Source organism: Streptomyces rimosus subsp. rimosus, assembly GCF_000720725.1.
In the GTDB taxonomy this organism is placed as follows: domain Bacteria; phylum Actinomycetota; class Actinomycetes; order Streptomycetales; family Streptomycetaceae; genus Streptomyces; species Streptomyces rimosus_A.
The window spans coordinates 55,205-102,414 of sequence record NZ_JOCQ01000025.1 but is presented as its reverse complement, the minus strand read 5'-3'; the positions used below and the strand labels follow the sequence as shown (position 1 = coordinate 102,414).

Genomic DNA, 47,210 nt, shown 5'->3' with positions numbered 1-47,210 from the left:
CCGATGGTACTGCAGGGGGGACCCTGTGGGAGAGTAGGACGCCGCCGAACAATTTTTGTGGGAAGCCCCGCACCGTATGGTGCGGGGCTTTTCCGCGTTTTAGGGTCGGTGCCATGCGCTATGACCTGATCATCTTTGACAACGACGGCGTTCTCGTCGACAGCGAGCCGATCTCCAATACGATCCTCGCCGCTTACCTCACCGAACTCGGCCACCCGACCACATACGAGGAATCGATCCACGACTACATGGGCGCCGCGGTGCACCGGGTGTACGACCTGATCAAAGAACGGACCGGGCGATCCCTGCCCGAGGACTTCGAGACCACGCTGCACGCGCGCGTCTTCGCGGCGTTCGAGCGGGAGCTGGAGCCGGTCGCCGGCGTACCCGAGGTGCTGGGGAAGCTGGCGGCCGACGGGACCCCGTACTGCGTGGCCTCTTCCGGCAGCCACGAGCGAATCCGGGTCGGACACCGCAGAACCGGGCTCGGCCAGTGGTTCGACGACGAACGGATCTTCAGCTCGCAGGACGTCGGCAAGGGCAAGCCGGCCCCGGACCTCTTCCTCCACGCGGCACGCGAGATGGGAGTGGCGCCGGAGCGCTGCGCGGTGATCGAGGACAGCCCGCTCGGCGTCCGGGCCGCCATCGCCGCCGGTATGGACGTATACGGCTTCACCGCGATGACGCCGGCCGCCAAACTGACCGCGGCGGGCGAGGTGACCGCCCTGTTCGCCCGCATGGAGGACCTGCCGGACCTGCTCACCTGATCCTGGCCGACCGCACCCCCTGTTGCACACCCTGATTGCCCGTTCGGCCCTACCGATACGGTGACGGGCATGAGCGGCCGTGCACAGCTGATGTGGGACGAGGCAGTAACGGGCTACGACTTCGGGCCCGGGCACCCGATGGACCCGGTCCGGCTCGCGCTGACCATGCGGTTGGTGGAGGCGTACGGACTCGACCGGGGGCCCGACGCGGTACGGGTGGTGGCCGCCAGGGCCGCCGGGATCTCCACGCTGCGGCTCGTGCACCGCGAGGACTACATCGACGCCGTACGGCAGGCTTCGGCCGACCCGAAGGCCGCCGACCCGGCGTACGGCATCGGTACTGAGGACGATCCGGCGTTCGCCGGGATGCACGAGGCATCGGCGCTGATCGCTGGGCAGTCGGTGGGCGCTGCGGAGGCGGTGTGGCGGGGCGAGGCCCTGCACGCGGTGAACTTCGCGGGCGGCCTGCACCACGCGATGCCGGGCGGCGCCGCGGGCTTCTGCATCTACAACGACGCGGCGCTCGCCGTCGCGCGCCTGCTGGAGCTCGGGGCCGAGCGCGTCGCGTACGTGGACGTGGACGTGCACCACGGGGACGGCGTCCAGGCGGCCTTCTGGGACGACCCGCGGGTCCTGACGATCTCGCTGCACGAACACCCCAGGACGCTGTTCCCGCAGACCGGTTGGCCCGAGGAGACCGGCGGCACGGCGGCCGAGGGCAGCGCGGTGAACGTGGCGCTGCCCGCCGGCACCGGCGACGAGGGCTGGCTGCGCGCCTTCCACGCGGTGGTGCCGGAGCTGCTGACCGCGTTCCGGCCCGACGTCCTGGTGACGCAGCACGGCGCGGACACCCACTTCGAGGACCCGCTCGCCCACCTGGCGGTCAGCCTGGACGCACAGCGTGCGGTGGCGGCCGCCTGCCACGACCTGGCGCACGAGACCGCCGGGGGGCGCTGGGTCGCGCTGGGCGGCGGCGGTTACGCGGTGGTGGACGTCGTACCGCGCAGTTGGACGCACCTGGTGGCGATCGCGGCGGGACGGCCGATCGAGCCCACGGCCCCGGTGCCGGAGGAGTGGCGGCACGAGGTCTACCGGCGTACCCGGCAGGGGGCGCCGCCGCGGATGACGGACGGGCGCGGCGCCGGCTGGCGCGACTTCCACGGTGAGGGGTACGACCCGGCCGACCGCTTGGACCAGGCGGTACTGGCGACGCGGCGCGCGGTGTTCCCCGCGCACGGGCTGCTGCCTTAGGAGCGAACGGGGCCCCGGGAGAACGGGCCCCCGGGAGAACAGCCCCCGCCCAGGTGATCGGGACCCTCGGACGAACGGGGTGCCCGGGCGAGATTCGACTCCCGCGCACGGCCTGCCGCCATAAAGGCGGATGGACCCCACGGGGCGTCACTTCGGGACGATGCGCCCGGAAGTGTGACTACTGGGCGGTTCGGGCATGGGACGGGAGCCGGGGCGCCAGCATGGGCACCTGTGTGGGAATCCGGTACGGACGCGGACGCGGCGGCGGATGCCGACGCGCTGAAGGCGTATGTGGTCAGGGTGCGGCTCGCGGGGACGATCGCGACATCCCGGGAGAAGAGCCTGACGCGCTACCGCCTCTTCGCGGCCGGCGATCCGCGCGCGCTGATCGGTCTGGAGCCCGCGGATGACTGGTCCGTGAGTGAAGTGCTTCGAGTGATGGCTGAGCAGTGTGGAGTTTCGGCCGATCCCAGGCATACTTCCGGCCTCGATTCGATCGATCCGGACTGTACGCTCGCGGGACTGGATGCCTTCGCGGACCGGCTCGGCGCGGCGGCCGCCCGGCACGCTGCGGTACTGATCGGAACGGGCCACCCGCACCGGCTGCTGGGCTTCTACGGCGGGTTGGCAGACGCCCTGTCGGCGGCGGGATGCACCGTTCTCACCCCGGCGTATGGCCGCTGTGTCGACATAGCGACCCGATTCGGGGTACGCACGTACAACCTTGACTACGTACGGGGAGTCGCGCTGATGCGCGAACCGGGCGTGCGGCGCGGACCCGGTGAGCCGGGCGTGCACACCCACTCCCCCCTCCCGGTTCGTACCGCCCTCGACGCCGCCGCAGACGCCGGCGGGCCGCTTCCCGAGCTGGTGATCGGTGACCACGGATGGGTCTGCGGAGCAGGTCAGCTGGGCTTTGAGGCCATCGGACTGGCGGATACGGACGATCCCGCGCTGTTCGTCGGACAGGCGGAGGGGCGGGTGTCCGCCGTAGTTCCGCTTGATGACGCTGTGCGGTCTGATTACTACCGACCGCTTACTCGCTATGTACTCAATCGAGCGTGTCTGTCACAGTAGGCGGCCGATCGCTGCTCCTCTTCCCCACTCGCATCACCCGCCCCTAACCTGGGGAGTGAGCGCACAGCGACGGGGAGTCACCGGAGGGGAAGCCGGTGCCCGTCATGTGCGGAAGGTTCAGGTGTGTCATGGCTGCAGACCAAAGGCCTCTGAATGAGGTCGTGTTCCTGACCGTGGCGGAAGTCGCCACGGTGATGCGAGTGTCGAAGATGACCGTGTACCGCTTGGTGCACAGCGGTCATCTGCCCGCGATCCGAGTGGGGAGGTCGTTCCGGGTCCCGGAGCAAGCGGTCCACGACTACCTCCGTGAGTCCTACGTGGGGGTGGAATCGGCCTGAGGGGCTCAAGAGGACCCTCGGATTACGCCGTAGGCTCGACGCCGGGTAGGCTGGCCCGATGTAGGTAGTGTGGGCTCGGACGCCCCGCACCGAGTGATACGAAGTGAGCGAGGGTAGTCGTGGGCTCTGTTATCAAGAAGCGGCGCAAGCGGATGGCCAAGAAGAAGCACCGCAAGCTGCTCAAGCGCACCCGTGTTCAGCGTCGCAACAAGAAGTAAGCGCCGCTGATCGCGATATCGCAGCCTCTCACCGCACCACGCGGTGGGGGGCTGCGGTGCGTTTCGGGGGCGGCTTTGCGGTGCACTCGGTGGGGCGCGGCGGCGGGCGGCCGGTGAAATCCCCGCGGCGTGTGCGGCGGGGCCCGGTTTGCCGGCCGCCGTACGGATAGCCGTACGGCATTACGGGCCGCCCGACGGGACGTCCTCAGGGGCGCGGCGCGCCCGTCCGGATAAAGCGCGACGCGTGCGGGCGCAAGGGCCCGGCCGGGGCGGAAAACCGGCCGACGGGAAGGGCAAAGCTCGGGCCAAGGCTTGAAATGTAGCCAGCGGCAACCCGCGGTCATCACAGCGCAACAACGACCCGATAGCGTGGCGTCACAGCTCGGCTCACGCGAGGGACAAAGGGCGGGAAGGAAGGGCTGATCTTGGGAAAGGTCGTGCTCGTCACCGGAGTCGCACGGCAGCTGGGGGGCCGGTTCGTACGACGCATTCAGCGCGACCCCGACGTCGACCGGGTGATCGGAGTGGACGCCGTAGCGCCCGAGCACCATTTGGGCGGGGCGGATTTCCTCAAGGCCGACATCAGGCATCCGGCCATTGCCAGAGTGCTGGCCGAGACCAATGTGGACACTGTGGTTCACATGGACATCAACGGCACGCCGCTCGGCGGGCGGGGCGGCCGCGGCAGCCGGGCGACGGTCAAGGAGACCAATGTCATCGGCACCATGCAGCTGCTCGGTGCCTGCCAGAAGGCACCGCACGTCAAGCGGCTGGTGGTGAAGTCCAGCAGCAGTGTGTACGGCTCCGCGCCCCGCGACCCGGCCGTCTTCACCGAGACCACGCCGCCGAAGTCGCTGCCCAGCGGCGGCTTCGCCAAGGACGCCGTCGAGGTCGAGGGCTATGTACGCGGCTTCGCCCGGCGCCGCCCGGACGTCGCGGTGTGCGTGCTGCGCTTCGCCAACGTCCTCGGGGCGTGCGCCGACTCGCCGCTCGCCGAGTACTTCTCGCTGCCGGTGCTCCCCACCGTCCTCGGATACGACCCGCGACTGCAGTTCGTCCACGAGGACGACGCCATCGAGGCGCTGTGCATGGCCTCCGGCAAGCCCCGCCGCGGCACGCTCAACAGCGGCACCTTCAACATCGCGGGGGACGGCGCGCTGCTGCTCTCCCAGTGCTCCCGGCGGCTGGGCCGCCCCACGCTGCCGCTGTTCCTGCCGACCGTCACCTGGGCCGGCACCGCGCTGCGCTCCCTCGGCATCTCCGACTTCTCGCCGGAGCAGATCCGGATGCTCACCCACGGCCGGGTCGTCCAGACGACCCAGATGCGCGAGACACTGGGGTTTCACCCGAAATACACGACGGCGGAGACCTTCGCGGAATTCGCCCGCAGCCGCGGGCCCGGGCTGCTGCCGCCCGAGGTCCTCGCCCGTACCGTCGACCGGCTCGCCGCCGTGCTGCCCGCACGCAGCGGCCCGACCCTGTGAGGAGTTCACCCACGATGGCGGACGCCAAGGTCATTCCCTTCGGCGAGGAGCCCCGGTCGCGCAGAAAGGTCAAGCGGCCGGGCCGCGGAGGCCGCCGTACGGCGCTGGCGCCCGTACCGGAACCGCGGCGGCAGGAAGCGCCGGAGCAGCCGTCCGGGGCGGCGGGGGCGTCCCTGGAGCAGCGCATCGCCGGGGGCCTGCGCTTCCTGCGCCGACGGCTCACCGGCGAGTACGAGGTCGACGACTTCGGGTACGACGAGGAGCTCACCGACCAGGTCCTGATGTCGGTGCTGCGGCCGCTGTACGAGAAGTACTTCCGGGTCGAGGTGAAGGGGATCGAGAACATCCCGGCCGACGGCGGCGCGCTGATCGTCGCCAACCACTCCGGGACGCTGCCGCTGGACGGGCTGATGCTCCAGGTCGCGGTGCACGACCACCACCCGGCCGGCCGGCACCTGCGGCTGCTCGCGGCCGACCTGGTCTTCGTCCTGCCGGTGATCAACGAGCTGGCGCGCAAGGCCGGGCACACGCTCGCCTGCGCGGAGGACGCGCAGCGGCTGCTGGAGCGCGGCGAGGTCGTCGGGGTGATGCCGGAGGGCTTCAAGGGCATCGGCAAGCCGTTTGCGGACCGCTACAAGCTCCAGCGGTTCGGGCGCGGCGGGTTCGTGTCCACCGCGCTGCGGGCCGGGGTGCCGATCGTGCCGTGCTCGATCGTGGGCGCCGAGGAGATCTACCCGAAGATCGGCGACGCCAAGACGCTGGCACGGGTGCTGGGCTTCCCGTACTTCCCGCTGACCCCCACCTTTCCGTGGTTCGGGCCGCTGGGGCTGGTGCCGCTGCCGACGAAGTGGACGATCCAGTTCGGGGAGCCGATCCCGACGGACGGCTACCCGGCGGAGGCCGCGGACGACCCGATGCTGATGTTCAACCTGACGGACCAGGTGCGCGAAACGATCCAGCACACGCTCTACAAGCTGCTGGTGCAGCGGCGGTCGGTGTTCTTCTAGAGGGTTCTTCCCAAGGTCCACGGCCCGGGGACCGCCCGTGCGACGCGCGACGCCCCGGAGCCGTGCGTCCGGCTCCGGGGCGTCGCGGGCGGGTCAGCCCAGCGGGTTCTTGCCGTCCAGGCCGATGTCCGGCAGCAGGCCGGGGAGCAGCGGCGGGATCGTGACGTCGGGCTCGTGCGGCGTCTCCTTGCCGGCGCCCTTGCCGTCCGGGGCGGGGGTGCCGGTGTCGGCGGGCGGGTCGAGCAGGCCGCCCGTGCTGCCGCCGAGCAGTCCGTCGTCCTTGCGGGACGGGGAGGAGGACGGCCGGTGCCGTGGCGCCTGGGAGCCGTCGGCCCGACCGGACGAGGAGGCGCTCTCCCCGGACGGGGACGGGCGGTCCGTACGGCCCTGGGAGGCGTCGCCCCGCGCGGGGGCCTCGGGGGCGCTCTCGCGGTGGCTCTCGCCGCCCGGATGCTTGGGCAGCAGCGAGCGCAGCGGTCCGACCTCTTCGTCTATGGCGTCGAAGACCGAGCTGACCTCGTCGCGCACGTCCATCAGCTGGGCCGGGAGGCGATCGCGCAGCCGACTCCAGCTGTCGCGGTGCGACCTGGTGAAGGAGTTGAGCGTCTGGATAGGGCCGAGGGAGCCGTCGCGCTCGTATGCCTCGTGAAGCAGGCGGTGGCCCTCGCCGGCGTCCTGGGTGACGCCCGAGAGGGCCTTGCGGACCTCGGCCAGGGCCTCGTGGTCGAGTTCGCCGATGCGGTCGCGCTCCAGGAGGCGGTGGGCCTCGAACATGCGGGTGGAGGCCTGGTCGAGGAAGAGGCGGCCGCGCTCGGACTCGTCGTCCGCCATGTCCAGCTTCAGGTCCTCCATGCCGCGCTTGAGGCCGTAGAGGGTGTCACCCGGGAGGGCGTCGGTACTGGCGGCGGCGACGCCGCTGAAGGCGCCCGCTGCGACGCCCACCGTCAGGCCGCCCGCCGCGAGCCCCTTGGACAGCCGGGAGCGCGGGCGCAGCCGGCCCAGGGATTTGGCGGCGCGGTGCGCGCCGCGGGTGCCGCGCGGCTGGGGCACCCGGCCGTCGTCCTCGGCGAAGGCCGCCTCCATGGCCGCGATGAGCTGGGCCCGGTGGACGGTCTTGACCTCGGGGTCCAACTCGGGCCTGGGGAGTTCGCCGAGGGTGTCGGCGACCGCCAACAGCCTTGCTTCCCCGCACGCTTGCGCCGGTGTGCCGGCCTCGTCCTCGGCCGCCTCGCCCGGGAGGACCTGCTCCTCCAGGGCTTGGGCGAAGGCGTTGGCCCGCCGGTGCACCGATACGTTCGCGATCACGGGCGGCACCTCCTCTCGTCATCCCGCTCGACTCCCCGGACTGGGCTTGACTATCCAGACTGGCCGGAAGGTTGCACGACAGGCTCGCGTCCACCCGATCGAGTGAGAGGGCGCGGGCATGGCGTGCACCGCAGGGAGTCTGCATTCCGCACAACGAGCGCCGCGGCACTTGGGTTACGCACTCACGATGATCTGACCGAACGGTCACGAACGATCACCGGCAGTCAGAATCGCGGCGACCGGCGCCGGGCGTGTCAGCGGGCGGGGCGGGGCTGCGGGTGAAGTCCGGGCGTCAACACCGATCCAGGAGATTCAGGCGATCGGGGCGGCGCTCCACGCGTTAGTCCTGGCGTGGGACGGAGCGGACGGCCCGGGACGACGAGGCAGGCGAAGAAGCAGGTGGGATCGGGTACGGGGAGACGGAAGCAGGATGCCGCGGGTGGTGTGTACGGCGGCCCGGGGCGGCGTTACGGCGGTCAGCGGGCGTCGTCCGGGAGCAGCCGCGCCAGGGTTCGTACGGCGCGGTACTGGAGCGTCTTGATCGCGCCCTCGTTCTTCCCCATGACGCGCGCGGTCTCGGCGACCGACAGGCCCTGGAGGAAGCGCAGCGTCACGCACTCCTGCTGCTGCGGGTTGAGTTTGCGGACCGCCTCCAGCAGCGCCGCGTTGGACAGCGATTCCAGGACCGAGTCCTCGGGGCTGCGTTCGACCTCGTTGGCGTCGAGCATCTCACCGGTGGTCACCTCCAGGCGGAAGCGCGACGACTTGAAGTGGTCGGCGACCAGGTTGCGGGCGATGGTGACCAGCCAGGCGCCGAAGTCGCGGCCCTGCCAGGTGAAGGTGCCGATACGGCGCAGGGCGCGCAGGAACGTCTCGCTGGTCAGGTCCTCGGCCGTGGCCCGGCCGCCCACCCGGTAGTAGATGTAGCGGTAGACCGTGTCGGCGTACTGGTCGTAGAGCCGGCCGAAGGCCTCGGCCTCACCGGCCTGGGCGCGCTCGACGAGGTCCATCATGCGACGGCTGTCGCTGTCGGCGGGGCGCCGGGCGGTGGGCGTGCCGGCACCGCGGCGGGTTCTGCCGCCGGTCTTGCTGACCGTGGTGGTGCTTCCGTCGGCCAGGGTGTAGCAGGGACCGGCGGGGGCGGCTGTGGCGAATGCGGGGACGGCGATCGCGGTGGGGACAAAACTGCGCAGGTGGTCGACGAGCGTCGTACGCAGCGTAGCCAGGCCCGAGGCGTCAACCCCGACGTGTGGGTACACGGGACTCCCAGAGGCAGAGCTTCCATCACGTGCAGTGCGGGACCGTTCACCCGTCGTAGGGACGCGTGGGTACCGGTTTGCGTCTGAGGAGAATAACGCTTCGTACAGGCAGCGCTACACCCAGTTGCTCAAATCATCGATTACTTCTGGTCCGTTACGAGTTCATGCCCGATCAAGTATCGATTCCTGAGCAGATATTGATCAGAAAGGAACGTGATCTGCCTGGTTGCGGGGCGTCTTGTGGCGGACCGGTGGCATGGGGACTGCCGGGGAGGGGGCGGGGGTATGCAACGGGATTGGCGCAGGGCAAATCGCTGCGCTTCGCTTGGGTCGGGGTCTGGCCCGCGCTTCGCGCGGAGTGCGCGGCTGCCTGCGGGGATGGCCCCCTACACGCCCCCTCCGGCCGGTTGGGCGAGTGCGGGCCGGTGGGGGAGGTTAAAAGAAGCCTGGTGCGCGCCCACCATGTGGTGACGCTCGCGCACGTGTAGGCGCAGGCCGGGAGAGTCTCCGCGTCATGCGTAAGCCGCCCCCGGTGTTTTTGAGGACCGCAGCCACGGCGGCGGGAAAGTCGCCCGACGGCCGGGCTCGGGGACATACAGGGGTCTCCCCGCAGGCGACCGAGGCCCCGGATGCGAATGACCATAAGGTCGCGTCCCCGGCAACGAGGAGTGACCCCTGTGTGGCCCCGAGCCCCCACCCACCGGGCAGACCGCGCCAGACGCGCACCCCACCCGGCCCAACCGCGCCGCAGGCGCGAACCGTACCCCTGCCGAGGCGGCGGCTTACCCTCGGACGGACCTCACCGCCGCCGCCGCTGCAACGCCACCGCCGCGGCCGCCCCGCCCGCGAGCGCTCCCACGCCCGCCGCCGCCGGGATGCCGATCTTGACCGCCTTGCGGCCGGTCCGGTAGTCGCGCAGCCGCCAGCCCTGTTCGCGCGCGTACTTGCGCAGCCGCCCGTCGGGGTTGACCGCGTACGGGTGGCCGACCAGGGACAACATCGGAATGTCGTTGGCGGAGTCGCTGTAGGCGGCGCAGCGCTCCAGGTCCAGGCCCTCGGCGGCGGCCAGGGCCCGTACGGCCTCGGCCTTCGCGGGGCCGTGCAGCGGTTCGCCGACCAGCTTGCCCGTGTAGACGCCGCCGACGGACTCGGCGACGGTGCCGAGCGCGCCGGTCAGCCCGAGGCGGCGGGCGATGATCGTCGCGGTCTCGACGGGGGCCGCGGTCACCAGCCACACCTTCTGGCCCGCGTCCAGGTGGGCCTGGGCGAGGGCGCGGGTGCCGGGCCAGATGCGCTCGGCCATGTACTCGTCGTAGATCTCCTCGCCGATGGTCATCAGCTCGGAGACGCGGTGGCCCTGGACGATGGACAGCGCGCTGTTGCGGGCGTCCGCCATGTGCTCGGGGTTCTCCGAGCCGATGAAGCGGAAATAGATCTGCTGCCAGACGAAGCGGACCAGGTCGCGCTTGTGGAAGAAGCGGCGCTTGTACAGGCCGCGCCCGAAGTGGAAGAGCGACGCGCCCTGCATCACGGTGTTGTCGAGGTCGAAGAAGGCGGCGGCGGAGGTGTCGCCGACAACCGGGAATTCCGGCTCCTCGGCTCCCTGGTCCTGGGCGGCCGCCTCCTGCGCCTCGGCCTCCAGCGAGGACTTGCGCGCGGCCTCGGCCGCGGCTTCGCCGGCCAGCACGCTGCGCGCGGTGGCGGGGCGCCTACGGCGGCTGAACCACCCCGTGGGGAGGTGCGCGCCGTAGGGCTTCCTACGGGGACGGCGGGCGGGCGACGGGTGGGCCATGTAGCTAGCGTAGCCAGGTTGTTCGGTGCGCCTGGTTACGGGCGGATGTCCACCGGCCAGGGTTCGGCCGACGGTTGCGTTACGGCCATCCCGGTGACGGCCCCGGCCCACAAGGGAGCGCGCTGCCGCAAGGGCGTACGCCGGGGCGGTTCCGATGCCGTACGCGGGGGTGCGCGCCGGGCGTAGTCGGGCCCGTACCGGTGCCGTGCCGGTGGCTCGTACCGTCAGGCGCCCAGGGCCTTGCGCAGCCGCTGGGGGTCGACCCGCCAGAAATCGTGCTGCGCGCCGTCCACGAGGACGACCGGAATCTGCTCCCAGTACTTGCGGTGGAGCTCTTCGTCCTGGGTGATGTCCTTCTTCTCCCAGGAGGCGCCGGTCTCGGCGCAGACGCGCTCGATCACTTCCTGTGCGACATCACACAGATGGCAGCCGGGCTTGCCGATGAGGGTGACCGTGCTGTCCGCCGGGTTCTTGCGGGCGTTGCGGCTGAAGAGGGAGGCCATGCCCGTAATTGTGCCTCCGCCCGGGTTGCCCCGTGCCGCTGCCCCGGCCTCGGCCGGGTGCCCGCGGGGCGGGGCGGGAGCGGGACGGAAAGTCGCCTGAGTCGACTACCATCGATGGGCGATTTGTAGGTTTCCGGGGCATAGCGGTGAGGAGTGAGGGCGCGTGCTGCCGTCGGCGCTCCGTTGTTACCGGCGCGAAACGTGTGAACGGTGTGCCGAGGGAGTTGGTTCCGTGAAGCGGTGCAAAAGCCGCGTGACCCCGGTCACTTTGGCCGGACAAAGCGGACACCATCTTTGTGCACGCGTTCACAAAGACATAGCCTGCTGTCGACGGGGCGGTCGGGACATCTACGGCCGTCCACAGCCCCGCTCTACCCGCAGGAGCACCGTGGCAACTGGCCGAACTCACCGACCGGCGACCCGAAGCCGAGGGATTCCCGAGGCCACCGTCGCCCGGCTTCCGCTGTATCTGCGCGCGTTGACCGCGCTCTCCGAGCGCTCGGTCCCCACGGTCTCGTCCGAGGAACTCGCCGCCGCCGCGGGGGTCAACTCCGCGAAGCTGCGCAAGGACTTCTCCTACCTCGGCTCGTACGGCACCCGGGGCGTCGGCTACGACGTGGAGTACCTCGTCTACCAGATCTCCCGCGAGCTGGGCCTGACGCAGGACTGGCCGGTCGTGATCGTCGGTATCGGTAACCTCGGCGCCGCCCTGGCCAACTACGGCGGCTTCGCCTCCCGCGGGTTCCGCGTCGCCGCGCTCATAGACGCCGACCCGGCGATGGCGGGCAAGCCGGTGGCGGGCATCGCCGTCCAGCACACCGACGAGCTGGAAAAGATCATCACGGACAACGGCGTCTCGATCGGCGTGATCGCGACCCCGGCGGGCGCGGCCCAGCAGGTCTGCGACCGGCTCGTCGCAGCCGGCGTCACGTCCATCCTGAACTTCGCGCCGACCGTGCTGACCGTTCCGGACGGTGTGGACGTGCGCAAGGTCGACCTGTCGATAGAACTGCAGATCCTGGCCTTCCACGAGCAGCGCAAGGCGGGCGAGGACGCGGGCCACGACGACGAGGAGTCCGACGACGCCCGCGCCGTCGCCGCGCGCGAGGCCCGCCGGGCCGTGCGCGAGGTGCGCGAGGCCGCGGCCAAGGGCGCCCCGGCCGCAGACGCCCCCGCCGGCGCGTCCGACCGCAAGGGACCCGACGGGGATGTGCCCGCCGTGATGCCGGCATGAGCCTCCTTGTTGTCGGGCTCAGTCACCGCAGTGCCCCCGTCAGCGTCTTGGAACACGCCGCCATAGCCCCCGAGGCCCGCGGCAAGCTGCTCCAGGACACGGTGTCGGCCGAGCCGGCCGCCGAGGCCGCGGTGCTCTCCACCTGCAACCGCATCGAGCTGTACGCCGACGTGGACAAGTTCCACGCCGGTGTCGCCGAGCTGTCCACGCTGCTGGCCCGGCACAGCGGCGCGGGCCTGGACGAGCTGACCCCGTACCTCTACGTGCATTACGAGGACCGGGCCGTCCACCACCTCTTCTCGGTGGCCTGCGGCCTGGACTCGATGGTCGTGGGCGAGGGCCAGATCCTCGGCCAGATCAAGGACGCGCTCGCGGTGGCGCAGGAGCAGCACACCGCGGGCCGGCTGCTGAACGACCTCTTCCAGCAGGCGCTGCGGGTCGGCAAGCGCGCCCACAGCGAGACCGGCATCGACAAGGCGGGCCAATCGCTGGTCACCTTCGGCCTGGAGCAGTTGGCCGGCGGTACCGACGTCGCCGAGTGGGCCCGGGGCAAGCGTGCCCTGGTCATCGGCGCCGGTTCGATGTCGTCGCTGGCCGCGACCACGCTCGTACGGGCCGGTGTCAGCGAACTGGCGGTGGCCAACCGGACGGTGGAGCGCGCCGAGCGGCTGACGCAGATCCTGACCGAGTCGGGCTCGGCGGGCGCGCTGAACGGGCTGACCGCCCGCGCCGTCGCGATGACCGCCGTACAGTCCGAGCTGGCCCTGGCCGACGTGGTGGTGTCCTGTACGGGCGCCACCGGCCTGGTCCTGACCGGCGCGGCGATCGAGACGGCAGCCGAGACGCGCGCCGCCCGGATCGCGGCCGGTGACGGGTACGCCGGTACCGCGGGCGGCGCCGGCAGCACCGTCGCGCCCGCCGCTGAGCTGGCGCTGCTCGACCTCGCCATGCCGCGGGACATCGACGCCGCCGCCCACCGGACCGAGGGCGTGCGCCTCGTCGACATCGAGTCCCTCGCGGACGCGTCCGCGGACGCGCCGATGGCGGCCGACGTGGACCGGGTGCGCGGCATCGTCTCCGACGAGGTGGCCGCGTTCGGCGCGGCGCAGCGGGCCGCGCACATCACGCCGACCGTGGTCGCGCTGCGCACCATGGCGGCGGACGTGGTGGCCAGCGAGATCGCCCGGCTGGACGGCCGGCTGCCCGGCCTGGACGACAAGGAGCGCGCGGAGATCACGCAGACCGTGCGCCGGGTCGTCGACAAACTCCTGCACGCGCCCACCGTGCGGGTCAAGCAGCTGGCCAGCGAACCCGGCGGCGCCGGTTACGCGGACGCGCTGCGCGAACTCTTCGACCTCGACCCGCAGACGGTGGCCGCCGTCAGCCGGGCCGACACGCGGGCCGACGGCTCGCACACAGCACGGGAGCGGGCATGACTGACAGCAATCCACGGGCCCTGCGACTGGGGACGCGGCGCAGCAAGCTCGCCATGGCCCAGTCCGGGATGGTGGCCGAGGCGGTGCGCGAGGTCACCGGCCGCCCCGTAGAGCTGGTGGAGATCACCACGTACGGCGACACCTCGCGCGAGCACCTGGCGCAGATCGGTGGCACCGGGGTGTTCGTCTCCGCGCTGCGCGACGCGCTGCTCGACGGGACGATCGACTTCGCCGTGCACTCGCTGAAGGACCTGCCCACCGCGCAGCCCGCGGACCTGGCGCTGGCCGCCGTGCCGAAGCGCGAGGACCCGCGCGACGTACTGGTGGCGCGCGACGGTCTGACCTTCGAGGAGCTGCCGGACGGCGCCCGCGTGGGTACGGGCTCGCCGCGCCGCATGGCGCAGCTGAACGCCTGGGCGCGTGCGCTGGGCCGGCAGGTGGAGACCGTGCCGATCCGCGGGAACATCGACACCCGTATCGGCTACGTCGAGAAGGGCGAGCTGGACGCGGTCGTGCTGGCCGCGGCCGGGCTGACCCGGATCGGCCGGATCGACGAGGCGACCGACCACCTGTCGCCCGACCTGGTTTTGCCCGCCCCCGGCCAGGGGGCCCTGGCGGTGGAGTGCGCCGCGCACAACGCGCAGCTCGCCGCCCAGCTCGCCGAACTCGACGACCCGTTCACCCGGGCCGCCGTGACGGCCGAGCGTTCCCTGCTCGCCGCCCTGGAGGCCGGCTGCTCCGCACCTGTGGGTGCGCTGGCCGACCTGCAGGCCGACGGGCAGGCTGTCACCGAATTGCGCCTGCGTGGCGTCGTCGGCACGACCGACGGCTCGACGCTGGTGCAGCTGTCCACCACCGGACACGTACCCGCCTCTCTCGGCGACGCGGCGACCCCCCTGAACATGGGGCGCGAACTCGCCGCCGAGATGCTCGCGAAGGGTGCGGCCGGTCTTATGGGGGAGCGAGCACTTTGAACCCCACCGCCCCGAACCACCCTGCCGCCGGTCAGGTCACCTTCATCGGCGCCGGTCCCGGAGATCCGGGACTGCTGACGCTGCGTGCCGTCGAGGCACTGGCGCGCGCCGATGTGCTGATCGCCGACCCGCAGGTGCTCGACGTCGTCCGCACGCATGCGCGGGCGCAGGTGGACACGCCGCAGCAGCCGACGGCTGACGAGGCGTCAACCACCGCCGGAGTCCCTGCTCTTAGGGACACCACCAATCTTGTCATGTCGGCTGTGCGCACCGGCAAGCGGGTGGTGCGTGCGGTGTCCGGTGACCCCGGGCTGGACGCGCACGTCGCCGAGGAGATGCTGGCGTGCGCCGCCGAGGGCGTCGTCTTCGAGGTCGTGCCGGGCATCGCCGCCGCGGTCGGCGTGCCCGCGTACGCGGGTGTGCCGCTGCGCGACGCGGACGGTACGGACGTGCGTTTCATCGACGCGCGTACCGCCGACGAGCGCTGCTGGTCGGAGGTGGGCTCCAGCGACGCCACGGCCGTGGTGTCCACCTCGCTGGACTCGGTGGCCGCCGCGGCCGCCGAGCTGGTCTCCGCGGGCCGCAAGCCGGACACGCCGATGACGGTCACCGTCGCCGGTACGACGACACGCCAGCGGACCTGGAACGCGACGCTCGGCTCGGTCGCCCAGGTGCTCAAGGCCGCGAAGGTGCTGCCGTCGGCGGACGGCGGGCAGCCCGTCATAGCCGTGGTCGGTGAGCGCGGTGCCGCGGCCCGGCGCGACCAGCTCTCGTGGTTCGAGAACAAGCCGCTGTTCGGCTGGCGGGTCCTCGTGCCGCGTACCAAGGAGCAGGCCGCTTCGCTCTCCGACCAGCTCGTCGAGTACGGCGCGGTGCCGCACGAGGTGCCGACCATCGCCGTGGAGCCGCCGCGTACCCCGCAGCAGATGGAGCGCGCGGTCAAGGGCCTGGTCACCGGCCGGTACGAGTGGATCGCCTTCACCTCGGTCAACGCCGTCAAGGCGGTCCGGGAGAAGTTCGAGGAGTACGGGCTGGACGCCCGCGCGTTCGCCGGGATCAAGGTCGCGGCGGTGGGCGAGCAGACCGCCAAGGCGCTGGTCGCCTTCGGTGTGAAGCCCGACCTCGTACCGTCCGGCGAGCAGTCGGCCGCCGGGCTGCTGGAGGACTGGCCGCCGTACGACCCGGTCTTCGACCCGATCGACCGCGTCTTCCTGCCGCGCGCCGACATCGCCACCGAGACGCTGGTGGCGGGCCTGATCGAGCTGGGCTGGGAGGTCGACGACGTCACGGCCTACCGGACCGTACGGGCCTCGCCGCCGCCGCAGGAGACCCGCGAGGCGATCAAGGGCGGCGGGTTCGACGCCGTGCTGTTCACCTCGTCCTCCACGGTGCGCAACCTGGTCGGCATCGCCGGCAAGCCGCACAACGTGACCGTGATCGCCTGTATCGGCCCGGCCACCGCCAAGACCGCCGAGGAGCACGGGCTGCGCGTGGACGTCATGTCGCCCGAGCCGTCGGTGCACAAGTTGGCCGAAGCGCTCGCGGACTTCGGCGCGGCGCGGCGCGATGCCGCGCTGGAGGCCGGTGACCCGGTCACGCGTCCCAGCGAGCGCCGGCCCGGATCGCGTAGGAGGGCTCGCAGTTGAGCAGCAGTACGTACGGCACCTTCCCCGGCGCGCGCCCGCGCCGGCTGCGCACCACGCCGGCCATGCGCCGGATGGTCGCCGAACACCGCCTGCACCCGGCGGACCTGATCCTGCCCGCGTTCGTGCGGGAGGGGATCTCGGCGCCTGAGCCGATCGGCGCGATGCCGGGCGTGGTGCAGCACACCCGTGACACGCTGCGGAAAGCCGCCGTCGAGGCGGTCGAGGCGGGCGTCGCCGGGATCATGCTGTTCGGTGTGCCGGAGGACGCGAAGAAGGACGCGGCCGGCACCGCCGGCACGGACCCGGACGGCATCCTCCAGCTGGCCATCCGCGATGTGCGCGCCGAGGTCGGCGACGACCTGGTGATCATGTCGGACCTGTGCCTGGACGAGTTCACCGACCACGGCCACTGCGGCGTCCTGGACGCCGAGGGCCGGGTGGACAACGACGCGACGCTGGAGCGCTACGCCGAGATGGCGCAGGTCCAGGCCGACGCGGGCGTCCACGTGGTGGGCCCGAGCGGCATGATGGACGGCCAGGTCGGCGTCATCCGCGACGCGCTGGACCAGACCGGCCACGAGGACGTCTCGATCCTCGCGTACACCGCGAAGTACTCCTCCGCGTTCTACGGCCCGTTCCGGGAGGCCGTCGGCTCCTCCCTCAAGGGTGACCGCAAGACCTACCAGCAGGACTACGGCAACTCCCGCGAGTCGCTGCGCGAGCTGGCGCTCGACCTCCAGGAGGGCGCCGACATGGTCATGGTCAAGCCGGGCATGCCGTACCTGGACGTGCTCGCCAAGATCGCGGAGTCGGTGGACGTGCCGGTCGCCGCGTACCAGATCTCCGGCGAGTACGCGATGATCGAGGCCGCCGCGGAGAAGGGCTGGATCGACCGCGACGCGGCGATCCTGGAGGCCCTGACCGGGTTCAAGCGGGCGGGGGCCGACATGATTTTGACGTACTGGGCGACGGAGGTCGCGCGGAAGCTCTAGTTCCCCCCTCCGTATTTCGACTTTCCCATCCGTATCTCGACTGGTCTCGCGTCGCACGCGTGTACCCAACCCCCTTCGAGGGGAAGGAAAAAGCGACGTATCGACAGGGAGGGGTACAGGGGATGAGAAATCGCCTGCAGAGATGGCGGCGCTCCGTCGGGGGCGCCGCCGTCGCGTTGTGTACGGCGGTCGGGCTGGGCGGGGCGCTGGCCCCGCCGGCCGCCGCGGCGAGCGGTCCGACGCCGGTCACCTCGTACACGTACACCAGCGTGGCGGGGGACTACATCGGGCAGGGGCGCGCCGGCACGTACCGGGAGCCGGCCGCCACGATCACGGTGGGCGGCGACGCCAGGTACGCCACCATCCGGGTCTCCAACACCGAGGACTGGCAGGACTGGTGGGACATCGAGCTCGCCGCCCCCAAGGGCGAACAGCTGCACCCCGGTGTCTACCGCAACGCCGAGCGGGCCGCGTTCCGCACCGGCCGTACGCCCGGCCTCGACGTCGGCGGCAACGGCCGGGGCTGCAACACGGTGTACGGGCAGTTCACGGTCCACCAGATCGCCACGGACGCGGCGGGCGTGATCACGATGCTCGACGCCTCGTACACGCAGAACTGCGAGTCGGCGACGGCCCAGCCGCTCAAGGGGACCGTCAAGTATCGTGCGCTGCCGCTGTCGTACGCCTACAAGAGCGAGGCGGGCGATCCGATCGGGCAGGGCAAGTCGGTGACGCACACCGGCGCCACCAGCCTCTTCCGTCTGACGGACAGCTATGCCGGCGGCGTGTCGTTCGAGGCCGAGGGCAAGCGCGAGCACTGGACGGTGGTGATCCGGCCGCCCTCGGGGGAGCGGCTGACCGCCGGACGCACGTACCAGGTCACCGGTGCGGCGGGCGGCGCCGCTCTGGAGGTCTACGCCAACGGGCGGGCCTGCTCGAATGCTCCGGGTGAGTTCACCGTGGACCGCCTGTACTTCACCGACGAGGGCAAGGCGGCCGGCCTCTCCGCCCGCTACCGGCATTCCTGCGGCGGCGGCGCGGGCAGCCTGACGGGCACCCTCCACTACGCGGCCTGACCGGGCACCTTCCACTACGCGGCCCGACCGGCTGCCGTGGCGCGTGTTGCGGGCCGCGCCCTTTCGGGGGACGCGGCCCGCCGTACGGAGCGGCCGCTGGTGCGCTGTCGTGCGGCAGTCCGGGGTGCTCCGGGCGCTCGGACGGTATGCCGTGGCCGTGGCGGTGCCATAACAGCTCGTCAATACACGGCAGTTGGCCGGTTCTGTGACTTGTGACCCCTTCGTGGTGTCCACATAATCACAACGCTCTGCCGCGTCGTGGCGCCCCTTCCCCCATGCACTTCCCGTTCCGGTGGGCGCTTGCGGCGCGTGTTTGGCATGAGCCGGTCAACGCCGGTTCCGGCGGTGGCCGACGGCGCGCAACCCCCTCGGAAAGGAAGTCCGTTGACCCGTTCCGCGAAATTCCTGAAGAGATCCATCGCCCTCGGTGCGGTCGCCCTGGCGGCCCTGTCGCTGCAGCCCGGCGCCGCGAGCGCCGCCACCGAGCCGACGCCGTCGAGCGGCGTACCCGGCACCAGGGTCGTCGGCGGCGTACCGGCCGCGCAGGGCGAGTTCCCGTTCATGGTGCGGCTGTCCATGGGCTGCGGCGGCGCGCTCTACCGCCAGGACGTCGTGCTCACCGCCGCGCACTGTGTGAACGGCAGTGGCGACAACACCTCCATCACCGCCACGGCCGGTGTCGTGGACCTCCAGAGTTCCGGCGCGATCAAGGTCAGGTCCACCAAGGTGCTCCAGGCGCCCGGCTACGACGGCTCCGGCAAGGACTGGGCGCTGATCAAGCTCGCCCGCCCGATCAACCTGCCCACGCTGCGTACGACCACGGACGGCCGTTACGACCAGGGCGAGTTCACCGTCGCCGGGTGGGGCGCGACCCGGGAGGGCGGCGGCCAGCAGCGGTACCTGCGCAAGGCGACGGTGCCGTTCGTCGACACCGCGACCTGCCAGCAGGCGTACGGAGGCACGTACATACCCGGCGAGGAGATCTGCGCCGGGATCATGCGGACCGGCGGGGTGGACACCTGCCAGGGCGACTCCGGCGGCCCGATGTTCCGCAAGGACGACGCGGGCGCGTGGGTGCAGGTCGGCATCACGAGCTGGGGCGAGGGCTGCGCACGCCCGGGCAAGCCGGGCGTCTACACGCGGGTGAGCGCCTTCTCGCAGGACATCGCGGAGGCGGCGGACCAGCTGTGACGCGCTGAGGCGGGCACGGGCGGGAGGCCGGCGCGCACCGGCCGCTGCGTAGCACCTGCCCGTGCCCGTACGGCAATTGGTCCGAACCACCCAGATGCCGATACATCTCCGTACTCGGGAAGTGGCCGGTTTCAGAACCTTGTGCGACTTTGGGGCGCGTCCACATAATCACAACACTCCAGTGACACCGGGGCACTTGGGGCGCGGTTCGTCACGCCCGTGGTGCCCCGGTGTGCCGTGCCCGTGCGGCAGCAGCCGTACGGCGGGCAGCTGGACACCGATGCCTCCGACGCGAGAGGGAAGTCCTTGAAGCGCTCCGCGAGATGTATCAAGAGGTCCATAGCCGTCGGCGCCGCGGTGGCGGCGGCGGTCGCACTCCAGTCGACCGGCGGCGCCAGCGCCGCGCCCGCCCCGACGCCGACCCCCGGCCAGCAGATCATCGGCGGGCCGCCCGCCAAGCAGGGCGAGTTCCCGTTCATGGTGCGGCTGTCCATGGGCTGCGGCGGCTCCCTCATCCGTGAGGACGTCGTGCTCACCGCCGCGCACTGCGTGGACGGCAGCGGCCCCAACACGTCCATCACCGTCACCGCGGGCGTCGTGGACCTCCAGAACCCCAAGGCGATCAAGGTGAAGTCCAAGGAGGTCGCCCAGGCCCCCGGCTACAACGGCAAGGGCAAGGACTGGGCCCTGATCAAGCTGGCCACGCCGATCAAGGGCCAGGAGACGCTGCATCTCGCCGAGGACGACAACTTCGACCGCGGCACGTTCACGATCACGGGCTGGGGCGCCGACAAGGAAGGCGGCGCGCAGCAGCGCTACCTGCGCAAGGCCAAGGTCCCGTTCGTGAACACGACCGCCTGCAAGCAGGCATACGGCGACCTGCTGACCCCGGGCGAGGAGATCTGCGCCGGCTTCATGGCGGAGGGCGGCGTGGACACCTGCCAGGGTGACTCCGGCGGCCCGATGTTCCGCCGCGACGAGGACGGCGACTGGGTCCAGGTCGGCATCACCAGCTGGGGCGAGGGCTGCGCGCGGCCGGGCAAGCCCGGCGTCTACACGAAGGTGAGCGCCTTCTCCGCGCAGATCGAGAAGGCCGCCAACAAGCTGGCGGGCTGAGCGGACGCGTCCGGGCGCCCGCCGGCCGACCGGCGGCGGACGCCCGGGCCGCGACAGCGATCCCCGCGCGGCACCCCGCCCTCCCCTCCCCGTAAATACCTTCCCCGCATCCCACATTCGGGATAACGTCCCGATTATGGGAAGCGAAGAGAAGCCCGACGTCCCTGGTGCCGCCCCACCCGACCCGATCGAGTCGCGACTCGCCGCCCGGCTGGCGGAGTTGCGTACGCAGCGGGGCTGGTCGCTGGACGAGCTGGCCCGGCGTACGGACGTGAGCCGGTCGACGCTCTCGCGTCTGGAGCGGGCCGAGATCAGCCCCACGGCGGCCCTGCTGAACCGGCTGTGTGCGGCGTACGGGCGGCCGATGTCCCGCCTGCTGGCCGAAGTCGAGGCGGAGCCCCCTCAACTGGTGCGCGCCGGCGAACAGTCCGTCTGGCGCGACACCCCCTCCGGCTTCACCCGCCGCTCGGTCTCACCGCCCCATCCCGGCCTACGGGGCGAGGTCGTCGAAGGCACCCTGCGGCCCGGTTCCGACATCGCCTACGACAGCCCGCCACCCGTACCCGGCCTGGAGCAGCACATCTGGCTGCTGGACGGCGAACTGGAGATCACCACAGGCGGCACGGCGCACACGCTCCACACCGGTGACTGCCTTCGCTTCCGCCTCTGGGGCCCCACCCGCTTCCGCTGTACGGGCCCGGCTCCGGCGCGCTACGCCCTCCTGGTGGTCCTCCCATGAGCCGAACCACCTCCGCCCCCATAACCCGTCTCACCACCGCCACGTTCGACGGCAGCGTCCCAGGCCTGGCCGAGCTCCTCGCCGCGACCGTCGCCGGCGGCTCCTCCCTCGGCTTCCTGGCCCCCTTCGACCATGCCGCGGCGGCGGCCTGGTGGCAGGCCCAACGCCCCGCCGTGGCCGACGGCACCCTGGACATCTGGGTGGCCGAGGGACCCGACGGCATCACGGGCACGATCAGCCTCGCCCACCCGAACAAACCCAACGGCCGCCACCGCGCCGAAATCGTCAAACTCCTCGTCCACCCCTCCGCCCGCGGCCAGGGCCTCGGCCAATCCCTCCTCACCACCGCCGAACACCACGCCGCCCGTACCGGCTTCCGCCTCCTGCTCCTTGATACGGAGACGGACAGCGTGGCGGACCTTCTGTACCGGCGCGCGGGGTGGACGCAGTACGGGGTGGTTCCTGGGTATGCGGCGGATCCGGATGGGGAGCTGCGGGACTGCACGTTCTTTTACAAGGAGGTGGGGTAGGCAGGAGCAGTTTCGTCGGCTCGGCCGCTCGGCCCGGGGTTGGCAGACAGCTCTGTCAGCGGTCCGTGGCGGCCGGATGCCGGGTGGAGGCGTAGGTGATCCAACAGGTGGAGCGGGAGGCGTCGATCAGGAACCAGATCCGACCGCTGCCGGTCACCTCGATCTGCCACTGCTCACATGTCCGGCCGCGGTACGTGGCGCGCGCCAGGGTTCCCTTGAGCTGGTGGTGCCGGGGCGTCTGTGCGGTCGGTCGTGGCTCCGTACGTATGGTGAGCCAGGCGCGGTAGGTGTTCTCGCGTGCCTGCTGAGCCAGGCATTCCCAGCCTTTTGCCGAGGCGGCGTCGGCGAAGCGGACCTCCCATTGGCCGTCCGGGGCGGGTGGCGCGGCGCGTTCGCCGCGGCTCGGCGTCATGCGACGTGCCCAGGGTCAGGCGCTGGGCCGTAATCAGCGTCATGGTCGCGGGTCAGGGCGGCCAGCAGCTCCGGGTCGGAATGGACCTCGGCCGTGTGCTGCCATGCAATCAGCGTCTGGGCAACGGACGCGGTATTGCCGACGGAGTCGGCGGCGCGCATGGTGTCGACCAGCTCGACAGCGAAGGCGTGCACATCAGGGTCGGGCAGGAAACGAATCCAAGGGAAGGCGTCCGGCAGTATGTCGAGCAGCAATTCCATGCTGCCCGGCTCGTGCCGCGCTATGGCGGCAAGCATGCGCGTGGCCGCCGACACGACCGTCCGGTCCTGCTCGGCCCGCGTCACGGTGGTGAGGACCAGATCCTCACCGTCCCTGCGGTGCAACAGCAGGCGGGGAGCCTCTCGTAGCCGGTCGAGTGTCTGCTTGTTCTTGTTCACCAGCTCGGAGAAGTTCACAGCGGCCGCGTCGTCGGTGCTCATGACTTTGAAAGTACTTCGAAAGTCCCGTGCCCCACCATCGCCCACAGGGGTGCAATCGGATGCTTGCTATTGACGAGCTCCGGAGGCGTTCAGGGGCTGGTCAGGGTTCCTGCCCTGATGGCGTCTATGAGGATGCCGAGCTGGGATCGGGTGATGGTGACCACCGTGTGGGGGGTTTCGCTTTCTCGGATGTGGATGGTGGTGTCGGGGGAGGCGGCGAGGGACAGGCAATTGCTGGAATCTGCGCAGTAGGACGACTTCTGCCAGTGGACGGGCGTCACGGTCATGCCTTTCACAGTTCGCGGGCGATGTGGTGGATGAAGTCCCGAGAAGCGGCTGCGGAAAGTGCCTTCCGGGCCAGCATCTCCATGACTTCGCGATATCGGGACAGCTGGGCAGCTGCATCGTGAAACATCGGGCCGCCCATTTGGTCGAGCTGCACTGTGTCGAGCTCCGGCGTTGGCCCGGCGGCATACATGATCGTCTGCCCGGACCCTGGGAACTCGCCCTTCGAGAACGGGATCACCAGGACGGTGACGTTGTCCCGTTCGCTTGTCGTGATGATGTGCTCAAGCTGCTTACGGGCAATCGAGGGCCCGCCGAACTGCATTCGTAGCGCGGCTTCGTGAATGATCGCGGTATATGGGACGGCGCCGTCCCGGTAAATGGCGTCTTGCCGCTTGATGCGAAACGAGGAGCGGTGCTCGACCTCGTGCGGCGGCAATGGTGGTACGCCCTGGTTGAAGACGACGCGCGCATGGTCGATGGTTTGTAGAAGGCCGGGCAAAGTGGAGGTCTGCGCTGTTCGGAGTTCGGAAGCGTGGAATTCCATCTCGGCGATGTCGAGTTGTCCGGCAGGCAGGATGCCGCGGTACTCCTCCCACCAGTGGCGGACACGATCGCCTGCCATGGCTGCGAGCGCCTCGATGAGGGGCTGGTTTGCGCAGGCGTAGTTGCAAGCCAGCGTGCGTAGGCGGGTGGCGCTGATGCCGGCCCGACCGCGCTCGATGTTGCTGATCCGCGCTTGATCGACGCCGAGCAAGGAACCGGCGGCCGAAGCGGTCATCCCAGCGCTCTCGCGAAGTTTGCGCAACTCTGCGCCTAGGCGCTGCTGGCGCACTGTCGGTGTGGCTCTGGGTGGCATCGACCCTCACTCTCGTATCGCGCACAGTCTGCCGGGGGAGTCAGTCACGGGTCCAGCGGGACATGTATGCACCAGAAGTGGGTGCATGACGGCCCCGGCGCCGCTACTGTGTGTCGCGCATCACTCACGCTCCGCGTGAGTCAACTGCGCATCCGCAACGGAGGCTTCGCATGTCCGGTGGCTGGGAGTACGCGTTCGAGATGTCCGACAATCCCCTCGCTCCGCGCGTCGCGCGGCGGGTGGTGCGGCTGGTGCTGGAAGAGCACGGGGAGACGGAACTGGTCGACGGGGCGGAGCTGTTGGCGTCGGAGTTGATCGCCAACTCGTACCGGTACGCGAAGGGGCCGGCCAACGTGCGGGTGAAGCGGATCGGGGCGCGCCTGCGCGTCAGCGTGTGGGACGGGAATCCGGAGTTGCCGATCTTCGATTCGGCCGCGGTGGCCGGGTCGGCGGCCGAGGCCGGGCGGGGGCTGGGGCTGGTCAGGTTGTGTGCCGAGAGCTTCGGCGGGTTCGCGTACGGGGCGGGGGCGTTGGGGTCGGGCGGGGGCAAGGTGATGTGGTTTGAGCTGGGGGAGGGGTGTCCGTTGCGGGGCGGGAAGGCCGGGTGAGGAGGGTCGTTGCCGTACCGGCGAGGAGCAGGGCCAGGGCGGCCCAGGGGAGGGCCGCCGGTGGGGCGGCGGTCAGGAGGAGGCTGCCGGTCAGGGCGCCCGCTCCGATACCGGTATTGAACGCGGCGACGTAGAGGGAGGACGCGGCGTCGGGGGCCTCGCGGGCCGTGCGCAGGACGGCGGTCTGGAAGCAGACGGGGAGGGCGGTGCAGGCCAGGCCCCAGGTGGCGATGGAGAGGAAGAGGAGCGGACGGTTCACCGGGGCCGCGCCCAGGGCGGTGAGGGAGACGGCCATCAGGGCGAGTGTGCCGAGGAGCGTGGCGCGGGGGCGGGAGTCGACAAGAGAGCCGCTGATCAAGGTGCCCGCCAGGCCCGTGAGGCCGAAGAGGAGGAGTACGGGGCTGACGGAGGCGTGGGTGAAGCCGGCGGCGTCGTGGAGGTATTCGGTCACGTACGTGTAGAGCGTGAAGTGGCCGAGGATGACGAGGCCGGTGGTCAGGACGACCGGGGCCAGGCCCGGGGTACAGGCGACCCGGGGCAGGTCGGAGACGCGCAAGGGCGGGCCGGGTGGCACGGGCGGCAGCAGGCGCGCGGCGGTGAGCAGCGCGACCAGGCCCAGCGCTGCGGTGGCGAGGAACGCGGTGCGCCAGCCGAAGGCCGTACCGGCCGCCGTCCCGAGCGGCACACCCACGACGAAGGCGAGGGAAACGCCTGCGAAGACGATCGCCGTGGCCCGGCCCGAGCGGCCCGGCCCGGCGATGGCCGCCGCGTACCCGGCGACGATGGCGTAGAAGACGCCGTGGGCCAGGCCGCAGAGGAGGCGACTCGCGGCCAGGGACGTGTAGTCGGGGGAGAGCCCGGAGAGTGCGGTGGCGGCCATGAAAACCGCGCAGGTGGTGAGGAAGAGGCGTTTGCGGGGCCAGGCGGACGTGCGGGCGGTGAGCGGTGCCGCTGTCAGGCCGACGGTGAAGGCGTACACGGTGACGAGGAGCCCGGTACGGGACGGGTCGACACCCAGGTCGCGGCTGATGTCGGGCAGCAGGCCGACCGGCAGGAACTCGATGGTGCCGATGATGAAGACGAGGAGGGAGAGGAGAAGGAGGCGGGCAGCTGGGCGGGGTCCGGTGCTGGGTGACATGCGCGGGACCGTAGGCACTGACACCGGTGTGAAGGTCAAGGCGCCGGGGGCGGCGCCTTGCTTCGGGTTCGCGGACCGGGAGCGCCCGGGCCTCAGGGCTGCGGGCTGGGGCGGGGCGCTGTGTACGGGGCCGCGGCGGTCTGCTGCATACGGGTCAGCTTGCGGACGAAGAGGATGGCGAGGACGGCGGCGGTGATGTCCAGGAGGTCGGCCACGGCAACCGCTGTCATGCCCAAGCGAGCGGTCTCCGGCGTGTCCGTCGCCAGCGCGAGAGCGTAACCGACGTTGCCGAGGCCCGCCCCCAGAATCCACACCGCCCACCAGGCCCGCACAGGTGCCGTCGAGACCGTACGCCAGGAACCGTGGGGCGCTGACTGGGCGCTGGCCTGCCAGGTCTCCTTCGCGACACGGAACGGCAGCCCCAGGTTGCCGATCGGTATGAACCAGGAGCCGATGGCCCAGCCGCGGCCGAGGGTGCACACGTCCCGGGTGTAGTGCTCGGCGTTCACCCGGGAGCGGTGGAACCAGATGATGAAGACGACGCCTGTGGCGAACAGGGCGCAGCCCTGCAGGTTGCCCGCCAGCGTCATCAGAGCGTCGGCCCGCAAGGCCTCTTGTTCGGTGGCGACTTCCAGATTTCCCAGAAGCGACACGAGGTTCACGTCGGTGCCGAGTGCGAAGAGACCGGCGGCGATGGCAGTGCACAGCAACACGGTGACCGCGGTGGCCAGGCCCTTGGGCGGAAGGAGAGGAATTTACGGGATGGTGTGGGCCGCGGCAAACTGCCCCGGCGGGAGGTGACGGCCGGGGCAGCGAGCGGTGGGGAGGGTGCGGGTTAGGCGGGGGCGACCGCCTCGGACATGGCGGTGGCGGCCTTGATGACCAGGGGAGTGTCGCCCGAGGCGGTGGGCTGCGTCGGCTTGTGGGTGAAGAGGGCGAGGACGATGGGGGCGCCGTCCGGAGTCCAGGCGATGGCCACGTCGTTGCTCGTCCCGTACGTGCTGCCGCCGCCGGACTTGTCGGCCACCTTCCAGTCTTTCGGCAGGCCCTTGCGGAACCTCTCCACGCTGGTGGTGTTGCGCAGCAGCCAGTCGGTCAGCAGTGCGCGGTCCGGGTGGTCCAGGGCGCTGCCGAGGACGAGCCGCCGGTAGGTGCGGGCGATGGCGTACGGGGTGGTGGTGTCCGTACGGCGGCCGGGCTCGGCGGAGTTCAGTTCCGGCTCCCAGCGGTCGAGACGGGTGACCGGGTCGCCGAGGGAGCGGCAGAAGCGGGTGACGGCGGTCGGGCCGCCCAGCTCGCGCAGCAGGAGGTTGCCGGCACAGTTGTCGCTGAAGCGGATCGTCGCGTCGCACAGCTCCCGAATGGTCATGCCGGTGGCCACGTGGAGCTTGGTGATGGGCGCGTGGCCGGACTTCGTCACGTCGGACTCGGTGTAGTGGATGCGGCGGGACAGTTCGGTGCCGTCGTGGTCGAGGTCGCGCAGTACGGCCGCGACGGCGAGCGGCTTGAAGACGGAGCAGATCGGGAACAGCTCGTGGGCGCGGTGGAGCAGGGACGCGCCGGTGGTGAGGTTGACGGCGAAGACGCCGATGCGGGCCTGGTGTTCCTGTTCCAGGTCGCGCAGACGGCGGGTGGCGGCGGGGTGCGCGGCGGCGGCGTCCGGGGACGCGTACGCCGGCGTGCTGCCGAGGGCGAGCGCCCCGCCGAGGCCGAGGCCGGCGCCGAGCACGGACCGCCGGGTGAGAAACGACGTGGGCTTGCGCATGAAGTGACCTTTCCCCAAGTCCACCGGTTGGTTGTTGCTGGTGGGGACGTCGGGAGCGGAGTGGCTGGTTGCGCAATCCCGGCAGCGCCGTGGCCGCTGCTAGATGTACTGACCGGGCACGTTGATCAATCGTGAGAACGGCGGCAGGCTCCCGCATGCCGTATGGGGTCTGTGGTGGTTGTAGTAGTGCAACCAGCTTTTCAACTCACTTCGGCGTTCGGCCTCGGAGGCGTAGCAGCGGGCGTAGGCCCAGCCGTCTGCCATGGTGCGGTGAAAGCGTTCGACCTTCCCGTTGGTCTGCGGACGGTAAGGGCGGGTGTACTTCGGCGTGATCGAGAGGGTGTCGCACGTGTCGCGCCACAGATAGGAGCGATAGGCGCCTCCATTGTCCGAGAGCACCCTCGCGATGACGACGCCGCGCTTGGCGAACCACTCCGCCGCGCGATGCAGTACGCCGACCGCCGTCACGGCAGTTTCGTCATCGTGGGCCTCGGTGAAGGCGACGCGGGAGTGGTCGCCGATGACCGTGTGCACGAACGCATGACCGAGCTTCGGGCTGCCGTAGGCATTGCGGGACTTGCCCGGTGTCGCGACACGGTGCTTCTCGCCTTGACGACGACCGACGTAGCGCCAGCCGCCGCCATCGGGGATGTTGCCGAGCTTTGTCACGTCCACGTGAACCAGCGATCCCGGGTGGTCGTGCTCGTAGCGTCGGATGGGTTCACCGGTCGCGCGATCAACGTAGGCGAGGCGGTTCAGTCGGGCCGATCGCAGGATCCGGTGCACTGTCGACGGGGCGATGCCGAGTCTCGCGGCGAGCTGGACCGGTCCTTCCCGTAGACGTTGGCGTAGGCTGACGCACCGCTTTGTCACGGCCTTGGGAGTCCTGTTCGGAGACCTTCGCGGCCGTGAGTTCGGTCCTGCATGGACTCGCCTGCAAGGTAGCGGTCGACCCAGCGCTATACGGTCGGCCAGGAGACCTGGAACCGGGCCGCGACTTCGCTGATCGGCCAGCCGTCGTCGACGACGAGTCGAGCGACTTTCAGACGGTGGCGCGAGGTGAGGACGGCGTTCGGATGGGACATTTCTGCGCTCCTGGACAGGCTGAAGGGCCGGCCATCGTGGCCGGCCCTTCGACACCTTGAGGTGTGGAGAGGGGACGTACAGCTCAGTCGACCGGGGAGACCCGGATGAGGTTTCCATCGGGGTCAGTGATCACGAACGTGCGGCCGAAGACAGCGTCGTGCGGCTCCTCGACGACATGGACCCCCTTCGAGACCCAACTCGTGAAGACCGCGTCAACTGCGGACGATGGCCCCGGCATCATCAGTCCGACTTCGCTCGTGCGAGGAGTGCTCGGGACAGCGTGCTCGCTGTATCCCGTCCACAGCGCGAACAGGACGCCGGGGGCAACCTCGAAGGCCACGTAGTGGGGACTGGTGAAGGTCGGTTCGAGCTCGAACAGGTCGCTGTAGAAGGCGGTAGCGGCCTGGGCGTCGCGAACGCCGATCAGGAACAGGTTCGGTGCGGCCATGGAGCGCTCCTCAACTGGTTGACTTCTTGGTACTGCTCCAGCGGATCGTCTGATCGCGACAGAACCTGTCACCTTTTCTGCGAACATCGGCGAGCATGAAGGCTTCGCGGCTCTTGCACCTACTGCTGCTCCTGCAGACCCGTCAGCGCATCACCACCAGCGAGCTCGCCAAGCGGCTGGAGGTGTCTCGGCGGACTGTGCTGCGGGACGTGGAGGCACTCTCAACTGCGGGTGTGCCTGTTTATGCAGAACGGGGGCGGAACGGCGGGATCATCTTGCTCCCCGGTGCGCGGCTCAACGCATCCCACCTGGACCCACCAGAGCTGGAGGCGCTCTCCGTGGCTGGCTTGGACAGCGCGCAGCTTGCAGGCATGGGCCTGTCTGGGGTGTGGGAATCGGCCGCGCGCAAGATCGCTGCCCGCCAGGCTGGATCACCTGAGCCACCGAACTTGCTGAGATTGGCGGACCTGGTGCTGGTGGAAAGCACCTCGTGGTTCGCCGGCTCGGAGTCGGCGATCGACGTAGCGGATCTGGCTACGGCACTGCGGCACCGCCGTCGGCTGCGCATCCGGTACCGGCGCAGCGCCGAGAGGCGGGCCTCGACGCGAGTGGTCGACCCGTACGGGATCGTGGCGAAGTCAGGCCGCTGGTATCTCATCGCCGACGACCAGGGGGACGGTCGGCTGTTCGCTCTGGAACGACTCTCGGCCTACGAACAGCTCAACGCGCCGGCTGTTCTTCGACCTGGTGAGACCCTTCACACCAGGTGGGCCGCGTTGAAGGCACGCACCGAGGCGCAAGGCCGCGTGAGCGTGACCATCCGCCTGCCAGAAACCGGCATCGACCTGGCGCGGCGCATACTCGGCAACCGCATCCACGAAGTTTCCGACCCAGAAGATGGTTGTTGCACCGTCGTCGTGCGCTATCCCACCATCGAGTCAGTGCGCCAGCTCCTCCAATTCGGTGACCATATCGAGGTGCTCGCCCCAGAGAGGGCTCGCGAACGCATCAGTCAGCTCGCCAGAGACCTGCTTGAACGCCACTCGGCCCCACCTCGTAACTGCTGATCGGAGCGCCGTGCTTTCAATCAACGTCTCCGGTCAGTACAGCTGGAGAGCGTCGTCCAGTTCGCTCTGCCAGTACGTGACCTGGGCGGAGTCGTCGATGTACGTACCCTTCGGCAGCGTGGGGCGGGCCGCGCGATCACCGTAGCCGCCGTCCCGGTTCGCGAAGAAGACCTCCAGGCTGCGCACCTTCTTGCCGCCGTCGGCCTCCCCGGTGGCGTCCGACGTACGGACGGCCGCGTACGCGGACTTGCCCGGTTCGACGGAGACCACGGCCTGCGGCTTGCTGTCCTGCCGTACCGCGGTGGGCGCCTGGGCGTCGTCGAAGCGGAGGGCCGGGTAGTGGTAGGCGTCGCAGCGGGTCGAACCGGTGTTGGTGAGGGTGAGCAGCAGGTGGTTGATGGGGCGGCTGAGCTTGGAGACGGTCACCTTGGTGTTGGCCGCGGTGCAGGTCGTGGACTTCCCGCCGGTCGCGGTGCCGTGCTTGCCTCCGGCGCTGTTCTTGGTGGGAGCCGCGTTCGAGCCATGGCCGCCGTGCGAGCCCACGCCCGAGGGGGATTTGGCCGACGGGCCCGTACCGCCGGAGCCTCCCGCGCCGTCCGAAGGAGCGGAACCGGCGGAGGCGTCGGGTCCGGCCGAGGCCGCGGGCTGCTCCGGCCCGCCCGCCTTCCCGCCGCTCTCGCCGCCGCCGCACGCGGTCAGCGAGAAAGCGGCGGTGACGGCCGCGGCGGAGGCGGCGATCCGGGCGGTACGGGTGGTGAAGAGGCGCGAGGGCATGGGTGGTTCTCCCCGTGGAACGGAACGGAAGGGCGTGACGGTGATGGTGGCGGTGACGATGGCGGTAGCGGTGACGATGGCGGGTGGTCAGATGCCGTTCAGTACGACTGCGATGACGACGACACAGAGGGCGAGAACGCTCAGTGCCGCGAAGTCGGCAGGTTCGAGACGGCGGTTGGGACGACAGTGGAAACGGGTCCGCACGGCTGCTCCCCGGTAGGGCCCCGGTCGGGGCATCTGCGGTGGTCACAGCCTGTGCGACGGTCCGTCCCGGCCACAACAGCCGCTCCGGTATACGGGACGCTGGAACGAATGCGCGTACGCTGACCTGGGGGAATGGGGGTTCCCTGGAACGCGGTCGTGGGATGGGGCACGAGGGGGGAAACAGTGGGAACGGCATCGAACACGGACGATTTCGCGGCGCTGCTGCGCACGCTGAAGACGAGGTCAGGGCTCAGTTACGGGGCCCTTGCCAAGCGCCTGCACATGAGTACGTCCACGCTGCACCGCTACTGCAACGGCGACGCGGTGCCGACGGATTACGCGCCCGTGGAGCGACTGGCCCGGGTGTGCGGCGCGAAACCGGAGGAACTGGTCGAGCTGCACCGTCAGTGGATCCTGGCGGATGCGGCGCGGGGGCGACGGACGGCGGAGCCAGGTCCGGCACCGGAGGCCACCGTTCCGGAGCCTCCCGCCACCCAGGAGCCCGCGGCCCAGGAGTCCACCACCCAGGAGTCCACCCCCCAGGAGCCCGCGGCCCAGGCGCCCACCACTCAGAAGCCCAGCCCCCGAAACCCCACCCCCAAACTCCGCCTCGCCCTGGCCGCCGCAGCCGTAGTCGCCCTGGCCGTCCCCTTGGCCATCGCCGTGGCCTCCTCCGGCCCCGACGGCGCGGGTACGGCCGGAGCACGTGTGGCCGAGCGTCCCGGCCAAGGCGGTCGCGGCCCGGCTACCGGCGGTGGCACGTCCGGTTCGCCCTCCGCCACCGCCTCCACCGGTACGAGCGACGAGCCGACGCACGGCAGCCCCTCGGCCTCGTCCACCCCGAGCCCGAACGCCGCCACCCCCGGCGGCGGTACGGGCGGCGACAAGGGGCTGGCCGCCGGAGGCAAGCGGAGCAGCGGCATCCCGCTCACCGCGGATGTCCGTATGAACAACTGGGACAACCCCTGCCACCGCTGGTACCTGCTCGACAAGCCACCCGCCAAGGTGCCCCCGCCGCCTTCCGACCCGGACGCGCGCGGCTGGGCGAACGCGCTGGGCGCGGTGCCCGCCGGGCACCTCCGGATCTCGGTGGCCGTGCAGGGCACGGGCGAAGAGGCCGTCGTCCTGCACTCGCTGAACGTACGGACCGCCGCGCGCACTCCGGCGCCGGCGGGCTCGGCGTACTCCATGGGCAACGGCTGCGGCGGCGGGCTCACCCCGGCGTCGTTCGATGTCGGGCTGGACGTGCCCCAGCCGCTGATGCGGCCGGTGGCCGGGGAGCAGGGGGACCGGAAGATCCCGGCGACCGACTTCCCGTTCAAGGTCTCGGCGTCCGACCCGCAGATGCTCTACGTCGACGCGCACACCGAGGCGAACGATGTGAGCTGGTACCTGGAGCTGGAGTGGAGCAGTGGTGGCCGGCGCGGCACGCTGCGCCTGGACGACCACGGCAGGCCGTTCCGTACGAGCGCGATGAAGGGGCGGGCGGCCTACCACTACCGGCACGATCAGAACGTATGGGAGCCCGCCGAGGACTGAGTGCAGGCAAGAACGGGGGCAAGGGGAAGGGCAAGGGGAAGGCCCCGCCGGAACGATCGGTTCCGGCGGGGCCTTCGCCGCACGCGTCAGTAAGGCGACGGCGTCAGAGCCGCTCAGGCGTCCGGATGCCCAGCAGCGCCATGCCGCGGTGCAGCGTGCGCGCCGTCAGGTCGCACAGGAACAGGCGGTTCTCGACCTGGTCGGGGCCGCCCTCGGCCTTCAGGACCGGGCACTGGTCGTAGAAGGTCGTGTAGAGGGAGGCGAGCTGGTACAGGTACGCGGCCAGCTTGTGGGGCTCGTGGCCGGCCGCGGCCTCGTGCACGGTCTCCGCGAACTGGTCCAGGTGCAGGCCCAGCGCGCGCTCGGCGGGGGCCAGTGCCAGCTCCGGGTGGGCCTTGGGCGCGGTGTCCCCGGCGTTGCGGAAGATGGAGCGGATACGGGCGTACGCGTACTGGATGTAGACGCTGGTGTCGCCGTTGAGCGAGACCATCTGGTCCAGGTCGAACTTGTAGTCGCGGGCGGCCGAGGTGGACAGGTCCGCGTACTTCACGGCGCCGATGCCGACCTGCTGACCGTTCTCGGTGATCTCCCGCTCGCTCAGGCCGATGTTCTCGCCCTTATCCCGCACCACGGCGGTCGCCCGCTCCACCGCCTCGTCGAGCAGGTCCACCAGCCGCACCGTCTCGCCCTCGCGGGTCTTGAACGGCTTGCCGTCCTTGCCGAGCACGGTGCCGAAGGCGAGCTGTACGGCCTGGACGTCGTCGCCCAGCCAGCCGGCCCGGCGGGCGGTCTCGAAGACCATCTTGAAGTGCAGGGACTGGCGGGCGTCGACCACGTACAGCAGGGTCGTCGCGCCGAGGTTGCCGACCCGGTCGCGGATGGCGGACAGGTCGGTGGCGGCGTAGCCGTAGCCGCCGTCGGACTTCTGGACGATCAGCGGGGTCGGGTTGCCGTCCGGGCCCTTGACGTCGTCGAAGAAGACGCAGAGCGCGCCGTCGGAGCGGACCGCGACGCCGGACTCCTCCAGCAGCCGGCAGGTCTCCTCCAGCATGGCGTTGTAGCCGGACTCGCCGACCACGTCGGCGTCCCGGATCTCCATGTCCAGCTTGTCGAAGACCGAGTAGAAGTAGACCTTCGACTCGTCGACGAAGCGCTGCCACAGGGCGAGCGTCTCCGCGTCGCCGGCCTGGAGGTCCACGACGCGGCGGCGGGCGCGGTCCTTGAACTCCGCGTCGGAGTCGAACAGCGCGCGCGACGCCTTGTAGAGGCGGTTGAGGTTGGACATGGCCTCTTCGCCGGAGGCCTCGGCGGAGGTGGCGTCGCTCTTGTGGTCGAGCTCGTGCGGGTGCTCGATCAGGTACTGGATGAGCATGCCGAACTGGGTGCCCCAGTCGCCGATGTGGTGGCGGCGGACCACCTTCTCGCCGGTGAACTCCAGGATCTCGACCATCGCGGCGCCGATCACGGCGGAGCGCAGGTGGCCGACGTGCATCTCCTTGGCGACGTTCGGCTGGGCGTAGTCGATGACCGTGGTGCCGGCGCGCTCGGCGTACGGCACGCCCAGGCGGTCGTCGGCGGCGCGGGCGGCCAGCGTCCGCACGACCGCCTCGTCGGTGAGGGTGATGTTCAGGAAGCCGGGGCCGGAGACCTCGATCTCCTTGATCACGTCACCGGTGGGGAGCTGCGCGACGACCTTCGAGGCCAGCTCGCGCGGGTTGCCCCCCAGCTTCTTGGCCAGCGCGAGCATGGCGTTGGCCTGGAAGTCGGCCCGGTCGCTTCGTCGCAGCAGCGGGTCGGCGGCGCCGGCCTCCGGCAGGGCTGCCGAGAGGGCGTCCGCGACGCACTGGTTGACCGTGGCTGCGAGGGAAGGGACCGAAGTCATGGAATGAAGGCCGTTCCGTTGAAGTGGAAAGGGTTTGCCACCGAGTATCCCACGGCGGTTCCATCGGTTTTCCACAGGGAAAATCCGGCTCCGGCTCCGTCTGGGAGAATGGGCCCGTCAGGCTGTCGAGTGGTGAGAAGAGGAAGGGCCGATCGTGGCTCAGCAGAGCACCGAGACCGACTGGGTCTCCAGGTACGCGGACGAGGTCATTGCCGAGGCGGAGCGCCGCGCCCCCGGCAAACCGATCGTCTGTGCCTCGGGCCTCAGCCCTTCCGGCCCGATCCACCTCGGCAATCTGCGTGAGGTGATGACGCCGCACCTGGTCGCCGACGAGATCCGCCGCCGCGGCCACGAGTGCCTGCACATCATCTCCTGGGACGACTACGACCGGTACCGGAAGGTCCCGGCCGGCGTCGCGGGCGTCGACGAGTCCTGGGCCGAGCACATCGGCAAGCCGCTGACCTCGGTCCCGGCCCCGGCCGGCTCCCCGTACCCGCACTGGGCCGCGCACTTCAAGGCCGCGATGGAGGAGGCGCTCGCCGAGCTGGGCGTGGAGTACCGCGGCATCAGCCAGACCGAGCAGTACACCTCCGGCGCGTACCGCGAGCAGATCCTGCACGCGATGAAGCACCGCGCCGAGATCGACGCCGTCCTGGACCGCTACCGCACCAAGGACAAGGCGACCGGCGAGCCGAAGAAGAAGCAGCCCCAGAAGCAGCAGAAGCCGGTCGACGAGGCCGAGCTGGCGGCGGCGGAGGGCTCCGGCGCGGCCGGCGAGGACGACGGCAGCGCCGCCGGCGCCGAGTACTTCCCGTACAAGCCGTACTGCACCGCCTGCGCCAAGGACCTGACCCAGGTCACCGCGTACGACGACGAGACCACCGAGCTGGCCTACACCTGCACCGCCTGCGGCCACGCCGAGACCGTGCTCCTGAAGGAGTTCGACCACGGCAAGCTGGTCTGGAAGGTCGACTGGCCGATGCGCTGGGCGTACGAGGGCGTGATCTTCGAGCCGTCCGGTGTGGACCACTCCTCGCCGGGCTCGTCGTTCGTGGTCGGCGGGCAGATCGTGCGCGAGGTCTTCGGCGGCGCGCAGCCGATCGGCCCGATGTACGCCTTCGTGGGCATCAGCGGCATGGCGAAGATGTCCTCCTCCAAGGGCGGCGTGCCCACCCCGGGCGACGCGCTGAAGATCATGGAGGCGCCGCTGCTGCGCTGGCTGTACGCCCGCCGCAAGCCCAACCAGGCCTTCAAGATCGCCTTCGACCAGGAGATCCAGCGGCTGTACGACGAGTGGGACAAGCTGGAGTCCAAGGTCGCCGACGGCTCGGTGCTGCCCGCCGACGCGGCCGCGCACGCCCGCGCGGTGCGCACGGCCGCCGGTGAGCTGCCCCGTACCCCGCACCCGCTGCCGTACCGCACCCTCGCCTCGGTGGTCGACATCACCGGCGGGCACGACGAGCAGACCCTGCGCATCCTCGGCGAGCTGGACCCGGCGAACCCGGTCACGTCCCTGGACGAGACCCGCCCCCGGCTGGACCGCGCGGAGTACTGGATCAACACCCAGGTCCCGGCCGACCAGCGCACCATCGTGCGCGAGGAGCCCGACACCGAGCTGCTCGGCTCGCTGGACGAGCAGGGCCGCGAGTCGCTGCGCCTGCTGCTGGACGGCCTGGACGAGCACTGGTCGCTGGACGGCCTGACGACGCTCGTCTACGGCGTGCCCAAGATCCAGGCCGGTCTGACGCCCGAGGCCAAGCCGACGCCGGAGCTGAAGGTCGCCCAGCGCGCGTTCTTCGCGCTGCTGTACAACCTGCTGGTCGGGCGCGACACCGGCCCCCGCCTGCCCACGCTGCTGCTCGCGGTCGGCGCGGACCGGGTGCGCAAGCTGCTGGGGGCGTGACGCCCGGCGCGGCGCGCGGACGGGTATGAGGCCCTGACCGCGCCGCTGCGACTTTCGAAGGACCGCTGGTTCGGCCCCGGGGACGACGATCCCCGGGGCCGCTCGCGTGAGGGTGGAGACATGCGAGCAGTCATCGGAGCCATCGGAGTCATCGTCATGATCCAGGGGGCCATGGGCGCCCTCGGCCGGACCTTCACGGACAGCACGGGCTGGGGCATCCTGCCGCACTGGTACGACCTGCCGACACTCGCCTACGTCGGTATGGCCGTGACCGGCCTGGCCCTCTTCGTGTGGGGGGAGGCGGGAAAGAAGCGCAGGAACCACGCGGGATCGGGCGCGTAGCCGCCCGCCGCACCCCGCCGTACCAGCCCGTTCCGGCCGCGTTCCGGGCGGGAAATGACCGGAACAGACATACGTCGAACACCGGGCGGGGACTCGTCTCCCATGACGGATTCGCTGACCCCACTCGGCCTGCCGGACACGGTCCGGGCCTGTCTGTTCGACCTCGACGGCGTCCTGACCAAGACGGCCGTCGTCCACACGGCCGCCTGGAAAGAGACCTTCGACGACTTCCTGCGCCACCGTGACGGCCCCGGGTTCACCCCCTTCGACCCGGTCGCCGATTACGACGAGTACGTGGACGGCCGCCCGCGTGCCGACGGCGTCCGCACCTTCCTGGCCTCCCGCGGCATCGAGCTGCCGGAAGGCGCGCCCGACGACCCGCCGGACCGCGAGACCGTGCACGGCCTGGGCAACCGCAAGAACAACCTGCTGCTGAAGAAGCTCCGCGAGGTGGGCGCCGAGGCGTACGAGGGCTCCCGCCGCTACGTCGACGCCGTACGCGAGCGGGGCCTGGCCACCGCCGTCGTCTCCTCCAGCGCCAACTGCCGCGAGGTGCTGGAGTCGGTGCACATGGCGGAACTCTTCGACGTACGCATCGACGGGAACGTGGCCGCCGAGCGCAAGCTGCCGGGCAAACCGCACCCGGACACCTTCCTGGAGGCGGCCAAGGAGCTGGGCGTCCCCGCCGCGCAGGCGGCCGTCTACGAGGACGCGCTGGCCGGAATGGACGCCGGGCGGGCCGGCCGCTTCGGGTACGTCATCGGCGTCGACCGGGTCGGCCAGGCCGAGGCGCTGCGGCGGCACGGCGCCGACACCGTGGTCGAGGACCTCGCCGAGCTGCTGAAGGAGGACGGTCAGGCATGATCACCCACCGCTCGTACTCCTGCGAACCCTGGCTGCTGCGCGAGACCGACCTCAACCTGGACGTGCTCCCGCAGAGCGAGTCCGTCTTCGCGCTGTCCAACGGGCACATCGGCTGGCGCGGCAACCTCGACGAGGGCGAGCCGCATGGCCTGCCCGGCACCTACCTCAACGGCGTCCACGAGCTGCGTCCGCTGCCGTACGCCGAGGCCGGCTACGGCTATCCCGAATCCGGCCAGACGGTCATCAACGTCACCAACGGCAAGCTGATCCGGCTGCTGGTCAACGACGAGCCGTTCGACCTGCGCTACGGACGGCTGCGCTCTCACGAACGCGTGCTGGACCTGCGCGCCGGGGTGCTGCGCCGCACCTGCGAGTGGACCTCGCCGGCCGGCTGCACCGTACGGGTGACCTCCACCCGCCTGGTCTCCTTCGCGCAGCGGGCGATCGCCGCCGTCGCCTACGAGGTCGAGCCGCTGGACTCCGAGGTCCGGGTCGTGGTGCAGTCCGAACTCGTCACCAACGAGCAGCTGCCCGAGGCCGGCGGCGACCCCCGGGTCTCCTCGGCACTGCACAACCCGCTGGAACCGGAGGAGCACTTCGCCCGCGACGCGCGCCTGCGGCTGGTGCACCGCACCCGACGCAGCGGCCTGCGGGTCGCCGCCGCGGCCGACCACCTCGTGGACGGGCCCGAGGGCGCCACCCGCACCGACGGCGAGAGCGGCGACAACGTGGCCCGCTTCACCGTCACCTCGCTGCTGGAGCAGGGGCAGCGGCTGCGGGTGGAGAAGACGGTGGCGTACGGCTGGTCCGGCGCGCGGTCGCTGCCCGCCGTACGCGACCAGGTGGACGCGGCGCTCGCCGGGGCCCGCAGCACCGGCTGGCAGGGCCTGGTCGACCAGCAGCGCGCGTACCTGGACGACTTCTGGAGCCGCGCGGACGTCGAGGTGGACGGCGACGCGGAGATCCAGCAGGCGGTGCGCTTCGCGCTCTTCCACGTGCTCCAGGCGGGCGCGCGGGCCGAGCAGCGCGCCATCCCGGCGAAGGGCCTGACCGGCTCCGGCTACGACGGCCACACCTTCTGGGACAGCGAGACCTTCGTCCTGCCGATGCTCACGTACACCTCGCCGAACGCCGTCGCCGAAGCGCTGCGCTGGCGGCAGGACACCCTGCCCGCCGCCTGCGACCGGGCGGCCCAACTCGGCCTGCGCGGCGCGGCGTTCCCGTGGCGGACGATCGAGGGCTCGGAGTGCTCCGCGTACTGGCCGGCCGGTACGGCCGCCTTCCACGTCAACGCCGACATCGCGGACGCGGTCGTACGGTACGTGTGCGCCACCGGCGACGAGGAGTTCGAGCGGGAGACCGCCGTACCGATCCTGGTGGAGACGGCCCGGCTGTGGCACTCGCTCGGCCAGCACGACCACCACGGCACGTTCCACATCGACGGCGTCACCGGCCCCGACGAATACAGCGCCGTCGCGGACGACAACGTCTACACCAACCTGATGGCCCAGGCGAACCTGCGAGCCGCCGCCGACGTGGTCGAACGCCACCCCCAGGAGGCCCGCGCGCTGGGCGTGGACGACGAGGAGAGCGCGGCGTGGCGGGACGCGGCGGAAGCGGTGGCCGTGCCGTACAACAAAACCCTGCGGGTGCACGAGCAGTCGGCCGGCTTCACCACCCACCAGGTCTGGGACTTCGCCGGCACGCGCCCCGACCAGTACCCCCTCATGCTGCACTTCCCCTACTTCGACCTCTACCGCAAACAGGTCATCAAGCAGGCGGACCTCGTCCTCGCCATGTACAAGCGCGACGACTGCTTCGACGCGGACCACAAGGCGCGCAACTTCGCGTACTACGAGCCGCTGACCGTCCGCGACTCGTCCCTGTCCGCCTGCTGCCAGGCCGTCGTGGCCGCCGAGGTGGGCCATCTGCGCCTGGCCTACGACTACTTGGGCGAAGCGGCCCTGATGGACCTCCAGGACCTGGAGAACAACACCCGCGACGGCCTGCACACCGCGTCGCTCGCCGGCACGTGGATCGCCCTCGTCGCCGGGTTCGGCGGCATGCGGCACAGCGGCCGGTCACTGTCCTTCGCGCCGCGCCTCCCGGAGAAGCTCAGCCGCATGGCGTTCTCGGTACAGGTGCTCGGGCGGCGGCTGCGCGTGGAGATCACCGGCACGGTCGCGACGTACACGCTGGCCGAAGGGGCGCCGCTGGAGATAAGGCACTACGGCGAACCGCTCACCGTCTCCGACAAGAGCCCCCAGAAACGCGACATCCCCGAACTGGCCGCCCGCCCCGAACCGGACCAGCCCCCGGGGCGCCGACCCCTGCGGCGCCCTTGATCCGGGGCCGTTCGGGGACTCCGGGGGTTCCGGGGTCGTCTCCGGGGTCTCCGGGAATTCCTACGGGATGTGCTCGGCGGTCTCCATCTCCTCCCGGAAACGCTGGCGGAAATCGCGCACGAACGTCCGCAGGTAGTTCTCACTGAGCGGGCCGCCCTCGCGGCCGGTGACGCCGTAGACGGTCTGGAGGTAGCGGGCGAACTGCCGGGGATCGGGGAAGTCGTTCTTCTCGGCGACGTACTGGCGGAAGGCGCCGTAGTAGGCCTCTTCGCGGGGGATGTCGTCGGGGAGGGCGGTGGCGGCGGGGCCGTCGGGTGCGGGTTCTGCCGGTTCGGGCTCGGGGCTGGGCTCCGGCTCGGGTACGGGCTCGGGTTCCGCCGGGGCGGTGCGCGGCTCGGGAACGGGCAGCGGCCCGGCGGTCCCGCCGAGCGGCCGTTTGCGGCCGGGGCCGACGGGGACGGTGAGGCGGGAGTCGTGGGGCGGGTGCTCGGTGGGGGTGTCGTCGGGGGCCGGGGCGGGAGCGGGGTGTGGGTCCGGTTCCGGTTCCGGGCCCCGCGCCGCTTCCGGTTCCGGTGCGGGCTCCGGTGCGGCCCCCGGAGCCGGCGGCCGGTCGAGGACGGGCGGCTGGTCGGGTACCGGCGGCTCGGGCGCGGCCGGGGCTCCCGGGGCGGGCGCGGGCGCTTCCGCAAGGGCGGCGGGAGTCCGCGTACCCGCGTCGCCGACGGCCGCGGGAGCCTGCGCCCCCGCGTCCCCCGCGTCCCCCGCGTCCCTCACGTCCCGCGCTTCCCGTACGGCGGCGGGCACCGGCACGGATATCCCCGCCGCCGCGAGCCCCGCCGCACCCGTCTCCGCCAGCGGCACCCCGTACCGCGCCAGCCGCAGCGGCATCAGCGCCTCGACCGGCGCCCGACGCCGCCAGGCCCGCCCGTACCGGGCCCGCAGCCGCGTCCGGTAGACCAGCCGGTCCTGCTCCAGCTTGATCACCTCGTCGTACGAGCGCAGCTCCCACAGCTTCATCCGGCGCCAGAGCCGGAAGGTGGACGGGAACGCCAGCAGCCAGCGGGCGAGCCGGACGCCTTCCATGTGCTTGTCGGCGGTCAGGTCCGCGATCCGGCCGACGGCGTGCCGGGCGGCCTCGACGGCGACCACGAAGAGCACCGGGATGACCGCGTGCATGCCGACGCCGAGCGGGTCCGGCCAGGCCGCCGCGCCGTTGAAGGCGATGGTGGCGGCGGTGAGCAGCCAGGCGGTCTGGCGCAGCAGCGGGAAGGGGATGCGGGTCCAGGTCAGCAGGAGGTCCAGGGCCAGCAGGACCACGATCCCCGCGTCGATGCCGATGGGGAAGACCGCGGAGAAGGCGCCGAAACCTTTGCGTTGTGCGAGGTCGCGGACGGCCGTGTAGGAGCCGGCGAAGCCGATCGCCGCGATGAGGACCGCGCCGGCGACGACCACGCCGATCAGGATGCGGTGGGTACGGCTCAAGCGCGTCGCGTGTGTCGCGGGCACCCGCGATCCCTCCCCGGTCATTCGGCTGACTGTGGCGGCTTAGCCTGGCACACCCGTCTGCCCGGGACCGGGGAGGGTTCGTCGCGCTACTGGTTGGCCTTGGCGACCGAGGTGACGGCCTCCTGCGTGGCGGACTCGGCGAGCTTGAGGAGGTCGCTGGGGTCGGGGGCGTCGGCGCCGGCCAGGCCCGCGCCGTTGTAGTTGACGGTGACCACGACGTTCGCGGTGCGGGCGATCACCGTCTGGTTCTTGAAGTCGTCGTCCTCCTTCTTCAGGTCGTACGTGGTCCAGGACGCCTCGTCACCGGTGCCCTCGACCGCGCCGGTCTTGACGTTCTTGGCGCCCTGGGTGGCCTTGGCCGTGTCGACCTGCTTCTTGTAGAAGTCGGTGGCGCGCTTCTCGCCGGTGCCCAGGGTCGGGTCGGAGTCGTAGCGCTGGAAGCCGATGTCCAGCCAGCGGTACTGGGTGCCGTCCACGCCCTGCTCGTCGGAGCTCTTCCAGGCGCAGTAGCCGCGGGCCATGGCGTCGGAGGACTTGCCCTGCTCGCCGTCCTCGTTCTTGGTCTTGGGCACCAGCTTCTTGAGCGTGTCCTTGGACACGGCCTGGCAGGGGTTGGGCAGCTTCTTCATCTTGGCGGGCGTGACGCTGGGCGAGGCGCTGCCGCCCTTGCTCGGCGAGCTGCTCTTCGGCGCCGCGCTGCTGCCCGGGTCCTTCTTCTTGTCGCCGGAGTCGTCGGAGGAGCAGCCGGCGACGAGCATCACCGGTACGGCTGCGCAGGCGAGGAGGCTGGCGAGTCGCTTGGCTGAACGGTGCATGGTTCCTTCGCTGTTCGTCGTCGTTCGGCGCGTCGGTGGGACGCCGTCGGGCACCGCGTACGGTCCGGGCGCGGGCCGTACGCGGTACGTCCTTCGGGGCGCGTGGCGGCGTTGCCGCGCGTGGGGCTCGGGGGCACACGGTACGCGGCACAGGGCGGCCGAAGGGCGATTCGTGACGTTACTCGCCGGACAAAGCGGACTGATCGTCGAAGCGATCCGGGCTGATCGCTGGAGCGGTCCGCCCTGGTCGCTGATCGCCGGAGCGGTCCGCCTCAGTCGTTGAAGCGGTCCGCCAGCTCCTGGGCCAGTGCCTGGGCCTTGTCCTGGAGGTCCTTGCTGTCCGGCAGGGACGCCTTGTCGGCCGACCACTGGTCGTAGGCGATGGTCACGATCACGTTCGAGGAGCGGAAGACGATCGACACGTCGCGGTGCACGCCGCTGTCCGCGGTGATCAGCTTGTCGTTGAGGAAGGCCGCGTCGGCGAGGCCGTCCAGGACGCGCGGGGCGACGGGGGAGCCGGACGCCGAGCTCGGGTCCGTACTCGGGCCCGTGCTCGGTGAGCCGGACGGGGAGCCCGTGGGGGCGGGGGACGCCTTGCCGCCGGCGGTGACCTTTCCGGTGCCCTGGCCGTCCCCGTCGGTGCCGTGCTTGCCGTCCCCGCCCTTGTCCCCGGTGCTGGGGGTGGGCTTCGCGCTGCCCGAACCGCCCGGCAGCTCGGCGGCCAGCTCCTTCTTGGCGTAGACGTTCTGCGCCTTGTCGTCGTCGCTGACCGCGGGGTCGTAGGAGACCACCCGCTCGAAGTCGAGGCTGAGGTGGCGGGTGCCGTCGGGGGCCTCGCGCTTCCAGCGGCAGCCGACGCGCCGGTCCGTGTCGTACGTGATGTCGGCGGTGCCCGCGTAGACCTTCTCGGCGTCCTGCGGGCTCTCCCCGCCGCCGGGCGGCAGCAGCCGGCGCAGCGTGTTCTTGGACGGCAGGCCGCAGGGCTCGGGGAGCGTGCGGTATTTGCCGGGTTCGGCGGACTGCGTGGTGGCGGCGGTGCCGCCGCCCTTGGTGTCACTGGTGCCGCCGCCGGAGCCCGGGCCGCCGGTGCAGGAGGTGAGCGTGGCGGCCAGCGCGGCCGCGGTCGCCAGCGCGGCCCCCGGTACGAACGACCTTCGCTGCACCTGACCGGCTCCTTCCGTAGGAAATCTGGTTGCCTCGGCCCGACGGCAGATGGACACAATGTCTACCGCACGTTCTGCCGCATACGCCGGTCCCCTGTCCTTGATCAGGCTTCTTGTCCGGCTTTTGCTATTTATTGTTTTTCGGGGGAATGGGGAAGTTATGTCGTACACCGAAGTGCCCGGAGCGAAGGTTCCGATCCGGATGTGGACGGATCCGTCCACGGTCGAAGGCGTGGCCATGCAGCAGCTGCACAACGTGGCCACCCTGCCATGGATCAAGGGCCTGGCCGTGATGCCGGACGTGCACTACGGCAAGGGTGCGACGGTCGGCTCGGTGATCGCCATGCACGGAGCGGTCTGCCCGGCCGCCGTCGGTGTCGACATCGGCTGCGGGATGAGCGCCGTGAAGACCTCCCTGACCGCCAATGACCTCCCCGGCGACCTGTCCCGGCTGCGGTCCAAGATCGAGGAGGCCATCCCGGTCGGGCGGGCCATGCACGACGACCCGGTGGACCCGGGCCGGCTGCACGGCCTGGCGACGAGCGGCTGGGACGACTTCTGGGGCCGCTTCGACGGGGTCGCGGAAGCGGTCAGGTTCCGGCAGGACCGTGCCGTCAAGCAGATGGGTTCGCTCGGCGGCGGCAACCACTTCATCGAGTTCTGTCTCGACGAGACCGGCTCGGTGTGGCTCATGCTGCACTCCGGCTCCCGCAACATCGGCAAGGAGCTGGCCGACTTCCACATCGGCCGGGCGCGGGAGCTGCCGCACAACCAGGGCCTGGTCGACCGCGACCTCGCCGTCTTCATCGCGGACACCCCGCAGATGGCGGCGTACCGCAACGACCTCTTCTGGGCGCAGGAGTACGCCAAGCACAACCGCGCGATCATGATGGCGCTCTTCCAGGACGTCGTGCGCAAGGAGTTCAGGAAGGCGAAGCCGACGTTCGAGCCGGTGATCTCCTGCCACCACAACTACGTGGCGGAGGAGCGGTACGACGGCATGGACCTGCTGGTTACCCGCAAGGGCGCGATCCGCGCCGGGAGCGGCGAGTACGGCATCATCCCCGGCTCGATGGGCACCGGTTCGTACATCGTCAAGGGCCTCGGCAACCCGGCGTCCTTCAACTCCGCCTCGCACGGCGCGGGCCGGAAGATGAGCCGCAACGCCGCGAAGAAGCGTTTCTCGACGCGGGACCTGGAAGAGCAGACGCGGGGCGTGGAGTGCCGTAAGGACTCCGGCGTCGTGGACGAGATCCCGGGCGCGTACAAGCCGATCGAGAAGGTCATCGACCAGCAGCGGGACCTGGTCGAGGTGGTGGCCAAGCTCAAGCAGGTGGTGTGCGTGAAGGGCTGACCGCGCGCACTCCCGGGCCGGGGCCCCGGGCCGGTTTCCGCCGGTCCGGGGCCCCGGCGTTTCACAAGGTGAGCAGCGCCCGCACGGGTCTGCTGGTGTCCGCCAGAGGGCGGACGGCCAGCCGTACCAGGGCCAGCGCGTTGTCGTCGCCCGCGGTGCGGTTGGTGCTCAGTTCACCGCAGGCCAGGCACTGGTGGACCAGCAGCCATTCGCCGTTCTGCCGGGTGGCCAGGCACAGTGCCCGCATCCGGCCGCCGCAGTCCGCGGCCCGGTCGCCCGGGACGCGGCGGTCCACGTGGCGGCTGGTCAGGCAGTGCGGGCAGTGGTTGCGATGGGCGGTGCCCGGTGCGGCCAGGGGCACTTCCAGGCGGCAGCCCAGGCAGCGGAACGCGTCTCCGGGCGCGCCGCCGGGGCCGTGCAGGACGTCCTTGGGCCGCTGGGCGCGGCGCCGCTGTACGGCATTGCTGCGTCGTGGCATGTCGTCGCCCCCCGCCCTACAGGTCGCCGAACGCTTCGAGCGGGAACGGCGGCGAGGCCAGCGGCCGGACCGCCATCCGCATCAGGATCAGCTGGTTGTCGTCCGGCGAGACCGGGTTGGAGGTCAGCTCGTCGCAGCGGGTGCAGCGGTGGACGACCATCCAGTCGCCGGTGCGCAGCACCGCGATGGCGATCGGCGACATGCGGCCCTGGCAGGTGGACGGGCCGCCCTCGACGGCGTCGTGCACATGCTGGGAGTGCAGGCAGCTGGGGCAGTGGTTGCGGCGGTTGCCGTCGGGGCCGAGCGTGGTGACGGTCAGGCCGCACCGTACGCAGGTGAAGGTGTCGGTACGCGGCTGCGGACGGGAACCGTGGGGCGGGCGGGAACTGCTGGAACCGTGGGACGAGTGGGAACTGCTGGAACCGTGGGAGCTGTTGGACAGCACTCGGGGACTCCTTGCCGGAATGTGTCTGGAAAAGGCAGTGGGAGCAGGCCGAGCGGCCTCGGTCGTACGGGCACGTACGGGCAGCGGGCGGCACCGCCCGGAGGCGGGTGCGGCCGGGGCCGTGCCGGCAGGGCGGACGACAGCCGGTGACAGCGGAGGTCAGCGGCGGGATGCGTCCGCGCGGTGGTGAGGCGCGCTCAGCGCCGGCCGGGGCATAGACACTGCTTTCCAGGGCGGGGCCCGAGTGAGAGGACACGTGCGGCGGCAGCGCGCACGTGCGGTGGCTGAAGGAAACGGTACGGGCGGGGGCGGCCGCGGCGCCAACGGTTTTCCGGCGCCGTGACCGCCCCCGCCCGCGACGGCCTCAGGCCGTCCGGTGCACCTTGTGGTTGGCCGCCTGGGCGCGCGGCCGTACGACGAGGAGGTCGATGTTGACGTGGGCGGGGCGGGTGACGGCCCAGCCGACGGTGTCGGCGACGTCGTCGGCGGTCAGCGGCTCGGCCACACCCTCGTACACCTTCGCCGCCTTGGCGGCGTCGCCGCGGAAGCGGGTGGTGGCGAACTCGTCCGTCCTGACCATGCCGGGGGCGATCTCGATGACGCGTACCGGCTCGCCGCACAGCTCCAGCCGGAGCGTCTCGGCGATGACGTGCGCGCCGTGCTTGGCGGCGACATAGCCGCCGCCGCCCTCGTACGTGCCGTGGCCCGCCGTCGAGGAGACGACGACCACCGTGCCGTCGCCGGAGGCGGTCAGGGCGGGCAGCAGGGCCTGCGTCACGTTCAGCACGCCGAGGACGTTGACCTCGTACATCGTGCGCCAGTCGGCCGGGTCGCCGGTGGCGACGGGGTCCGCGCCCAGCGCGCCGCCGGCGTTGTTGACCAGCACGTCCACCGACTCGTGGCGCTCGCCGAGATGGGCGGCGAAGGCGTCCACCGCGGCACGGTCGGTCACGTCGAGCTGGTACGCCTCGGCGTCCGGCAGCTCGGCGGCCAGCGCCTCGATGCGGTCCTTGCGGCGGGCGGCGAGGACGACGCGGTAGCCGTCCGCGGCCAGCCGGCGGGCGGTCGCGGCGCCGATGCCGCTGCTGGCTCCGGTGACGACGGCGGTGCGGGTGCGGGCGGCGGGCACGTCGGGTACGGCGGTCATGCGGCGGCTCCTCGGGCGCGGCGGGCGGCAAGCGTGGTACGTACGCAGAATAGGCGCGCTCAGCGCCCCCGCGGCGCGTACATGATCACGGCCATCCCGGCCAGGCAGATCAGCGCGCCGGCCACGTCCCAGCGGTCGGGGCGGTAGCCGTCCGCGACCATGCCCCAGGCCAGCGAGCCGGCCACGAAGACGCCCCCGTACGCGGCGAGGATGCGGCCGAAGTCGGCGTCCGGCTGGAGCGTGGCGACGAAGCCGTACGCGCCCAGGGCGAGCACGCCCGCGCCGATCCACAGCCAGCCGCGGTGTTCGCGTACGCCCTGCCAGACGAGCCAGGCGCCGCCGATCTCGAAGAGGGCGGCGAGGACGA

The 47,210-nt window shown here is 71.0% G+C and carries 45 protein-coding genes and 2 pseudogenes (1 of these 47 cut by a window edge); 25 read left to right on the top strand and 22 right to left on the bottom strand.

Annotated elements, in window-relative coordinates; all coding sequences use genetic code 11:
• The first annotated feature begins 113 nt into the window (after window positions 1–113).
• The 7 genes from IH45_RS0115775 (at window position 114) to IH45_RS0115745 (ending at window position 6,142) form a co-directional block, all read left to right on the top strand.
• Window positions 114–767, top strand: coding sequence for an HAD family hydrolase (locus tag IH45_RS0115775; protein ID WP_030667508.1), 654 nt, complete (start codon window positions 114–116; stop codon window positions 765–767).
• Between the two features lie 69 nt (window positions 768–836).
• Entirely contained in the window at window positions 837–2,018 is a 1,182-nt protein-coding gene (locus IH45_RS0115770; protein WP_030667506.1) for an acetoin utilization protein AcuC, read from the top strand.
• A 279-nt stretch (window positions 2,019–2,297) separates the two neighbouring features.
• Window positions 2,298–3,095, top strand: a complete 798-nt coding sequence (locus tag IH45_RS0115765; RefSeq protein ID WP_030667504.1) for a phosphatase — start codon at window positions 2,298–2,300, stop codon at window positions 3,093–3,095.
• 128 nt (window positions 3,096–3,223) lie between these two features.
• Window positions 3,224–3,433, top strand: a complete 210-nt coding sequence (locus IH45_RS0115760) for a helix-turn-helix domain-containing protein (protein WP_014144137.1) — start codon at window positions 3,224–3,226, stop codon at window positions 3,431–3,433.
• Between the two features lie 119 nt (window positions 3,434–3,552).
• Window positions 3,553–3,651, top strand: coding sequence for a 30S ribosomal protein bS22 (locus IH45_RS1000000146525; RefSeq protein WP_003948845.1), 99 nt, complete (start codon window positions 3,553–3,555; stop codon window positions 3,649–3,651).
• A gap of 425 nt (window positions 3,652–4,076) precedes the next feature.
• A complete protein-coding gene (locus IH45_RS0115750; protein ID WP_030667501.1) occupies window positions 4,077–5,135 on the top strand; it encodes an NAD-dependent epimerase/dehydratase family protein in 1,059 nt (352 codons plus the stop codon).
• Between the two features lie 14 nt (window positions 5,136–5,149).
• Complete coding sequence (locus tag IH45_RS0115745) at window positions 5,150–6,142, top strand: lysophospholipid acyltransferase family protein (RefSeq protein ID WP_030667498.1); 993 nt, start codon at window positions 5,150–5,152, stop codon at window positions 6,140–6,142.
• Between the two features lie 93 nt (window positions 6,143–6,235).
• Here IH45_RS0115745 and IH45_RS0115740 read toward each other — a convergent pair whose 3' ends face one another.
• The 4 genes from IH45_RS0115740 to IH45_RS0115725 form a co-directional block, all read right to left on the bottom strand.
• Window positions 6,236–7,447, bottom strand: coding sequence for a DUF5667 domain-containing protein (locus IH45_RS0115740; RefSeq protein WP_030667496.1), 1,212 nt, complete (start codon window positions 7,445–7,447; stop codon window positions 6,236–6,238).
• 476 nt (window positions 7,448–7,923) lie between these two features.
• A complete protein-coding gene (locus tag IH45_RS0115735) occupies window positions 7,924–8,706 on the bottom strand; it encodes an ECF subfamily RNA polymerase sigma factor, BldN family (RefSeq protein ID WP_030667495.1) in 783 nt (260 codons plus the stop codon).
• Between the two features lie 799 nt (window positions 8,707–9,505).
• Window positions 9,506–10,393, bottom strand: coding sequence for an HAD family hydrolase (locus tag IH45_RS0115730; protein WP_030667492.1), 888 nt, complete (start codon window positions 10,391–10,393; stop codon window positions 9,506–9,508).
• Between the two features lie 329 nt (window positions 10,394–10,722).
• Window positions 10,723–11,001: a glutaredoxin family protein gene (locus IH45_RS0115725; protein ID WP_030667490.1), complete on the bottom strand. Its 279-nt coding sequence runs from the start codon at window positions 10,999–11,001 to the stop codon at window positions 10,723–10,725.
• A gap of 388 nt (window positions 11,002–11,389) precedes the next feature.
• Between IH45_RS0115725 and IH45_RS0115720 the strand changes: the two genes are divergently transcribed.
• From IH45_RS0115720 to IH45_RS0115675, 10 genes are all read left to right on the top strand, one after another.
• Window positions 11,390–12,235, top strand: a complete 846-nt coding sequence (locus tag IH45_RS0115720; RefSeq protein ID WP_030667488.1) for a redox-sensing transcriptional repressor Rex — start codon at window positions 11,390–11,392, stop codon at window positions 12,233–12,235.
• Entirely contained in the window at window positions 12,232–13,671 is a 1,440-nt protein-coding gene (locus IH45_RS0115715; RefSeq protein ID WP_030667486.1) for a glutamyl-tRNA reductase, read from the top strand. Before IH45_RS0115720 ends, IH45_RS0115715 begins: the two co-directional genes overlap by 4 nt.
• Window positions 13,668–14,645, top strand: coding sequence for a hydroxymethylbilane synthase (gene hemC, locus IH45_RS0115710; RefSeq protein ID WP_030667483.1), 978 nt, complete (start codon window positions 13,668–13,670; stop codon window positions 14,643–14,645). Before IH45_RS0115715 ends, hemC begins: the two co-directional genes overlap by 4 nt.
• Complete coding sequence (locus IH45_RS0115705) at window positions 14,642–16,291, top strand: bifunctional uroporphyrinogen-III C-methyltransferase/uroporphyrinogen-III synthase (protein WP_030667481.1); 1,650 nt, start codon at window positions 14,642–14,644, stop codon at window positions 16,289–16,291. The genes hemC and IH45_RS0115705 overlap by 4 nt, the downstream gene beginning before the upstream one ends.
• A complete protein-coding gene (hemB, locus tag IH45_RS0115700) occupies window positions 16,288–17,283 on the top strand; it encodes a porphobilinogen synthase (protein ID WP_030667478.1) in 996 nt (331 codons plus the stop codon). The genes IH45_RS0115705 and hemB overlap by 4 nt, the downstream gene beginning before the upstream one ends.
• A 122-nt stretch (window positions 17,284–17,405) precedes the next feature.
• Entirely contained in the window at window positions 17,406–18,359 is a 954-nt protein-coding gene (locus IH45_RS0115695) for a hypothetical protein (RefSeq protein ID WP_030667475.1), read from the top strand.
• 384 nt (window positions 18,360–18,743) lie between these two features.
• Window positions 18,744–19,550 (top strand): serine protease, encoded by an 807-nt coding sequence (locus tag IH45_RS0115690; protein ID WP_030667472.1) that lies wholly within the window; start codon window positions 18,744–18,746, stop codon window positions 19,548–19,550.
• Window positions 19,551–19,856: 306 nt separating this feature from the next.
• The gene (locus IH45_RS0115685; protein ID WP_030667470.1) at window positions 19,857–20,666 is read left to right on the top strand and encodes a S1 family peptidase; all 810 of its coding nucleotides are present in this window, start codon (window positions 19,857–19,859) and stop codon (window positions 20,664–20,666) included.
• 136 nt (window positions 20,667–20,802) lie between these two features.
• Window positions 20,803–21,405: a helix-turn-helix domain-containing protein gene (locus tag IH45_RS0115680; RefSeq protein ID WP_050514882.1), complete on the top strand. Its 603-nt coding sequence runs from the start codon at window positions 20,803–20,805 to the stop codon at window positions 21,403–21,405.
• Window positions 21,402–21,935 (top strand): GNAT family N-acetyltransferase, encoded by a 534-nt coding sequence (locus IH45_RS0115675; RefSeq protein WP_030667465.1) that lies wholly within the window; start codon window positions 21,402–21,404, stop codon window positions 21,933–21,935. Before IH45_RS0115680 ends, IH45_RS0115675 begins: the two co-directional genes overlap by 4 nt.
• Before the next feature lie 55 nt (window positions 21,936–21,990).
• On the opposite strand, the gene IH45_RS0115670 is transcribed toward IH45_RS0115675, so the two are convergent.
• From IH45_RS0115670 to IH45_RS0115655, 4 genes are all read right to left on the bottom strand, one after another.
• Window positions 21,991–22,347, bottom strand: coding sequence for a hypothetical protein (locus tag IH45_RS0115670; protein WP_030667464.1), 357 nt, complete (start codon window positions 22,345–22,347; stop codon window positions 21,991–21,993).
• Window positions 22,344–22,826, bottom strand: coding sequence for a hypothetical protein (locus IH45_RS0115665; RefSeq protein WP_030667460.1), 483 nt, complete (start codon window positions 22,824–22,826; stop codon window positions 22,344–22,346). The genes IH45_RS0115670 and IH45_RS0115665 overlap by 4 nt, the downstream gene beginning before the upstream one ends.
• 89 nt (window positions 22,827–22,915) lie before the next feature.
• Window positions 22,916–23,113 (bottom strand): DUF397 domain-containing protein, encoded by a 198-nt coding sequence (locus tag IH45_RS1000000146520; protein ID WP_324607940.1) that lies wholly within the window; start codon window positions 23,111–23,113, stop codon window positions 22,916–22,918.
• Window positions 23,114–23,118: 5 nt separating this feature from the next.
• Window positions 23,119–23,970, bottom strand: a complete 852-nt coding sequence (locus IH45_RS0115655; RefSeq protein ID WP_063763000.1) for a helix-turn-helix domain-containing protein — start codon at window positions 23,968–23,970, stop codon at window positions 23,119–23,121.
• 170 nt (window positions 23,971–24,140) lie between these two features.
• Here IH45_RS0115655 and IH45_RS1000000149920 point away from each other — a divergent pair, with 170 nt between their 5' ends.
• The gene (locus tag IH45_RS1000000149920) at window positions 24,141–24,578 is read left to right on the top strand and encodes an ATP-binding protein (RefSeq protein WP_234440554.1); all 438 of its coding nucleotides are present in this window, start codon (window positions 24,141–24,143) and stop codon (window positions 24,576–24,578) included.
• Window positions 24,579–24,594: 16 nt separating this feature from the next.
• Here the strand turns inward: IH45_RS1000000149920 and IH45_RS0115650 are convergent.
• The 5 genes and pseudogenes from IH45_RS0115650 to IH45_RS0115630 form a co-directional block, all read right to left on the bottom strand.
• Window positions 24,595–25,716, bottom strand: a pseudogene (locus IH45_RS0115650) (MFS transporter); the annotation flags it as partial.
• A gap of 92 nt (window positions 25,717–25,808) precedes the next feature.
• The gene (locus IH45_RS0115645) at window positions 25,809–26,429 is read right to left on the bottom strand and encodes a DUF4328 domain-containing protein (protein WP_050514880.1); all 621 of its coding nucleotides are present in this window, start codon (window positions 26,427–26,429) and stop codon (window positions 25,809–25,811) included.
• Window positions 26,430–26,551: 122 nt separating this feature from the next.
• Window positions 26,552–27,481 carry a class A beta-lactamase gene (bla, locus tag IH45_RS0115640; protein ID WP_030667447.1) on the bottom strand — a complete coding sequence of 310 codons (930 nt, stop codon included), beginning with the start codon at window positions 27,479–27,481 and terminating at the stop codon, window positions 26,552–26,554.
• Window positions 27,482–27,580: 99 nt separating this feature from the next.
• Window positions 27,581–28,566: pseudogene (locus tag IH45_RS01000000143670) on the bottom strand (IS481 family transposase).
• A gap of 83 nt (window positions 28,567–28,649) precedes the next feature.
• Window positions 28,650–29,015, bottom strand: a complete 366-nt coding sequence (locus tag IH45_RS0115630; protein WP_030667444.1) for a VOC family protein — start codon at window positions 29,013–29,015, stop codon at window positions 28,650–28,652.
• A 95-nt stretch (window positions 29,016–29,110) separates the two neighbouring features.
• Between IH45_RS0115630 and IH45_RS0115625 the strand changes: the two genes are divergently transcribed.
• Window positions 29,111–30,082 (top strand): helix-turn-helix transcriptional regulator, encoded by a 972-nt coding sequence (locus IH45_RS0115625; RefSeq protein WP_030667441.1) that lies wholly within the window; start codon window positions 29,111–29,113, stop codon window positions 30,080–30,082.
• 33 nt (window positions 30,083–30,115) lie between these two features.
• On the opposite strand, the gene IH45_RS0115620 is transcribed toward IH45_RS0115625, so the two are convergent.
• Complete coding sequence (locus tag IH45_RS0115620) at window positions 30,116–30,856, bottom strand: DUF4232 domain-containing protein (protein WP_030667437.1); 741 nt, start codon at window positions 30,854–30,856, stop codon at window positions 30,116–30,118.
• Between the two features lie 387 nt (window positions 30,857–31,243).
• Here IH45_RS0115620 and IH45_RS0115615 point away from each other — a divergent pair, with 387 nt between their 5' ends.
• Window positions 31,244–32,599, top strand: coding sequence for a helix-turn-helix domain-containing protein (locus IH45_RS0115615; protein WP_030667434.1), 1,356 nt, complete (start codon window positions 31,244–31,246; stop codon window positions 32,597–32,599).
• Between the two features lie 103 nt (window positions 32,600–32,702).
• On the opposite strand, the gene argS is transcribed toward IH45_RS0115615, so the two are convergent.
• Window positions 32,703–34,481 (bottom strand): arginine--tRNA ligase, encoded by a 1,779-nt coding sequence (gene argS, locus IH45_RS0115610; protein ID WP_030667431.1) that lies wholly within the window; start codon window positions 34,479–34,481, stop codon window positions 32,703–32,705.
• Between the two features lie 154 nt (window positions 34,482–34,635).
• Between argS and lysS the strand changes: the two genes are divergently transcribed.
• From lysS to IH45_RS0115590, 4 genes are all read left to right on the top strand, one after another.
• Complete coding sequence (gene lysS / locus IH45_RS0115605; RefSeq protein ID WP_030667429.1) at window positions 34,636–36,384, top strand: lysine--tRNA ligase; 1,749 nt, start codon at window positions 34,636–34,638, stop codon at window positions 36,382–36,384.
• 120 nt (window positions 36,385–36,504) lie between these two features.
• Window positions 36,505–36,726: a hypothetical protein gene (locus tag IH45_RS0115600; protein WP_030667426.1), complete on the top strand. Its 222-nt coding sequence runs from the start codon at window positions 36,505–36,507 to the stop codon at window positions 36,724–36,726.
• 102 nt (window positions 36,727–36,828) lie between these two features.
• Window positions 36,829–37,590 (top strand): HAD family hydrolase, encoded by a 762-nt coding sequence (locus tag IH45_RS0115595; protein WP_030667423.1) that lies wholly within the window; start codon window positions 36,829–36,831, stop codon window positions 37,588–37,590.
• Window positions 37,587–39,935: a glycoside hydrolase family 65 protein gene (locus IH45_RS0115590; protein ID WP_030667421.1), complete on the top strand. Its 2,349-nt coding sequence runs from the start codon at window positions 37,587–37,589 to the stop codon at window positions 39,933–39,935. The genes IH45_RS0115595 and IH45_RS0115590 overlap by 4 nt, the downstream gene beginning before the upstream one ends.
• A gap of 60 nt (window positions 39,936–39,995) precedes the next feature.
• Here IH45_RS0115590 and IH45_RS0115585 read toward each other — a convergent pair whose 3' ends face one another.
• The 3 genes from IH45_RS0115585 to IH45_RS0115575 all read right to left on the bottom strand — a co-directional run bounded on the left by IH45_RS0115585 (window position 39,996) and on the right by IH45_RS0115575 (window position 43,419).
• Window positions 39,996–41,462 (bottom strand): DUF2637 domain-containing protein, encoded by a 1,467-nt coding sequence (locus IH45_RS0115585; protein WP_199810674.1) that lies wholly within the window; start codon window positions 41,460–41,462, stop codon window positions 39,996–39,998.
• Window positions 41,463–41,527: 65 nt separating this feature from the next.
• Window positions 41,528–42,256 carry a DUF3558 family protein gene (locus IH45_RS0115580; protein ID WP_030667416.1) on the bottom strand — a complete coding sequence of 243 codons (729 nt, stop codon included), beginning with the start codon at window positions 42,254–42,256 and terminating at the stop codon, window positions 41,528–41,530.
• Window positions 42,257–42,528: 272 nt separating this feature from the next.
• Window positions 42,529–43,419, bottom strand: coding sequence for a hypothetical protein (locus IH45_RS0115575; protein WP_030667413.1), 891 nt, complete (start codon window positions 43,417–43,419; stop codon window positions 42,529–42,531).
• 160 nt (window positions 43,420–43,579) lie between these two features.
• Between IH45_RS0115575 and IH45_RS0115570 the strand changes: the two genes are divergently transcribed.
• The gene (locus IH45_RS0115570) at window positions 43,580–44,773 is read left to right on the top strand and encodes an RtcB family protein (protein ID WP_030667411.1); all 1,194 of its coding nucleotides are present in this window, start codon (window positions 43,580–43,582) and stop codon (window positions 44,771–44,773) included.
• 61 nt (window positions 44,774–44,834) lie between these two features.
• Here IH45_RS0115570 and IH45_RS0115565 read toward each other — a convergent pair whose 3' ends face one another.
• From IH45_RS0115565 to IH45_RS0115550, 4 genes are all read right to left on the bottom strand, one after another.
• Complete coding sequence (locus IH45_RS0115565) at window positions 44,835–45,251, bottom strand: RNHCP domain-containing protein (RefSeq protein WP_030667408.1); 417 nt, start codon at window positions 45,249–45,251, stop codon at window positions 44,835–44,837.
• A 16-nt stretch (window positions 45,252–45,267) separates the two neighbouring features.
• A complete protein-coding gene (locus tag IH45_RS0115560; protein WP_030667405.1) occupies window positions 45,268–45,696 on the bottom strand; it encodes an RNHCP domain-containing protein in 429 nt (142 codons plus the stop codon).
• 364 nt (window positions 45,697–46,060) lie between these two features.
• Complete coding sequence (locus tag IH45_RS0115555) at window positions 46,061–46,843, bottom strand: SDR family NAD(P)-dependent oxidoreductase (protein WP_030667403.1); 783 nt, start codon at window positions 46,841–46,843, stop codon at window positions 46,061–46,063.
• A 59-nt stretch (window positions 46,844–46,902) separates the two neighbouring features.
• Window positions 46,903–47,210 carry the 3' portion of a YnfA family protein gene (locus IH45_RS0115550; RefSeq protein WP_030667402.1) on the bottom strand. 28 nt of this gene lie beyond the right edge of the window, so only the last 308 of its 336 coding nucleotides appear in the window; its start codon lies off the right edge, out of view; it ends in the stop codon at window positions 46,903–46,905.

Bases quoted from the DNA above. Each gene is read 5' to 3' on its own strand.
- IH45_RS0115775 (WP_030667508.1), top strand. From the start codon at position 114: ATGCGCTATGACCTGATCATCTTTGACAACGACGGCGTTCTCGTCGAC.
- IH45_RS0115770 (WP_030667506.1), top strand. From the start codon at position 837: ATGAGCGGCCGTGCACAGCTGATGTGGGACGAGGCAGTAACGGGCTAC.
- IH45_RS0115760 (WP_014144137.1), top strand. From the start codon at position 3,224: ATGGCTGCAGACCAAAGGCCTCTGAATGAGGTCGTGTTCCTGACCGTG.
- IH45_RS0115745 (WP_030667498.1), top strand. From the start codon at position 5,150: ATGGCGGACGCCAAGGTCATTCCCTTCGGCGAGGAGCCCCGGTCGCGC.
- IH45_RS0115725 (WP_030667490.1), bottom strand. From the start codon at position 11,001: ATGGCCTCCCTCTTCAGCCGCAACGCCCGCAAGAACCCGGCGGACAGC.
- IH45_RS0115715 (WP_030667486.1), top strand. From the start codon at position 12,232: ATGAGCCTCCTTGTTGTCGGGCTCAGTCACCGCAGTGCCCCCGTCAGC.
- hemC (WP_030667483.1), top strand. From the start codon at position 13,668: ATGACTGACAGCAATCCACGGGCCCTGCGACTGGGGACGCGGCGCAGC.
- IH45_RS0115695 (WP_030667475.1), top strand. From the start codon at position 17,406: ATGAGAAATCGCCTGCAGAGATGGCGGCGCTCCGTCGGGGGCGCCGCC.
- IH45_RS0115680 (WP_050514882.1), top strand. From the start codon at position 20,803: ATGGGAAGCGAAGAGAAGCCCGACGTCCCTGGTGCCGCCCCACCCGAC.
- IH45_RS0115675 (WP_030667465.1), top strand. From the start codon at position 21,402: ATGAGCCGAACCACCTCCGCCCCCATAACCCGTCTCACCACCGCCACG.
- IH45_RS0115670 (WP_030667464.1), bottom strand. From the start codon at position 22,347: ATGACGCCGAGCCGCGGCGAACGCGCCGCGCCACCCGCCCCGGACGGC.
- IH45_RS0115665 (WP_030667460.1), bottom strand. From the start codon at position 22,826: ATGAGCACCGACGACGCGGCCGCTGTGAACTTCTCCGAGCTGGTGAAC.
- IH45_RS1000000146520 (WP_324607940.1), bottom strand. From the start codon at position 23,113: ATGACCGTGACGCCCGTCCACTGGCAGAAGTCGTCCTACTGCGCAGAT.
- IH45_RS0115655 (WP_063763000.1), bottom strand. From the start codon at position 23,970: ATGCCACCCAGAGCCACACCGACAGTGCGCCAGCAGCGCCTAGGCGCA.
- IH45_RS1000000149920 (WP_234440554.1), top strand. From the start codon at position 24,141: ATGTCCGGTGGCTGGGAGTACGCGTTCGAGATGTCCGACAATCCCCTC.
- bla (WP_030667447.1), bottom strand. From the start codon at position 27,481: ATGCGCAAGCCCACGTCGTTTCTCACCCGGCGGTCCGTGCTCGGCGCC.
- IH45_RS0115630 (WP_030667444.1), bottom strand. From the start codon at position 29,015: ATGGCCGCACCGAACCTGTTCCTGATCGGCGTTCGCGACGCCCAGGCC.
- IH45_RS0115625 (WP_030667441.1), top strand. From the start codon at position 29,111: ATGAAGGCTTCGCGGCTCTTGCACCTACTGCTGCTCCTGCAGACCCGT.
- IH45_RS0115620 (WP_030667437.1), bottom strand. From the start codon at position 30,856: ATGCCCTCGCGCCTCTTCACCACCCGTACCGCCCGGATCGCCGCCTCC.
- argS (WP_030667431.1), bottom strand. From the start codon at position 34,481: ATGACTTCGGTCCCTTCCCTCGCAGCCACGGTCAACCAGTGCGTCGCG.
- IH45_RS0115600 (WP_030667426.1), top strand. From the start codon at position 36,505: ATGCGAGCAGTCATCGGAGCCATCGGAGTCATCGTCATGATCCAGGGG.
- IH45_RS0115595 (WP_030667423.1), top strand. From the start codon at position 36,829: ATGACGGATTCGCTGACCCCACTCGGCCTGCCGGACACGGTCCGGGCC.
- IH45_RS0115590 (WP_030667421.1), top strand. From the start codon at position 37,587: ATGATCACCCACCGCTCGTACTCCTGCGAACCCTGGCTGCTGCGCGAG.
- IH45_RS0115585 (WP_199810674.1), bottom strand. From the start codon at position 41,462: ATGACCGGGGAGGGATCGCGGGTGCCCGCGACACACGCGACGCGCTTG.
- IH45_RS0115580 (WP_030667416.1), bottom strand. From the start codon at position 42,256: ATGCACCGTTCAGCCAAGCGACTCGCCAGCCTCCTCGCCTGCGCAGCC.
- IH45_RS0115570 (WP_030667411.1), top strand. From the start codon at position 43,580: ATGTCGTACACCGAAGTGCCCGGAGCGAAGGTTCCGATCCGGATGTGG.
- IH45_RS0115565 (WP_030667408.1), bottom strand. From the start codon at position 45,251: ATGCCACGACGCAGCAATGCCGTACAGCGGCGCCGCGCCCAGCGGCCC.
- IH45_RS0115555 (WP_030667403.1), bottom strand. From the start codon at position 46,843: ATGACCGCCGTACCCGACGTGCCCGCCGCCCGCACCCGCACCGCCGTC.